This window comes from Bradyrhizobium zhengyangense (assembly GCF_022012435.1).
Lineage (GTDB): Bacteria > Pseudomonadota > Alphaproteobacteria > Rhizobiales > Xanthobacteraceae > Bradyrhizobium > Bradyrhizobium zhengyangense.
Genome location: NZ_JAKLUA010000021.1, coordinates 55,110 through 109,435 on the forward strand (window position 1 = coordinate 55,110; position 54,326 = coordinate 109,435).

Below are 54,326 nucleotides of genomic sequence, written 5' to 3' on the forward strand. Positions count from 1 at the left end.
CGGTGCGAGCCGGCGTCCGCGTTATGTCGGCCGCGCCGCTTCCGCCGCGACCGCCACTGGTCTGATGTCCAAACATCAGGCGCAGCTGAAGGCGTTCCTGGACGAAGCACTGAGCTGAGAAGTTTTTAAGACTGTCATTGCCCGCGAAGGCGGGCAATCCAGTACGCCGTGAACTTCGTGATCAGAACGAACGTCGCGGAGTACTGGATGCCCCGCCTTCGCGGGGCATGACGTATGAATTCCTGTCCGCGACTGCGATCCCTTGAGGAAAAGACCATGACTGAAATTCGTGTGCCGACGCTCGGCGAATCCGTCACCGAGGCCACCATCGGCCGCTGGTTCAAGAAGGCCGGCGACCCGGTCGCCGTCGACGAGCCGTTGGTGGAGCTCGAGACCGACAAGGTCACCATCGAAGTCCCGGCGCCTTCCGCCGGCACGCTGAGCGAGATCATCGCGGCCGATGGCGCGACCGTCGCGGTCGGTGCGCTGCTCGGCCAGATCACCGACGGTGCCGGCGCTGCCAAGCCTGCCGCCGCCCCCGCCAAGCCCGCTGCTGCTCCGGCGCCCGCCGCTGCCGCTCCGGCTGCTGCCGCCGCGCCGAAGGCGCCGCCGGCCGATGCGCCGCTCGCCCCGTCCGTGCGCAAGATTTCGGCCGAGAGCGGCATCGATGCCTCGACCGTTCCGGGCTCCGGCAAGGATGGCCGCGTCACCAAGGGCGACATGCTGGCTGCGATCGAGCGTGCGGCTTCCGCGCCGACCCCGGTCAACCAGCCCGCCGCGGCCGTGCAGGTGCGCGCGCCGTCGCCGGCCGATGACGCCGCCCGCGAGGAGCGCGTGAAGATGACCCGCCTGCGCCAGACCATCGCGCGCCGCCTCAAGGACGTGCAGAACACTGCGGCCATGCTGACGACCTTCAACGAGGTCGACATGACCAACGTGATGGCGCTGCGGGCCCACTACAAGGATGCGTTCGAGAAGAAGCACGGTTCGAAGCTCGGCTTCATGGGCTTCTTCACCAAGGCCGTCGTGCAGGCGCTGAAGGACATCCCGGCCGTCAACGCCGAGATCGACGGCACCGATTTGATCTACAAGAATTACTACCACATCGGCGTCGCCGTCGGCACCGACAAGGGCCTCGTTGTGCCCGTGGTGCGCGACTGCGATCACAAGTCGATCGCCGACATCGAGAAGGGCATCGCCGATTTCGGTCGCCGCGCCCGTGACGGTCAGCTCAAGATCGACGAGATGCAGGGCGGCACCTTCACCATCACCAATGGCGGCATCTACGGCTCGCTGATGTCGACCCCGATCCTGAATGCGCCGCAGTCCGGCATCCTCGGCATGCACAAGATCCAGGATCGCCCGATGGTCGTCGGCGGCAAGATCGAAGTCCGCCCGATGATGTATCTGGCGCTGTCCTACGATCACCGCGTCATCGACGGCAAGGAAGCCGTCACCTTCCTGGTTCGCGTGAAGGAGAGCCTGGAAGATCCGGCGCGCCTGGTGCTCGATCTCTGATCCCTGATGCTCTGCGAGCGCCGTCGCGATCTTCGCGACGGCGCCTGTCGAACCATGGAGGTGGATGTGACGGATAAAGTCGTTGTCATCACCGGCGGCAGCCGCGGCATTGGTCGCGCCACCGCGCTAGCGGCGGCCGCGCGCGGTTACCGCGTCGTGGTCGGCTATGCCAGCAACAAGAAGGCCGCAGACGAAGTGGTAGCTACGATCGAGGCCAGCAACGGCAAGGCGATCGCAGTGAAATGCGATGTCGCGGAGGAGCGCGACATCATCGACCTGTTCAAGGAGGCCGACAAGTTCGGCACGCTCGGTGCGCTCGTCAACAATGGCGGCATCGTCGGCCAGAGCGGCGTGCGCGTCGACGAGATGTCGGCCGAGCGGATCCAGCGGGTATTGGCCGTCAATGTCACCGGCTCGATCCTCTGCGCGCGCGAAGCGGTGAAGCGGATGTCGACCAAGCACGGCGGCAAGGGCGGCGTCATCGTCAATCTGTCGTCAGTTGCTGCCAAGCTCGGCGCGCCCAACACCTATGTCGATTATGCCGCATCGAAGGGCGCGGTGGATTCCTTCACCATCGGCCTCGGCTATGAAGTCGCGGCCGAAGGCATCCGGGTCGCCGCGATCCGCCCCGGCCTGATCGACACCGAAATTCATGCCTCTGGCGGCGAGCCAGACCGGCATCATCGCCTGGCCCATGTGGTGCCGATGAAGCGCGTCGGCACTGCGGACGAAATTGCCAATGCCATCGTCTGGCTGATGTCGGACGATGCCTCCTACGTCACCTCAGCCATTCTCGATGTGTCCGGCGGACGCTGACGCGCCGCGCGGACGCTGACACATCCTCATCACGCTAAACTCACGGGACTTTCTCTCATGGCTACCTACGATCTCGTCGTCATCGGCACCGGACCTGGCGGTTATGTCTGCGCGGTGCGCGCCAGCCAGCTCGGCATGAAAGTCGCCGTGGTCGAAAAGAACGCCACGCTCGGCGGCACCTGTCTCAATGTCGGCTGCATGCCCTCGAAGGCGCTGCTGCACGCTTCCGAGATGTTTGAGGAGGCCGGGCACTCCTTCGCCAAGATGGGCGTGTCGGTGTCATCGCCGAAGCTCGATCTTCCCGCGATGATGAACTTCAAGCAGCAGGGCATCGACGGCAACGTCAAGGGCGTCGAGTTCCTGATGAAGAAGAACAAGGTCGACGTGCTCAAGGGCACCGGCAAGATCATCAGTGCCGGCAAGGTCGAAGTCTCCGCCGACGGCAAGTCGCAGGTGATCGAGACCAAGAACATCGTCATCGCCACCGGCTCGGATATCGCGCGGCTGAAGGGCATCGAGATCGACGAGAAGCGCATCGTGTCCTCGACCGGCGCGCTGTCGCTCGACAAAGTCCCCGGCAAGCTGCTGATCGTCGGCGCCGGCGTGATCGGCCTCGAGCTCGGCTCGGTGTGGAAGCGGCTCGGCGCCGAAGTCGTCGTGGTCGAATTCCTCGACCGCATCCTGCCCGGCATGGACGGCGAGATCGCAAAGCAATTCCAGCGTATCCTCGAGAAGCAGGGCTTTGCGTTCAAGCTCGGCGCCAAGGTCACGGGCGTTGACACCTCGGGCAAGACGCTGAAGGCGACGGTCGAGCCCGCTGCCGGCGGCACCGCCGAGACGATCGAGGCCGACGTCGTGCTCGTCTGCATCGGCCGCGTGCCCTACACCGATGGCCTCGGCCTGAAGGAAGCCGGTGTTGCGCTCGATCCGCGCGGCCGCGTGCAGATCGATCCGCATTTCGCCACCAGCCTGAAGGGCGTCTATGCCATCGGCGACGTCGTCGCCGGTCCCATGCTCGCGCACAAGGCCGAGGATGAGGGCGTTGCGGTCGCGGAGATCATCGCCGGGCAGGCCGGCCACGTGAACTACGACGTTATCCCAGGCGTCGTGTATACCACTCCGGAAGTGTCCTCCGTCGGCAAGACCGAGGAAGAGCTCAAGCAGGCCGGCGTCGCCTACACCGTCGGGAAGTTTCCCTTTACCGCCAACGGCCGCTCCAAGGTCAATCAGACCACCGACGGCTTCGTGAAGATTCTCGCAGATGCGAAGACCGACCGCGTGCTCGGCGTGCACATCATCGGCATCGAGGCCGGCGAAATGATCCATGAGGCCTGCGTTCTCATGGAGTTTGGTGGCAGTGCGGAGGATCTCGCCCGCACCTGCCACGCGCATCCAACCCGCTCGGAGGCCGTCAAGGAAGCCGCGCTTGCAGTCGGCAAGCGGGCCATCCATATGTAGGCCACGCCCAGAGCCGAATCGGGCGGGACATCACATGTTGCGCCGCCTTCTTCAACCGGTCTGGGTCCTGCTGGCGATCATCTTCCTGATCGAAGCTTGGCTGTGGGACCATCTCGAGCCGATCGTCGCGCGGGTTGTCGCACTGATCCCGCTCGCCCGCGTCAAGCAATGGCTGGCCGACCGCGTCGATGCGCTGTCGCCCGCCATGACGCTGATCGTGTTCGTGGTGCCGATCATCCCGCTGTTTCCGCTCAAGCTGATCGGCCTGTGGCTGCTCACCCATGAATATTGGCTGACCGGCGTCTCCACGTTCCTGTTCGCCAAGATGCTCGGCGTCGGCGTCACCGCCTTCGTGTTCGACGTCACGCGCGACAAGCTGCTGGAGATGCACTGGTTCGAGCGGCTCTACGAGTTGGTGCTGCGGCTGCGCGCCAAGGCGACCGAGATCGTCGATCCGGTCAAGAGCCGCATCCGCGAGCTGGTCAAGGGCAACGGCGAAGGCTGGTCCTCGCGCACCCTTCGCCTGATCCAGCGCTTCCGCAAGAGCGTGCGCGAGGCGCGGTAAGCGCCATCGCTCCTCTATGACCGTCACCCTGAGGTGCTCGCCTCTTCGGCGAGCCTCGAAGGGCGACGGCCCGGCTGCATCTCGGCCGCTCCTCCTTCGAGGCTCCGAGCGCAGTGCTGATGCACTGCGCTCCTCGCACCTCGGAATGACGGGTCTAACGTCGAGTTCGCTGCCTCACCTCTCACCCGTGCAGATGCAACAGATGCGGCGCCCATGCGCCGAGCACGGTCATGCCGAGGCCCGCGAGCGTCAGAAGGCCTGCGATCCAGGCGAGCGGCAGCATGCCGGTGATGATCGTCGCCGATGCCAGCACGATGCCGATCTGGAAGGCGGCCGACGCCAGCTCGAAGTGATGATATTTCGCGGTCGCCTCGTCGCGCTGGTGCTCGGCTTCCTTGGCTTTCTCGGCGAGCTGCTCGGTGCCTTCGCCGGTCTCGGGCTCGGAGCGGTAGCGCGCCGCGGTCTTCTGCCACTCGTCGATCTGCTTCTGCACCGCGGCCTTCATGGCGTCGTCGGCGGCAGCGCCCAGCGTCAGCTTGCCCTGGTCGGCCGCGGTCTGCACCACGGTGCGGCGGATGCTCTTGGCCTGGAAGAACGCCCAGAGGTTGGAGGCCTCGACATTCTTGCTGATCGATTCGGTCTGGGCGCCCTTGCCGAGCGTTTCCGAGATCGCCAGGAACAGTGCCAGCACCGCGATCAGCAGGGCGATCTTCTTGTTCTCGCCGGATGCGTGCTCGGCATGCTCGGCGTGCTCCATGCTTTCGTGTGCGCTCATGAATCCCTCCTGTCTCGGTTCCGCAACGATTGACCGAACCGCGCGGCCTGCGCAAGAGGCATGCTTGGCAAGAGTTCTTGGATGACAGCTTGATGTCAGGATTCAGCGAGCCCTTCAGCGCCGTGGATGCGCGTTCGCATAGACCTCGAGCAGCCGCTCGGAATCGATGCCGGTATAGATCTGCGTGGTCGAGAGCGAGGAATGGCCGAGCAATTCCTGGATCGCGCGCAAATCGCCGCCGCGCGAGAGCAGGTGCGTGGCGAAGGAATGGCGGAGCGCATGCGGCGTGGCGCTGTCGGGCAAGCCCAGCGCGCCGCGCAGCCGCTCCATCGCGAGCTGGATGATGCGCGGGCTCAAGGGACCACCGCGCGCGCCGACGAAGATCGGCCCCTCAGGCGGTAGCGTATACGGACATATGGCGACATATTCGTCGATCAGTGCCAGCACATTCTGCAGCACCGGCACCATGCGCGTCTTGTTGCCTTTGCCCGTCACGACGAGCACGTCGCCTTCACCTGATTTCGGCACCTCGCGGCGCTTCAAGCCGAGCGCCTCGGAGATGCGTAGGCCCGAACCATAGAGCAGCGCCATCACCGCGGCGTCGCGCACCAGGATCCAGGTCTCGCGCTCCTCGCCGGCGCGCTCGTCGGCGTCAGCCAGGCGTTTTGCCGACGCCATCGGCAGCGGCTTCGGCAAGGTTTTTGCGACCTTCGGCGCGCGGATCGCGGAGAGCGCGCCGACCTTGCCCTTGCCTTCGCGCTCCAGGAAGCGGCCGAAGGAGCGCAGGCCCGCCAGCGCGCGCATCAGGGAGCGGCCGGCAATATCATCGGCGCGGCGCATCGCCATGAAGGCACGGACGTCAGTCGCTTCGAGCGAAGCGAAGCGTTCCAGCGTCACGCGCTCACCCCAATGCGCGCAGAGGAAATCCAGGCATTGCCGCAAGTCCCGGCCATAGGCTTCCAGCGTCTTCGGCGACAGCCGGCGCTCGGCGCCGAGATGCGACAGCCAGCGCGCCATCTCCTGCGCGATCGAGGGATCGGCGCTGGCGAGCTCGATCTGGGGGGCGGCCGCTTTGCTCATGCGCTCTGGACGTGGTGATTCCGCACAGTATATCGCATCACATCAGTTTATCGTTCGCTAAGGCCGCCTCAGGGCGTTAGCCTTGAGGCCCCCGGGTTCCGATTCTCCTCGCATGGACCATTCGCCGCGCCACACCGCCTCCGCCAACGCGACCCGCATGGTCGACGTGCTGGTGCCGGTCGCGCTCGACCAGACCTATTCCTACAAGGTGCCGCGCGGCATGGAGCTGAAGGCGGGCGATCTCGTCGGCGTGCCGCTCGGGCCGCGCGAGGTGCTCGCCGTGGTCTGGGGCGAGAACGCCAATCCCGATCCGCGCCTGCACAATCGCCTCAAGGAGGTCAGCGAGAAGCTCGATGTTGCCTCGCTGAAGCCCGAGCTGCGCGCTGTTGTCGACTGGGTCGCCAATTACACGTTGAGCCCGCGCGGCATGGTGCTGCGCATGTGCCTGCGCATGGGCGAGAATCTCGGCCCCGAGCGCGTCCGCGCCGGCGTGCGGCTAACAGGCGATCCTCCGCGGCGGCTGACACCGGCGCGGGCGCGCGTCATCGAGGTGCTGTCGGATCGGCTGCTGCATGGCAAATCCGAGGCCGCCAAGGAGGCCGGCGTCTCCGCCGGCGTGATCGACGGCCTCGTTGATGAAGGCACGCTGACGGTCGAGCCGATGCCCCCGCCGCCCCCGCCGCCGGTCCCCGATCCGGAGTTCGGCCGGCCGGATTTTTCGCCGCTGCAGCGCGCCGGCGTCGATGCGATGCGCGCGCTCGCTGCCAACGGCACCTTTCACGTCGCGCTGCTCGACGGCGTCACCGGCTCCGGCAAGACCGAGGTCTATTTCGAGGCCGTCGCCGAAACCATCCGCCGCGGCAAGCAGTCGCTGATCCTGATGCCGGAGATCGCGCTCACCGGTCAGTTCCTCGATCGTTTCGCGCAGCGCTTTGGCGTGCGCCCGATCGAATGGCATTCCGAGCTGACACCGCGCACCCGCGCGCGCAATTGGGCGGCGATTTCCGAAGGCACCGCGCCGGTCGTGGTCGGCGCGCGCTCGGCGCTGTTTCTGCCCTACGCCAATCTCGGCCTCATCGTCGTCGACGAAGAGCACGACCAGGCCTACAAGCAGGACGAGGGCGTGCATTATCACGCCCGCGACATGGCGGTGGTGCGCGCGCATATCGCAAAAATCCCGATCGTGCTGGCGTCCGCCACGCCCTCGGTCGAGTCGGAGGTCAACGCGCGCAAGAACCGCTATCAGCGCGTTGCGCTGCCGTCGCGCTTCGGCGGCCAGCACATGCCGCATATCGAGGCCATCGACCTGCGCCGCGAGCCGCCGGCGCGCGGCCGCTATATCTCGCCGCGGCTGGCGTCAGAGATCAGAAAAGCGATCGAGAAGCGCGAGCAGGCGCTGCTGTTTCTCAATCGTCGCGGCTATGCGCCGCTGACGCTGTGCCGTGCTTGCGGCCATCGCTTCGCCTGCACCATCTGCGATGCCTGGCTGGTCGATCACCGCTTTCGCCAGCGCCTCGTCTGTCACCATTGCGGCTTCTCGATGCCGCGGCCCCCAACCTGTCCGCATTGTGCCGCCGAGGAATCGCTGGTTGCCGTCGGCCCCGGCGTCGAACGCCTGCAGGAGGAAGCGGCCGCGCTGTTCCCTGATGCGCGCACCATGGTGCTGTCGAGCGATCTCATCACCTCGATCGAGACGATGCGCTCCGAGCTTGCCGAGATCGCGGAAGGCCGCGTCGACATCATCATCGGCACGCAGCTCGTTGCCAAGGGCCACAATTTCCCGCGGCTCAATCTGGTCGGCGTGATCGATGCGGATCTCGGCCTCTCCAACGGCGATCCGCGCGCGGCGGAACGCACCTGGCAATTGCTCAACCAGGTGATCGGCCGCGCCGGCCGCGAGCAGGGCCGCGGCGTCGGCTATCTGCAAACGCACCAGCCCGATCATCCGGTCATGAAGGCGCTGATCGCCTGCGATCGCGAAGCCTTCTACGACAGCGAGATCGACCTGCGCGAACGCACGCTCTATCCGCCGTTCGGACGCCTCGCCAGCCTGATCATTTCCGCCGGCGATCGTCCGAGCGCGGAAGGCCTCGGCCGCAAGCTCGTTTCGCTCGCGCCGCGCGACGAGCGCGTGGTGGTGCTTGGCCCCGCCGAAGCCCCGCTCGCCGTCATCAAGGGCCGCTACCGCTTCCGCATCCTGGTGAAATCGGCGCGCGGGTTTGATCTGTCGGATTATTTGCGCAACTGGCTCGCGGTGTGCCCGAAGCCGAAGGGCAACCAGAAGCTCGAGGTTGACGTCGATCCGCAGAGCTTTTTGTAGCCCCACTGTCATTCCGGGGCGCGCGCAGCGCGAGCCCGGAATCCATCGGGCGGCAGAGTTGGTGGATGAATGGATTCCGGGTTCGCGACTTCGTCGCGCCCCGGAATGACAGCACACAACAAAAAAGCCCGCCGTCCCCCGGGACAGCGGGCTCTTTTCACGCGCGGCGCTGTTTGCGCCGTTAGGAGACGACTTCCGCCGTGACGCGGCCGACGCCGGCACCGGTGAGGCCGATGGCGCGGGCGGCACCGGTGGAGAGGTCGAGCACGCGGCCGCGAACGAACGGGCCACGGTCATTGATGGTGACGATGACGCTCTGGCCGCCATGGGTCACACGAACCTTGGTGCCGAACGGCAGGGTACGGTGCGCCGCGGTCAGGGCGTTCTGGTTGAAGCGCGCGCCCGAGGCGGTGCGGCTGCCGGATTCGTTGCCGTAATAGGAGGCCATGCCGGAGAAGCTGCGACCGGTGCCGGACGACGGTGTCATCGACGCATTGGCATTGCGCCAATCGGAGGTCGCGTTGGAAGCGTCCTGGTCCTGGTGGCGGTGGTGGTGAGAACCCCGGTGGTGATGCCTGGATTTGGCGGAAGCTTCGGTGGCAGTTCCACCGATGAGGAGAGTTGCAGCGACGAAAGCGATCGCCGTACGCGGCCGGGTCACGGTGCCCAGCGTCTTCAAAGACAGCATTTAGTGGTCCCTACGCTAGTATTGCCACATATGTGGCTAGTGGAGCCCCCATCAGTTTGTGAGCGGGTTGGCGTTTCGATTCCCAATGAGGCATGAATTGGGCAGTAAATCCGATCCGTGTCGTCATGAAATATCTTGTGATCTGAATCGATATTCAGCCGATGTTCCGTAATCTTTCACTTTAACGATTTGTTAACTGATCTATTACTTGTGAATACTGTAAAGCGAAGTTGTTACTCTTCACGTTTAGAATTGGGTAAGTATTCGGCGGGCGGTTCCTGTCCGACCATGGTCACGGCTCAGCGAGCCGTGTTCATGGCGGCTATGCGCTGAGAGCAGGAACGAAAGGGTGGGCTCCCGGAGGAAAGGCTCGCGGCAATTCCGTGGCATGGCAGGCCGTCGCAGCGGTCGCGATGAGCTGCTCGCGACGTGCGACGAACTGGCGACAGATCGTCGTGCCTTTAATTTGGCGTCATGTTGCACGTGCGCGCCTGCTATGTTAGCAAAGCCGCGATTTTAACGAGCCCGGCACTTCCCGTGCTGGTCGAAAATCGAAGTCCCGCTTGAATTCCAAGGGCTTGGATCGCTAGGCGCCGCTTCGTGGCGACGGTTTTTCCCTTGCGAATTTGACAGCTAAAAGAGCGCGTCTGTGGCTGCAGAAGATACGTCCGTTTCAGGTGTGTCGGGCCGTTATGCAACGGCCTTGTTTGAACTGGCTCGTGACCAGAAAGTGGTCGACGAGGTCAAGGCCGATCTCGAGAGGTTCGAGGGGCTATTGACCGAAAGCGCCGATCTGAAGCGCCTCGTCCGCAGCCCGGTTTTCGCGGCCGATGCCCAGTCCAGGGCCCTTTCGGCCGTTCTGGACAAGGCCGGCATCGCCGGCATCACCGCCAATTTCCTCAAAGTGCTGACCGCCAACCGCCGCCTGTTCGCGGTGGCTGACGTCATCCGCGCCTATCGCGCCCTCGTTGCCAAGTTCAAGGGCGAGGCGACTGCGGATGTCACGGTCGCGGAAGCGCTCTCGGACAAGAATCTCGACGCTCTCAAGGTTGCCCTGAAGTCGGTGACCGGCAAGGACGTCGCGCTCAACGTGAAGATCGATCCCTCGATCATCGGTGGCCTCGTCGTGAAGCTTGGCAGCCGCATGATCGATAGTTCGCTTCGCACCAAACTCAATTCGATCAAGCACGCGATGAAAGAGGCAGGCTGATGGACATCCGCGCCGCGGAAATTTCCGCGATCCTCAAGGACCAGATCAAGAATTTCGGCCAGGAAGCTGAAGTCTCCGAAGTCGGACAGGTGCTGTCCGTCGGCGACGGTATCGCTCGCGTCTACGGTCTGGACAACGTCCAGGCCGGTGAAATGGTCGAGTTCGAGAACGGCACCCGCGGCATGGCGCTGAACCTCGAAACCGACAACGTCGGTGTTGTTATTTTCGGTGCCGACCGTGAAATTAAGGAAGGCCAGACCGTCAAGCGCACCCGCGCCATCGTGGACGCGCCGGTCGGCAAGGGCCTGCTCGGCCGCGTCGTCGACGCGCTCGGCAACCCGATCGACGGCAAGGGCCCGATCCAGGCCGACAAGCGTATGCGCGTCGACGTCAAGGCGCCCGGCATCATTCCGCGCAAGTCGGTGAGCGAGCCGATGGCGACCGGCCTCAAGGCGATCGACGCCCTGATCCCGATCGGCCGCGGCCAGCGCGAGCTGATCATCGGCGACCGTCAGACCGGCAAGACCGCGATCGCGCTCGACACCATCCTGAACCAGAAGCCGCTCAACGCGCAGCCGGACGAGAACATCAAGCTGTACTGCGTCTACGTCGCGATCGGCCAGAAGCGTTCGACCGTCGCACAGTTCGTGAAGGTGCTGGAAGAGCAGGGCGCGCTCGAATACTCGATCATCGTCGCCGCCACCGCCTCGGATCCGGCGCCGATGCAGTACATCGCGCCGTTCACCGGTTGCACCATGGGCGAGTATTTCCGCGACAACGGCATGCACGCCGTCATCATCTATGACGATCTGTCCAAGCAGGCCGTCGCCTACCGCCAGATGTCGCTGCTGCTGCGCCGCCCGCCGGGCCGCGAAGCCTATCCGGGCGACGTATTCTATCTGCACTCCCGCCTGCTCGAGCGTGCGGCGAAGCTGAACAAGGACCAGGGTTCGGGCTCGCTGACCGCGCTGCCCGTGATCGAAACCCAGGCCAACGACGTGTCGGCCTACATTCCGACCAACGTCATCTCGATCACCGACGGCCAGATCTTCCTGGAAACCGACCTGTTCTTCCAGGGCATCCGTCCTGCGGTGAACGTCGGTCTGTCGGTGTCGCGCGTGGGTTCGTCCGCGCAGACCAAGGCCACCAAGAAGGTCGCCGGCAAGATCAAGGGCGAGCTCGCGCAGTACCGCGAAATGGCGGCTTTCGCGCAGTTCGGCTCCGATCTCGACGCCTCGACCCAGCGCCTGCTGAACCGCGGTTCGCGCCTGACCGAGCTCCTGAAGCAGCCGCAGTTCTCGCCGCTGAAGATGGAAGAGCAGGTCTGCGTGATCTGGGCCGGCACCAACGGCTATCTCGATCCGCTCCCGGTCAACAAGGTGCGCGCGTTCGAGGATGGTCTGCTCTCGCTGCTGCGCGGCAAGAACGTCGAGATCCTCAATTCGATCCGCGACAGCCGCGATCTCTCCGACGACACCGCTGCCAAGCTGAAGTCGGTGGTCGAAGGTTTCGCGAAGAGCTTCGCGTAAGTGCCGTCATGGCCGGGCTTGGTCCCGGCCATCCGCGCCTATCGGCGTGTGAGGCACCACGTGGATGCCCGGGACGAGCCCGGGCATGACGACTGGATAGGTTTGCGATCAGGCCAGAGGGTCGGATCGTCGGGGACGAAGAATGGCGTCACTTAAAGACATGCGCGTCCGCATCGCCTCCACCAAGGCGACGCAAAAGATCACCAAGGCCATGCAGATGGTCGCGGCCTCGAAGCTGCGCCGCGCGCAGACCGCCGCGGAAGCTGCACGTCCCTATGCCGACAAGATGAGCGCGGTGATCTCCAACATCGCCAGCGCTGCTGCGGGTTCGCCCGGCGCGCCGACGCTGCTGGCCGGCACCGGCCGCGACCAGGTTCACTTGCTGCTGGTCTGCACCGGCGAGCGCGGCCTGTCCGGCGCCTTCAACTCGTCGATCGTGCGTCTCGCCCGCGAACGTGCCCAGGCGCTGATGGCGCAGGGCAAGGAAGTGAAATTCTTCTGCGTTGGCCGCAAGGGCTACGAGCAGCTGCGCCGCCTGTTCGACAAGCAGATCGTCGAGCATCTCGACCTGCGCAGTGTGCGTCAGCTCGGCTTCGTCAACGCGGAGGACATCGCCAAGAAGGTTCTGGCGCGGTTCGACAACGGCGAGTTCGACGTCTGCACGCTGTTCTACTCGCGCTTCCGCTCGGTGATCGCGCAGGTCCCGACCGCCCAGCAGGTCATTCCGCTGGTCGTCGAGGAGGGCGCAGCCGCCAACACGACGTCTTACGAATACGAGCCGGAGGAGGACGAGATTCTCACCCGTCTTCTGCCGCGCAACCTTGCGGTCCAGATCTTCCGTGCGCTGCTCGAGAACAACGCCTCGTTCTACGGCGCGCAGATGAGTGCGATGGACAACGCCACGCGCAACGCCGGTGAGATGATCCGCAAGCAGACGCTGGTCTACAACCGTACGCGTCAGGCGCAGATCACCAAGGAACTGATCGAAATCATCTCGGGCGCCGAAGCCGTCTAGCCAGGACGCATCGGTACCCATCAATGCAACATCCCGGTCGATTGACCGTGGCTTACTAGTTCGGATCGAAGGAGACATTCAATGGCAGCCCAGGTCGGTCGCGTCACCCAGGTCATCGGCGCCGTCGTCGACGTGCAGTTCGAAGGCCACCTCCCGGCCATTCTCAACTCGCTCGAGACCAAGAACGGCGGCAACCGCCTGGTGCTCGAAGTCGCCCAGCATCTCGGTGAGTCCACCGTCCGCACCATCGCGATGGACACCACCGAAGGTCTGGTCCGCGGCCAGGAAGTGACCGACACCGGTTCGCCGATCCGCGTTCCCGTCGGCGAAGGCACGCTCGGCCGCATCATCAACGTCATCGGCGAGCCGATCGACGAAGCTGGTCCCGTCAAGACCGAAGGCCTGCGCGCGATCCACCAGGAAGCGCCGACCTATACCGACCAGTCCACCGAGGCTGAAATTCTCGTCACCGGAATCAAGGTCGTCGACCTGCTCGCTCCCTATGCCAAGGGCGGCAAGATCGGCCTGTTCGGCGGCGCCGGCGTCGGCAAGACCGTGCTGATTCAGGAGCTGATCAACAACGTCGCGAAGGCGCACGGTGGTTACTCCGTGTTCGCCGGCGTCGGCGAGCGCACCCGCGAGGGCAACGACCTCTATCACGAGTTCATCGAGTCCAAGGTCAACGCCGATCCGAAGAATCCCGATCCGAGCGTGAAGTCGAAGTGCGCGCTGGTGTTCGGCCAGATGAACGAGCCCCCGGGCGCCCGCGCCCGCGTCGCGCTCACCGGTCTGACCATCGCGGAAGACTTCCGCGACAAGGGGCAGGACGTGCTGTTCTTCGTCGACAACATCTTCCGCTTCACCCAGGCCGGCTCGGAAGTGTCGGCGCTCTTGGGTCGTATTCCCTCGGCCGTGGGTTATCAGCCGACGCTCGCGACCGACATGGGCGCGCTGCAGGAGCGCATCACCACCACGCAGAAGGGCTCGATCACCTCGGTGCAGGCCATCTACGTTCCGGCCGACGACTTGACCGACCCGGCGCCGGCGACCTCGTTCGCCCACTTGGACGCGACCACGACGCTGTCGCGCTCGATCGCTGAAAAGGGCATCTATCCGGCGGTGGACCCGCTCGACTCGACCTCGCGCATGCTCTCCCCGCTGGTCGTCGGCGAGGAGCACTATTCGGTCGCCCGTCAGGTCCAGCAGGTGCTGCAGCGCTACAAGGCGCTCCAGGACATCATCGCCATTCTCGGCATGGACGAGCTTTCGGAAGAGGACAAGCTGACCGTGGCCCGCGCCCGCAAGGTCGAGCGCTTCATGTCGCAGCCGTTCCACGTCGCCGAAATCTTCACGGGTTCGCCGGGCAAGTTCGTCGATCTCGCCGACACCATCAAGGGCTTCAAGGGCCTGGTGGAAGGCAAGTATGACCACCTGCCGGAAGCCGCCTTCTACATGGTCGGCACCATCGAAGAGGCGGTCGAGAAGGGCAAGAAGCTGGCGGCGGAAGCCGCCTAAGCTGGCGAATTGCTGATGGGGAGTGGCGAATAGCTGCTCCCTCGTCTGCCTCTCGCCATTCGCTACTCACCATTCGCAGGTTTGTTATGGCCACCTTCCACTTCGATCTCGTCTCTCCGGAAAAGCTCGCCTTCTCGGGCGAGGTCGATCAGGTCGACGTCCCCGGCTGGGAAGGCGATTTCGGCGTGCTCGCCGGGCATGCTCCTTTCGTGGCTGCGGTGCGGCCGGGTATCCTGACCATCATCTCCGGCGGCCAGAAGCAGAAGGTCATCGTGCTCGGCGGCCTTGCGGAAGTTTCCGACGATCGTCTCACCGTGCTCGCTGACGTCGCGACCTCGCTGGACGAACTCGATCGGGCGCAGTTCGCCGACAAGATCGCGGAAATGCAGGAGAAGCTTTCAGAGCACGAAGGCTCCGAGCTCGATCTCGCGATTGCGCGGCTCGACCACTACAAGAGCATCCAGCAGGAGCTCAACACGACGGCGATGCACTGACGCTGCGTCGCGCCCGCGTCGCGCCGCGCGGCCTTTCAGAATTCTGCAACAAAATCAGCGCTCGTTACGGAAGTGGCGGGCGCTGAAACTTTGTTGCACCGCGCCGGAGATGGCGGCATTCTGCGCCCGCAGATTTGTTCCAGGGCTGGGTGCAGATGAAACGCAAGATCGCGGCGATTTTCGCGGCTGATATTGCCGGCTACTCGAGGCTCGTTGCGGAGGACGAGGAAGAGACGCTGCGGCGTCTGGCGTCCTACCGCGAGGTCATCGACGATTTCATCGCAAAGGCGAGCGGCCGCATCTTCAACACCGCAGGCGATGCCGTGCTCGCGGAATTCCCGAGTGCGGTCGACGCGGTGCGCTGCGCGATCGACATCCAGGAGAGCTTGCGAACCCGCAACATGGCCTATCCGCCGAGCCGGCAGATGTCGTTTCGTATCGGCATCACCATCGGCGACGTCGTCGAGCGCGATGGCGATCTGCTCGGCGACGGCGTCAACATCGCGGCTCGGCTCGAGGGTTTGGCTGAAGTCGGCGGCATCTGCGTCTCCCGCGCCGTGCACGAGCAGGTTGCCAACAAGCTGTCGGTGCAGTTCGCCGATATCGGCGCGCAGGAAGTCAAGAACATCCCGACGCCGGTGCACGCCTACATGGTCGCGATGCGGCGCGAGGACGGGACTTACGCAACGCCGCAGGTGAAGAAAGTCGCCAAGGCTGCGCCTGCGCCGAACTGGATGTGGCCGCTGGTGGTCGGCGTGGTCTCCGTCGTCGCCATCGGCGTCGGCGGCTTCCTGTATTTCACCAAGCTCGAGACCTCACACGTCACGTCCAGCCCGGCAACGTCCACGGCCGCTGCACCCGCATCGAGGCCGGCAACGGCGCCGTCACCCAGCCCGACGCCGACGATGGCTGCAAAGGCGCCGGCACCTTCGCCGACCCCGACATCGGCGCCGACCCAAACGGCTGCCGCGACACCGACGCCGATCCCGTCATCGCCCGCTGCCTCCACCGGCAAGATCGCGGTGGAGGCGGTGCCGTTCATCGGCGAGCGCCAGCGTGCCTTTCTCAGCAACGAATACGCGGCCGCTGGAGATCACAAGGCTTATGCCTTGAACATCGGCGGGTTCTTCGGCACGGCGCTCAATCAGCCGACCGAGGAGGCCGCGCGCAACGGCGCGGTCGACCAATGCCAGAAGCGCGCGGACGCCGCGCAATCGCCGCGGCGTTGCGAGCTCTATGCGGTCGGCAACAAGGTGGTCTACAGCCACGGTGGTCCGCCGATGCCGCCGCAGCCCTGGTTTCGGCACGACGCCATCACCGAGCGCGCGTTTGCGCCGAAAGATTTTCCAATGGTGCGCGAGCAAGCCAGAACCAGGCTCGAAAACATTTACATGCAGGCGGCGAAATCACGTTCGGTCGCGCTTGGTCCGGGCGGACAATATTTCATGGCGCTGGGAGCGACCTCGGTCGACGATGCCGCGCGACGCTCGCTGGAATCCTGCGGCGCGATCGCGGGCGCTGCCTGCATGACCGTGGCGGTCGACGACGTCTTCGTCGTGCCGGTCCCGACCCTGCTGAGGGTCACCGGCTTCTTCCACGCCGCCACCAATCCCTCGATCGTGGCCGATGCGCGCGATGAAGTCGTGCGCAAGCTCGGCGACGCCATGGGCTGGAATGCGGTCGCGGTCGGCACCGCCGGCCGCCCCGGCCTCGGCCTAAAGGCCGCCGAGGAGCAGACCGCGATCAGCGGCGCGCTCGCCGACTGCGGCAAGCACGACAGCGACTGCCACGTGATCGCGGTCGGCCCGTTCACGGTGGGGCCGCTGAATTAGGGCGAGCGTAGCGCGATTGCTCTGATTTCGCCCGATTTGTCCGCGGCTTGGTTTCGACCACCGCGCATTTCGCCCGCAATCCCCGTTCTACTGTGCATGGGGTTGTTGTCGCGTCTTCATTTGGCGAAGGGCGCGAACTCTTGCGCCACTGCCCGGTAGACCTCGCGGCGGAACGGCACCACGATGTCGGCGACGCGGTCGAGGCGCTCCCAGCGCCACGCATCGAACTCGGCGGGCTGGCCGTTGCGCGGCGTCAGCGGGTCGATCTCGTCATCCTGACCGGTGAAGCGCAGCGCGAACCATTTTTGGCGCTGGCCACGATATTTCGCCAACCGGTGCGTCTGCGGTCCGTCATAGGGCGGGAATTCGTAAGCGAGCCAGTCGGTCTCGCCGAGATAACAGGCGCTGACGACATTGGTCTCCTCCCAGAGCTCGCGCATGGCCGCATCGCGCAAGACCTCACCCTCGTCGACGCCGCCTTGCGGCATCTGCCAGTCGAGTCCGGGCAGGATGATCTCCGGGCCGTCGCCCTTGAAGCGGTGCCCGACCAGCACGCAGCCGTCGGCATTGAACAGCGCGATGCCGACATTGGGACGGTAGGGTTTTTCGTTGGTCACTGCTGCATCTTTCGTCATTCCGGGGCGCGCGAAGCGCGAAGCCGGAATCTCGAGGTTCCCAGATGCGCGATTGCGCACCATGATGCGATGCTGTCGCATCGCTCCGGAACGACGGCAAATCATTTAGCCGTCCGCGAGTGCGGAAAATTCCTTCACCACGCGCTCATAAACCGGACGCTTGAACGGGATGATCAGTGAGGGGAGGTTCTTCATCGGCTCCCAGCGCCAGCTGACGAATTCGGCCTTGTGGCCGCCGCCGCCGGGCTTCTCGACATTGATCTCGCTGTCCTTGCCGGTGAAGCGCACCGCGAACCACCTCTGGCGCTGGCCGCGATAGCGGCCCTTCCAGGCGCGCCCCGCGACCGTGCGCGGGATGTCGTAGATCAGCCAGTCCGGCACCTCGCCGAGTCGCTCGATCGAGCGCACGCTTGTCTCTTCATAGAGCTCGCGCTTGGCGGCTTCCCAATTGTCCTCGCCGGGATCGACCCCGCCCTGCGGCATCTGCCAGACATGGCTGTCGTCGACATGCTCGATGCCACCGGCGCGACGACCGATGAACACCAGGCCTTCAGTGTTGAGCAACATCACCCCGACGCAGGTTCGGTAGGGCAGATCCTCATAACGCGCCATTCCACCAAACCTCTCGCGTGCTGCCGGCCGGGCCATCGGGAAGCCGTGCCGTACCAATTCTTTGATTTAGCTGGATTTTGATTTCAGCATCGCGGTTGTCAATGGCACCAATAGGATACCCCGGTCGTTCAATGTCTTGATCCAGGCGCCGACCCGTTCGATCGAGACCGGCAGGGCCGAGGCCGTGCCGATGGCGACGCCGCGCTCTCGTGCCGTCGATTCCAGCTTGTTCAGGGCGCGGTCGATCTCGGTCGGGGTCGGCACCGCGTCGAGCGCGATGTCGCCCTTGCCAAACGGCACCGCGAGGCTTCCGGCCGCCTGTGAGGCGATGCTGCGGGGCGAGGAGCCGTCATCGAAGAAGCCGAGGCCGCGCCTGGAGGCCTCGCGGATGATCGGCTGCATCGCCGCATCAGTCGCGATGAAGCGGGCGCCCATGAAATTGGTGAGGCCGGCATAGCCCTGCATCCGGCTGAGGTGCCAGTACAGGCGGTCGGTGTTCTGGTCGGGGGTGAGCGAGGTCAGCAGCGTCTGCGGGCCGGGATCGTTGTCGGGGAAGTCGTAGGGCTCCATCGGGATCTGCAGGAAGATCTCGTGGCGCTGGGCGCGGGCCCGCTCGGCGAGCTTGCCGGGGTCGGCGCCGTAGGGTGTGAAGGCCAGCGTCACCGCGCCCGGCAGCTTCATGATCGCATCGGTGGTCTTGGCGGCGCCGACGCCGAGGCCGCCGATCACGATCGCCACGACAGGCATCTTCGCGGCCTTGGCGCGGTCGGCCTCGGCGGCATAGACGTTGAACGGCTTGAGGTCGCCCGAGATCGCGGGGATCATGCCGTAGCGGGACTTCTCCAGCAGCTTTGGATCGATCCCGTTCATGACGGGCGGCGGCGCGGAGGCCGCCTCGCCCTTGTCGGCGGCGTCGCCCGCGCCGATCACCACGTCATGGCGCGCGCCGGTCGAGCCGTCGATCATGGTGACGGTCTTCTGGTCGCCGGCCTGCTTCGGCGCGTCCTTGGTCTCGTGCTTGCTCTCTTGCCTGGCTGCCTGGTCATGGCCGGAAGCCGCGGGCTTCTCGTCGGTGGCTTTGGGATCGCGAATCGCGATCCGCGTCATCGGCTCGCCGCCGAGCGGGTCCTTGTTGAAGATGGCAAAACCGGCAAAGGCGAGCAGGAACAGGCCGAGCATGACGGCGATCAGCTGCATGACGGTGAACGGCAGCCGCAGCCGCCGTTTCCGGCGCGGCTTGTCCTGTCCGAGCGGGGCGCTCAGATCATCGGCCGTTTCAGTCATGCGAGATCCCGAATCACTCAACCCGACGATACCACGCCAAGGTCAAGTGGCGGCAGGCCGGGATAGGCCGGGGGGATCAGGAGTTCCAAGCAAAAAGGCCGGCAGCAAAAAAGGGCGACTCCTGGAGCCGCCCTTTTCAATCAATTGCCGAGGTTGCGCTTAGTTTGCTGCCTTGGGCTTGTCGGCCGCGGCCTTGTCGGTCGTGGCGCCGGGCGCCGGCGTCGGCGCCGCATTGGCGCTGTTCTTGATGCCGTGGAGCAGGTCGTCGGCCATCTTGAGTGCCTTGTCGTCCTTGGCGTCCGGCGGGACGTAGGATTGCGAACCGGTCTTCTCGTCGCCGTCGTTCTTGAGGTGGCCGCGCAGCGAAGCTTCGCCCTTGGTGTCGGTGCGGGACTTCAGCTCGTCCGGCACGTCCTGGAGCACTTCGATATCAGGCACGATGCCCTTGGCCTGGATCGACTTGCCCGACGGCGTGTAGTAGCGCGCCGTGGTCAGGCGCAGCGCGCCGTTGCCCGAGCCGAGCGGGATGATGGTCTGCACCGAGCCCTTGCCGAAGGAGCGCGTGCCGACGATGGTCGCGCGCTTGTGGTCCTGCAGCGCGCCGGCGACGATTTCCGAGGCCGAGGCCGAACCGCCGTTGACGAGCACGATTACAGGCTTGCCCTTGGTGAGGTCGCCAGCATGCGCGGTGCGGCGCTGGGTCTCCTCGGCATTGCGGCCGCGGGTCGACACGATCTCGCCCTTCTCCAGGAACGAGTCGGACACGGTCACGGCCTCCTCGAGCAGGCCGCCCGGATTGTTGCGGAGGTCGATGATGTAGCCCTTGAGCTTGTCGCCGATCTGGCCAGAGAGGTTCGCGACCTCCTTCTTCAGGCCTTCGGTGGTCTGCTCGTTGAAGGTGGTGATGCGGATATAGGCGATGTCGTCGGCCTCGACGCGCGCGCGCACCGAACGGACGCGGATGTTGTCGCGCACCAGGGTGACGTCGATCGGATTGTCCTGGCCCTTGCGGATGATCTTGAGCTTGATCTTGGTGTTGACGGGGCCGCGCATCTTCTCGACCGCCTGGTTCAGGGTCAGGCCCTGAACTGCTTCATCGTCGAGATTGGTAATGATGTCGTTGGCCATGACGCCGGCGCGCGAGGCGGGCGTATCGTCGATCGGCGAGACCACCTTGATCAGGCCGTCTTCCATCGTGACCTCGATGCCGAGGCCGCCGAACTCGCCGCGGGTCTGCACCTGCATGTCACGGAAGCTCTTGGCGTCCATGTAGCTCGAATGCGGATCGAGACCTGAGAGCATGCCGCTGATCGCGGATTCGATCAGCTTGGTGTCGTCGGGTTTTTCGACATAGTCGGAGCGCACGCGCTCGAAGACGTCGCCGAACAGATTGAGCTGGCGATAGGTGTCCGCCGTCGCGGCTCGCGCGCTGGAGCCCATGAACACCGCGCGCGGCTGGGTCACGAACAGCGTCAGCGCCGCACCGGTGGCCGCGCTGAGGAGGATAACTGAAGTCTTGCGCATCATCCGCGAACCTTCTCGCCTTCATTTGCGGCCCACCATGGGCCTGGATCGATTGGAGTGCCGTCTTTGCGGAACTCGACATACAGCACAGGTTGACTCGCGTTGGTGGCGAGAATGGAGGCGACTTGAGATGTCGACCCCATGGTCGCGACCGGCTCCCCAGTGAGCACAAACTGTCCGATGTTTACCGAAATGCGCTCCATCCCGGCGATCAGGACATGATACCCGCCCCCGGCATTGAGGATCAAGAGTTGTCCATAGCTGCGGAACGGACCGGCATAAACGACCCAGCCATCGCACGGCGTCGTGACCTGGGAGCCGGGCTTGGTCGCCAGCGAAATACCCTTCTGGACCCCGCCGACCCCGTCGGAACCGCCAAAGTCCCTGATCTTGTTACCGTTAACCGGCAGCGGCAGGAGCCCCTTGGCCGAGGCGAACAGGATGGCCGGGCTGGTCCGGGAGCGGTCCTTGAAGATGGCCGGGCCCGGTTTGGCGTTGGCCGCCGCATTCGCAGCCGCGGCCTTGGCTTCTTTGGCCTCCTTGGCCTCGGCCTGCTTGGCGGCCTCGGCGGCCTTCTCGGCCGCCTTGGCGGCGCTTTGCAGGTCCTGCTCCATCTTGGCGATCAGGCCCTGGAGATCGCCGACCTGCTTTGACAGCGTGATGGCGCGCGAATTCTCGGCGTCGAGGTCCTTTTCGCGCGAGGCCTGCTGGCGCTGCCGCTCGTCGACAAGTGCGGCGAGCCGGGTCTGGTCGCTGCGGATGTTGTCACGGTCGGAGGCGAGCTGGTCGCGCTCGGCCGCGATGTTCTTGCGCAAGGCGACGAGCTCGCCGAGCTCGCTTGCGATCTTTTCCGCGCGACCGCGCAACTCCGGCACGACGGCGCCGAGCAGAATGGCTGTGCGCAGCGATTGCAGCGCATCCTCGGGCCGCACCAGCAGCGCCGGCGGTGTGCGCCGTCCGGCGCGCTGCAAGGCCGCCAGCACCTCGACGATATCGGCGCGGCGCGAATCGAGCGAAGCGCGCGCCTGCTGCTCGCGGCCGTTCAGCGTCTTCAGTCGCGCCTCGGCCTCGTCGATCTTGGTCTCGACGGTGCGGACATTGGCGGCGGTATCGATCAATTGCTGATTGAGCTGGGTGCGGTCCTGGCCGAGCGAGGCGATCTCGGCCTTCAGCTTGGCCTGCGCTTCCTCAGCGCTCTTCTGCCTGGCGCGCGCGGCTTCCAGCTCCTGCTCGCGCTGCTTGATTGCGTCAGGCGAGATGGCTGCGGTCTGAGGCGCCGGTGCAATTGTCTGACCTTGCGTCTGAGCTTGTGCGAGGCTTGTGCCGGCGCAGCTCGCAATCAGCAGCAAATTGAGGATCGGCGCTCGCATCTGTTGGACAAGGTTCTCGGACAAGGTGCTCGTTGTGGGCGCGAATCACGCGCGATGATAGGGGTGGCCGGCCAGAATGGTGGCGGCCCGATACAGCTGTTCCAGAAGCATGACGCGGACCATTTGATGCGGCCAGGTCGCAGAGCCGAACGCGATCGCGAACTTGGCCTTACGGCGCAATTCGGGCGAAAGTCCGTCCGCCCCTCCGATCACGAAGATAGTATGACCGGCGCCCTCGTCGCGCCAGCGTCCGAGATTCCGTGCGAATACGGTGGAATCGAGGTTTTGTCCGCGCTCGTCCATCGCCACCAGAATCGATTTTTCGGGAATATGCGCTGATATCGCCGCGGCCTCTTCGGCCATGCGCGTTGCGGTGTCGCGCGCGCGGCTCTCGGGGATTTCGTGGATGGTCAGCTCGCGGAATCCGAGCTTGCGGCCTGCCTCGTCGAACCGCTCGAAATAGCGGTCGGCAAGCTCCCGTTCGGGGCCCTGCTTCAGCCGGCCCACCGCAATGACTGCAACACGCATGAGGTCTCGGAGTCGTGTTTTCATGACCGCGCGCATTCCGCGCGCGCACGACGCTAGCATGCGCGTCAGCCGATTCGAAATCGGCCAAGTAGGCCTAGATCGCCTTCGCCGCCCCTGGGCCCTGCGTGTACAATCTCTCGAGATTGTAGAACTCGCGGACCTCGGGTCTGAACACGTGCACGATCACATCGCCGGAATCGATCAGCACCCAGTCGCAATTGGGCAAGCCCTCGACATGGACGTTCTTGATGCCGGTTTCCTTGAGGCTCTTCGTCACGTTCTCCGCGATCGCGCCAACGTGCCGGTTCGCACGGCCCGTGGTGACGATCATGTAGTCGGAGTATGCCGATTTGCCGCGAAGGTCGATGGTGACCGTCTCTTCCGCCTTCATGTCCTCGAGGCGGGAGAGGATCAGGCTCAGCGTCTTGTCGGCGTCGGGTTGCGCCTTCAAGGCCGCAGCTTGGGTCGATGTTTTACGCGTAGGCTTAGCAACCTTGGGTAAAACAGACTTGGACAATACAGATGTGGTCAGGGACCATTCCTTTCACTGTATCGCGAACGCCGAATCCGGCGCCCACTGGCTACACTACATCATGTGGGGTTAAGGGTTTCAATATGCCAGAGAGCCCGTAAATCCCCACACTCCGTCTCACTTCGTACCTTTCCAGCTCCCGTCCGGGTTCCGCAAGCCCGTCGAGGAGAGGTTGAGCTTCAATCCGGTCAAGAAGACCCAGGCCGGCGCCGGCCGATCCGCAAGCAAGGCTGCCTCATTCTCCGGCAGGCGATAGCGCGCAAGCGCCTGGGCGGCGGGGGAGGCGAGGGCGCGAAAACTCTGCGGCGGGCGATCGATGACCGCCATCGGCACCTGGTCGGCGATGCGCCGCCAATGCTGCCAACGGTGGAATTGAGCGAGGTTGTCGGCGCCCATAATCCAGACAAAGCGCAAGCCACTGAGACGGCGGCGCAAGGTGTTGATCGTGTCGATAGTATAGCGGGTGCGAATGACGGATTCGAGACAGCTCACCTCGATCCTGGAATCGTTGGCGACGTCGCGCGCTGCCTGCATGCGCTCGCCGAGTTCATGCAGGTTGCCGTTCTCCTTGAGCGGATTCCCTGGCGTGACCAGCCACCAGACGCGATCGAGCTGAAGGCGCTTCAGCGCGAACTGACTGATGGCGCGATGCGCCTGGTGCGGCGGATTGAACGAGCCACCGAGCAGGCCGATGCGCATGCCTTCGGTGTAGGGCGGGATGGCCTGCGCCACGAAGCGTGGCGCGACGAAATTGTTACTCAATGCCCCGCGCCTCGCGCCATGCCTTACGGCCGCGTCTGTCCTGTGCCATGAACGCGATATTTGAAACTCGTCAATTGCTCGGCACCAACAGGACCACGGGCGTGGAAGCGGCCGGTGGCGATGCCGATCTCGGCGCCGAAGCCGAACTCGCCGCCATCGGCGAACTGCGTCGAGGCGTTGTGCAGCACGATCGCTGAATCGACTTCGCTGAGGAATTTCTTTGCAGCTGCGTCGTTCTCGCTCACGATCGCATCGGTGTGGTGCGAGCCGTGGTCCTGGATGTGCGCGATCGCGCCGTCAACGCCGTCGACCACCTTCGCGGCGATGATCGCGTCGAGATATTCGGTGTCCCAATCATCTTCGCTGGCGGGTTTAACGCGCGCGTCGGCTTTCTGCACGGCGTCGTCACCGCGCACTTCGCAGCCGGCCTCGAGCAGCATCTCGACCAGCGGTTTCAAGTTCTTCGCAGCAGCAGCCCGATCGACCAGCAGCGTTTCGGCCGCGCCACAGACGCCGGTGCGGCGCATCTTGGCGTTGAGCACGATCTCCTTCGCCATGGCGAGGTCGGCACTGGCATCGACATAGACGTGGTTGACGCCTTCGAGATGCGCGAACACGGGCACGCGCGCTTCCTGCTCGACGCGCGCGACGAGGCTCTTGCCGCCACGCGGCACGATCACGTCAATCGAACCGTTCAATCCGGACAGCATCATGCCAACGGCCGCACGGTCGCGCGTCGGCACCAGCGTGATCGCAGCTTCGGGAAGTCCCGCTTCGCGCAGCCCCTGGACGAGACATTCGTGGATCGCGCGGCAGGAGCGGAAACTGTCGGAGCCGCCGCGCAGGATCACGGCATTGCCCGACTTCAAACAGAGCACGCCGGCGTCCGCCGCAACGTTGGGGCGGCTCTCGAAGATCACGCCGACGACGCCGAGCGGCACACGCACACGCTCGATGGTCATGCCGTTCGGCCGCTGCCAGCTCTCGGTGACGATGCCGACGGGATCGGCAATGCCGCGCACGATTGCGATGCCTTCGGCCATGCCCTCGACCCGCGCCGGCGTCAGCGTCAGGCGATCGATGAAGGCGGAGGTCGCGTTGCCGGAGGCGCGGGCTTCCGCGACGTCTTCGGCATTGGCGGCGAGGATCGCAGCGGCATGCTTGCGGATCGCGCGCTCCATGGCCTCAAGCGCCCGGTTCTTCTGCTCCGGCGGCGCCAGCGCCAACACGCGCGCGGCGGCGCGGGCACGGGTGGCGAGATCGGACATCAGCGCCTGAAGATCGGCGTTACCGTCGACGGCTTTGAGGGGGGCGGCCATGGGAGTTCAACCTTCTGCTAAGGCGGTGTCCTAGCATGGAAATCCCGCTTTTGCGAAGGGCAGGGAGGGTATGGCAGGGCTTCGGGAGACGGCTGCTGGGCTCGGCCACTGGCCCAGCTTCCGGCGGCCGGGACAAGCCCGGCATGACGGTTCGGCTGCTCTTCGGCCCTTACCCGCCCACCACCAGATCGTCGCGGTGGATCATCTCCGAACGGCCGCTGATGCCGAGGATGAGCATCACGTCCGGGGACGAGCGGCCCTTGATCCGCTCGGCGACCTCGGCGTCATAGGCGATCAAGCCGCGGCCGACTTCGCTGGTGTCGGGGCCGCGGACGATCACGGCATCGCCGCGGGCGAACTGGCCCTCGACCTTGATCACGCCGGCCGGCAGCAGGCTGGCGCCGGCGCGCAGCGCCGTCACGGCGCCCGCATCGATGGTCAGCGTCCCCTTCGGCTCCAGCGTGCCGGCGATCCAGCGTTTTCGCGAGGTGATGGGATTGGCCGGCGTCAGGAACCAGGTGCAACGGCCGCCATTGGCGATCGCCTGCAAGGGATGCTCGATCTTGCCTGATGCAATCAGCATGTGCGTGCCGCCCGTCGTGGCGATCTTGGCCGCCTCGACCTTGGTGCGCATGCCGCCGCGCGACAGCTCGGACTCGGCGTCTCCAGCCACCGCCTCGATCTCCGAGGTGATGCTCTCGACCACCGGGATCAGCTTTGCGTTGGGATTGTTTTTCGGCGGGGCGTCGTAGAGCCCGTCGATGTCGGACAGCAGCACCAAGAGATCAGCGCTCGCCATGGTGGCGACGCGCGCGGCGAGGCGGTCATTGTCGCCGTAGCGGATCTCGGTGGTGGCGACCGTATCGTTCTCGTTGATCACGGGGATCGCGCGCCATTCCAGCAGCTTGCCGATAGTGGAGCGGGCATTGAGATAACGTCGACGCTCCTCGGTATCCTGGAGCGTCACCAGAATCTGTCCGGCGCCGATACCGTGAGCGCCGAGCACCTCCGACCAGATCCGCGCCAGCGCGATCTGGCCGACAGCGGCGGCCGCCTGGCTTTCCTCCAGCTTCAGCGGCCCGCGCGGCAATTTGAGCCGGCTGCGGCCGAGCGCGATCGAGCCGGAGGACACCACGAGGACGTCGCGGCCCTCCTTGTGCAGCTTCGCCATGTCGTCGGCGAGCGCAGCCAGCCACGACGCCCGCACCTCGCCCCGGTCGGAATCGACCAGCAGCGCGGAGCCGACCTTGACGACGATGCGGCGGAATTGACTGAGTTCGGGGCTTGCCATGTTCGTATATGCTGGCGCGTACGGCGAAATTGCTCAGGAAACGGCGGAGCGACAGGCGGCGCCGATGAGGCTGCTTTTGCAGCAGGACGATGGCCGGCGCAAGGCGGCAGGCCCGGTAAACGGCGAAGGTCGGTCTTGTTTTGGGCGCTGGCCCGGTTCTAATGCCGCCAACCAACAACGGGCTGGACGAGGAAACGAATGGATCGCCGTAAATTCATGGCCGGATGTCTCGGGTTACCGCTATTGGCGCAGGCGGGCGAGGCGGAGGCGCAGGCCGGGCTGACAAAGATCATCTTCCCGTTTGCGGCAGGAGCCGGCGGCGACACGCTGTGCCGCTTGGTCGCGCAGGAAATAGCCCCGATGCTGCAGCGGACCGTCGTGGTCGAAAACCGCACCGGCGGCGACGGCCTGATCGGCATCAAAGCGGTGAAGGGCGCGAGCCCCGACGGCAGCATGGTGCTGGTGACGACAGGGCCCACCATGTACCTGCTGCCGATGGTAGAGACGACGCCGAGCTTCGACACCGCGAAGGATTTCATGCCGGTGTCGTTGCTGGCGCGGTTCGAATTCGCGCTGGTGGTTGGCCCAGCCATGGACGTCTCTGACTTCAAGGGATTCGTCGCCTGGCTGAAGGCGCATCCCGACAACACCTCGTTCGGCGTGCCGAGCAACGGCACCATTCCGCACTTCGCCGGCTCCAAGCTGGAAAGGGATCTCGGCATTCCCCTGACGCGCGTGCCCTATCGCGGCAGCGCGCCGATCCTCAACGACATCATCGGCGGCCACATTTCTTTCGGGATTACCACGGTGGCGGACGCGCTGCCGCAGCATCGCGCCAAGGGCGTGAGGATCATCGCCATCTCGAGTGCGGAACGCTCGCCGTTCGCTCCCGAGGTGCCGACGCTGAAGGAAAGCGGCATCGATCTCGTGGCGGACGCCTGGTACGGCATGTGGCTTCCCGCCGGCAGCCCGCCGGAGTTCGCGAGCAAGCTCGGCGCGGCCGCAGCCGCCGCGCTTGCCAAGCCCGACGTGAAGGAGAAGCTCACAGCGATCGGGCTGATTCCGGTCGGCAGCAGCGCCGATGGGCTGACCAAGGAGCTCGCCGCCAACACGGCGTTCTGGCAGCCGATCGTGAAGGCAACGGGATACAAGATCGAGAATTGAGGTCTTCTCCCTCGCCCCGCCTACGGGGAGATGGAAGAGCAGCTCACATCTTTGCGCGTTGCGCGATGCCGTCCTTGATCGCAGCGAGTTCGGCTTCGTCCCAGATGCCGATCAGAATCCCGCCCTTCACCTGGAGCTGGCTGTCCGCATAGTTCGCGATTTTTTCGCGCGGCGTGGTGATGTGGTCGTTGGGATGCAGCGCCCAGTCGAACAGCTCGGCCTGGAGCCGTGCGATGATCGCGGCGCATTCAGGGTCATCGCCGCGATCGACGTATTCCTGCGGATCGGCTTCAAGATCATACAGCATCGGGCGGAAGCCGGAGGCGTGGATGTATTTCCAGCGGCCATCGAACACCATGAACAGACGACAGCGTTCGATCGGCTGGTTCAGCTTCAGCCGCACGTCCTGCATGGCGTAATCGTATTCGGAGAACGCCACCTTGCGCCAATCAGCCGGCGTCGAGCCGCGCAGCAGCGGGAGCAACGAGCGCCCTTCGAGGATGTGGCCCGGCACCTTGCCGCCGAAATAATCGACGAAGGTCGGCGCGAGATCGATGCCTTCGACCAGCGCATCGCTGCGTGTGCCGCGCGTGGCGTCCGCTTCTTGCGATGGGTCGATGATGATCAGCGGGATCTTCGCCGACTGCTCGTGGAAAAGGTCCTTCTCGCCCATCCAGTGATCGCCGAGATAGTCGCCGTGATCGGAGGTGAACACGATCATGGTGGCTTCCGTAAGGCCGCGCTCCTCCAAGAACCTCATCAGCACGCCCATCTGGTCGTCGATCTGGGTGATCAGGCCCATATAGGTCGGGATCACCTTCTCGCGGGCCTCATCGCGCGCCATGTTGCGGGAGTAGCGCATGTCCATGTAGGCGCCGAACACCGGATGGGGATTCTGCCGCTCGCGTTCGGAGCGGATCACCGGGATCATGTCTTCAGTCGAATACATGCTGGCGTAAGGCTCGGGCGCGATGTAGGGCCAGTGCGGCTTGATGTAGGACAGATGCAGGCACCACGGCCGGCCATCGGTCTCGGCCTCGCTGATGAAATCCATCGCGCGCCGCGTCATGTAGGGCGTCTCGGAATGCTCGTCCGGCACGCGCGCGGCCTTGTCGGCGTGCACCAGCAGCCAGCCGTTCTGCAACGAGCCGTCTTCCGCCGCACCTGAGTTCGCCCAATGCTCCCAGGGATTGGGGGCTTCAAAACCTTGCTGACGCAGATACTCGTCGTATTTCGGCCGCGGGCGGCCGGTCGGATGCAGGCCGTCGTCGCGCTCATAGGGCTCGAAGCCGCATTCGGCGACGTGCACGCCAATGACGGATTCCGGCGGAATGCCGAGCGCCTTCATGCCTTCGAGATCAGGCGCCATATGGGTCTTGCCGACCAGCACGTTGCGCACGCCGATCTTCTTGAGGTGATCGCCGAGCGTCGGCTCGCCGACGCGCAAGGGCCAGCCGTTCCAGTGCGAGCCGTGCGAGCGCATGTAGCGGCCGGTGTAGAACGACATCCGCGACGGGCCGCAGATCGGCGATTGCACATAGGCCTTCGAGAACAGCACGCCATGCTTCGCCATGGCGTCGATGTTCGGCGTCTTCAACGTGGGATGGCCGGTGCAGCCGAGATAATCATAGCGAAGCTGGTCGCACATGATCCAGAGAACGTTCTTCGCGCGCGCCATGCCTATCGCTCCGGTCATTTCTTGATTGTTCGATGCTGCGCTATCGCGGTTGCGATGACAAGCTAGTGATGCGTACGCCAGCAACCTCACACTCCGCTGTCGTCCCTGCGAAAGCAGGGACCCATAACCACAGGGAGAGGTTTGGCGAAGACTGGTCGTGTGAGACTGCAGCTATCCGCAATCGAGAGATCACGCGGTATGGGTTCCTGCGTTCGCAGGGACGACGGCTACGCCGACCACGGCTCCGCTTCGGCCGCGCTCTTGGCCTTGGCCGAGACAGGGCTTTCGCCGATCACCGCGACCAGCGCGCGCAGCGCTTCCTTGACGCCCTGGCCGGTCGCGCCGGACATCAGCAACGGCGTCTTCTTGGCCGCGCGCTTCAGCCGGTCCTTCTGCTTCTTCAGCTCGTCCGGCTCGACGGCGTCGATCTTGTTGAGCGCGACGATCTCGATCTTGTCGGTGAGCAGCCCGCCATAGGCGTCGAGCTCCTTGCGGACGGTCTTGTAGGCCTTGCCGGCGTGCTCGCAGGTGGCGTCGACCAGATGCAGCAGCACGCGGCAGCGCTCGACATGGCCGAGGAAGCGGTCACCGAGGCCAGTGCCTTCATGCGCGCCCTCGATCAGGCCGGGAATGTCGGCGAGCACGAATTCACGGCCGTCGGCATTCACGACACCGAGCTGCGGATGCAGCGTGGTGAAGGGATAATCCGCGATCTTCGGCTTGGCAGCGCTGACCTTGGAGAGGAAGGTCGACTTGCCGGCATTGGGCATGCCGATGAGGCCGGCATCCGCGATCAGTTTCAGCCGCAGCCAGATCCAGCGCTCTTCGCCCACCTGGCCGGGATTGGCGTTGCGTGGCGCGCGGTTGGTCGAGGTCTTGAAATGCGCGTTGCCGAAGCCGCCATTGCCGCCCTCGGCCAGCACGAACTTTTCGCCGACATTGGTGAAGTCGTGGATCAGCGTCTCGCGATCTTCGTCGAAGATCTGCGTGCCCAGCGGGACCTTCAGCACGATGTTCTTGCCGTTGGCGCCGTGGCGGTCCGAGCCTGAGCCGTTCTCGCCCTTCTGGGCCTTGAAGTGCTGCTGGTAGCGGTAATCGATCAGCGTGTTGAGGCCGTCGGCGACCTCGATGATGACGTTGCCGCCGCGGCCGCCATTGCCGCCGGAGGGGCCGCCGAACTCAATGAACTTCTCGCGGCGGAACGCCACGCAGCCGTTCCCGCCGTCACCGGAGCGGATATAGACCTTTGCTTCGTCGAGGAATTTCATGGGTCATAGGTAGGCCAGCCTGACACCCGCGGCAACCCGGGTTTGCCCGCAAATCGGCCGAAATTTCAGCGATTTTCGGCGGTTGCTTAACCAGCCGGCCGGCGCCGGATCAGGAATTTCTGCGTGCCCTCCAGCACCAGCTCCTTGCGCTGGTTGAACACGGTACTCCCTAGCGTCACTGTGCCGGTCGTGCGGCCAGGTGCGAGTTCTGTGACCTCGAGCGCCGGGTAGATCGTGTCGTCGGCGAAGACGGGTTTGAGGAACCGGCTCGACTGCTCCAGGAAGCCGACCAGGGACTCCTCGACCATGAACGGAAACAGGCCGGCGCCGGGCGCGGTGTGGATCAGCGTCTGGAAGCCGTGCGCGAGCAGATGCGGCATGCCGCGGGCGCGGCAATATTCCACATCGTAATGCACCGGGTGGGTGTCGCCGCTCGCGGTCTGGAAGGCCGCGAACACGGCGGTGGTCTGGGTCCGGCTCGGCAGCACGAAGCGTTCGCCGACCACGAAATCCTCAAACCAGCGTTGCGCCGTGATCATGCGGTGTTGAGCCGGGTCGAAGTCGGTCATGACTAAAGCTCTTTCTTGGCTCTCTGTTCGCGGACCGCCTATCGCTACCGCGACGCCAAGGGTGCGACAATCCGTTCAATTCGGCTTGCGCGGGCTTGTCGCGGCCGTCTGCTTCATTAAAACGGCGCTCGATGCCCTTCTTCAAGAATCTCTCCGCCTATGACGACCGCTCGGCGCGCCTCGCCGGCATCGGCCTCATGGTGCTGTCGATCTTCATGTTCTCGTTCGGCGACGCCACGGGCAAATTCCTGGTCGGGACGTATTCGGTGGGGCAGCTCTTGTTCCTGCGCGCTTGCGCGGCGCTGCTGCTGCTGTCGCCGATGATCTGGCGGCAGCGTCATCTGTTCCTGCATCTGGAGCGGCCGCTTCTGCAGCTGTTTCGCGTCGTGCTGTCGACGCTGGAGGTCGCCGCCTTCTTCCTGGCGACGGTCTATCTGCCGCTCGCCGACGTCGTCACCTATTATCTCGCCGGTCCGATTTTCGTCACCGCAATGTCGGCGATCTTTCTGGGCGAGAAGGTCGGCTGGCGGCGCTGGACCGCGATCCTGATCGGCTTCTGCGGCGTGCTGATCGCGCTGCGGCCGTCGGCGCAGATGGTGAGCCTGCCGGCGCTGATCGCGCTCGGCGGCAGCCTCTCCTTCGCAACCTTGATGCTGATCACCCGCAGCCTGCGCAAGACGCCCGACATCGTGATGGCGTCCTCGCAATTCATCGGCACGCTCTCGCTGGGCGCCGTGCTCTCGGCCTTCCACTGGGTGCCGCCGACGCCAGGCAGCCTGGTGTTCTTCGCGCTGGCGGGGTGCATCTCGGTGACGGCGCTGTTCTGCGTCAACCGCTCGCTCAAGCTCGCGCCGGCGAGCGTCGTGGTGCCCTACCAATATTCGATGATCGTCTGGGCGGTGATCTTCGGCTTCGTCGTGTTCGGCGACGTGCCGCAAATCGCCACCATCGTCGGCGCCGCGATCATCATCGGCGCCGGGTTCTACATCTATTTGCGTGAGCGCGATCTGGGCCGCGCGAGCGGAGACGTGACCCCGCCAGCGTAGTCCCTACCTCATCCTTCGCGCGCTGCTCCAGCTCTTCAGCGACGACCACACGCCGCGTGACAGGCGGAAGCAGTCGACCGGCGTCGACGAGCCCAGCGCCAGGAAACGGTGCAGTTGCACGCCGCTCCACTGGAAGCCGCACTTCTCCAGCACGTTGCGCGAGGCGGGGTTGGTGACGCGCGCCCCTGCATAGAGGTGATCGTCCTCGAACTCCTCGAAGAAGAAGTCGATCGCGCCGCGCGCGGCCTCGGTGGCAAAGCCCTGGCCCCAATGCTCGACGCCGAGCCAGTAGCCGAGCTCGGCATTGTCAGGGGTTGAGCGGTCGATGCCGACCATGCCGACCGGGCCGCTGTCGTGCTCGATCAGGAACACGCTCTCGCTGCCGAGCTCGGCAGTGGCGCGCACGAATTCGATGGCATCGTCCTGCGAATAGGGATGGGGAAGGCGGCGGGTGTTCTCCGCGACACGGCGGTCGTTGGCGAGGCGGGCGATGGTGTTGACGTCGGCCAGCGTCGGCCGCCGCAAGGTCAGCCGTTCGGTGGCGACGACGCTGGGTCTCGCCTCGGCTAAGGTCACGCTCGAAAAGTCCTGCAACATGTCCGGCTCCGTCAAAGTCACAAACGAAAGGGGAGGCCGGTTTCCCTGCCTCCCCTGGAGCCTTCGATCTTGCGATCTCTGGAACTCCGCCGGTTCGGTCAAGGACCCGGCGGACTCCAAATGATCCACCGTCTATTCAGCAGCCTCTGCGAGCGGGAGTACCGCTACGAAGGTGCGGCCGTTGGCTTTGGCCTGGAATTCAACACGACCCTCGATCTTGGCGAACAGTGTGTGGTCAGTGCCCATGCCGACGTTGAGGCCCGGATGCCAGGTGGTGCCGCGCTGACGCGCAATGATATTGCCGGGAATCACGCGCTCCCCGCCGAACACCTTGATGCCAAGGCGCTTACCCTTTGAATCGCGACCGTTGCGCGATGAACCGCCTGCTTTTTTGTGAGCCATGGCTCGTCTCCGAAATCCTGCGTATCTCTAGGTCAATTCCTTGACGGAATCATTTCAAAACGTCTCACGCCTCAATTCGTGAATGGGCGTGATCGGTTTCCGTTACTCGGCAGCTTCCGCTGCCGCTTCCTTGGCAACCTTTTCCTTCTTCGGACGCGGGCCCTTGGTGGGCTTGGCGCCGTCAGCCAGGATCTCGGAGATGCGCAGGACCGTGATCTCGTCGCGATAGCCGCGCTTGCGGCGCGAATTCTTGCGGCGGCGCTTCTTGAACGCGATGACCTTCGGTCCGCGCTTGTGGTCGAGCACCTCGACCGCAACGGAGGCGCCGGCCACCGTCGGAACGCCCAGCACCGGCGTGTCGCCGCCGAGCACCAGAACTTCATTCAACTGCACGATCGAGCCGACTTCGCCTTCGATCTTGCCAACTTCCAGGACATCATCCGGCACGACGCGGTATTGCTTGCCGCCGGTTTTGATGACTGCGAACATCGTTTTTTTCCTTCGTGTTCAATCCCGGCCTCATGACATCAGTCAGGGGCCGGCTTTTTGTCAGTCGCTAAGGGTTTATGCGTCTTGTGCGGGCGGGAGTTATCCCCTTGAAAACCCACGCAAAAACATGCGGCGCGAGAAACGCCCCGCGCCGGTTGTGCGGACTTATAGCCTGATAGGGCGAAGAGTCAAGGAAATCAGCCGAAAAGAGCCCGGATTTGAAGGATTTGGGGCCATTTCCGCAAGCCCACCTGAATCTCGGTGCGCGTTGCAACCAACGGGTTCCCGCACGGTTAGTCCCCCGCAATCTGGCATTCGGGCAAGGGCTTCCATGGCAACGGACGAACTGGTCAAGACGACGGGCATCGCCCATCACGGCGCCGAGCGGCTGCCGTCGGTCGACATCGACAGCTTCAACATCGAGATCAAGGACGAGGACGGTTTTCTCGGCGACCGCGCCAGCAAGGGCGCGTTCCGCGAAATCCTGGACCGCTGGCGCAAGCCGCTGCGCAAGACCGGCGAGGACCCGTTCGGCAAGGAGCCGTCGGAGAGCATCAGCAAGAAGACGCTGGATGCGATCCTGATCAGCGACGACGTCGAGGCCTCCGCCGTGGTGCACAGCGCCATCGAGGAGTTCGCGCAGGAGCTCGCTTACGTCACCCGCCGCTTCCTGAAGACGAAAGCCTGGGCCAAGACCGAGCGCATCGTGGTCGGCGGCGGCTTCCGCGATTCCCGGCTCGGCGAGCTCGCGATCGCGCGCACCGAGATCATCCTGAAGGCCGAAGACTTCAAGATCGACATGGTGCCGATCCGGCATCATCCGGACGAGGCCGGCCTGATCGGCGCGCTGCATCTGGCGCCGTCCTGGATTTTCGAGGCCTATGACAGCATCCTTGCGGTCGATATCGGCGGCACCAACATTCGCTGCGGCCTGGTGGAGACGGGCTGGAAAAAAGCAAAAGACCTCTCGAAGGCCAAGGTCGTGAAGTCGGAGCTGTGGCGCCACGCCGACGACGAGCCGACGCGCGAGGGCGCGGTGAAGCGGCTCACCAAGATGCTGAAGGGATTGATCACGGAAGCCGAGAAAGACGGCTTCAAGCTCGCGCCCTTCATCGGCATCGCCTGTCCCGGCGTCATCAACGCGGACGGGTCCATTGAAAAAGGCGCGCAGAATCTGCCCGGCAATTGGGAGAGCAGCAAATTCAACCTGCCGGCGAGCTTGATCGAGGGCATCCCTGCGATCGGCGAGCACGACACCGCGATCCTGATGCACAATGACGGCGTGGTTCAGGGCCTCTCCGAGGTGCCGTTCATGCAGGACGTCGATCGCTGGGGCGTGCTCACCATCGGCACCGGCCTCGGCAATGCGCGCTTCACCAACCGCCACAGGGACAGCGGCCAAGGTAAAGATAACGGCAAGGACCGGGATTCCGCGGACGGGAAGAAAAAGGCCAAGGAAAACAACAAAGAGAACGGCAAATCCGACAAGGAGTAACCTTGACCGGTTAGGTTAAGGACCGGATTGCGTTGCGGGCCGCCGCCTGCACGTTACGGTCGAATCGTCGCCTCACGCAGGCCTGCGAAGCCGCCCTTCCTGGCCAGCATTTCGATGAGCGGCACGGGACCGCCAGTGTTTACCGCGTCTGGCGGTCCCACCCCGTTTTCTCTTTCTTCGCCTCTCCCGCTTGCGGGAGAGGCCGACGCGCCCCGGGGCGATGCGAAAGCATCGTCCCGCGCGCGGCGGGTGAGGGCTCTTTCCTCTAGGGGATTGTCCCGTTGCGGCGCGCGCCCCGAGAAAGCGCGTCGAAACATGAATCCGGAACCGAGTTTCCATCGTCCGGACCCGCCTCCAGCCCGAAAGCCGCAAAACAACCCCCCGATTTTCCCCTTTCGCGCCTTGCCCGGCCCGCCATCCTCGCCTATGAACGCCCCCAACCACAGGGGCCCTGCCTCACTATGGCGACCTTCAGGAGAGGTGGCAGAGTGGTTGAATGCACCGCACTCGAAATGCGGCATAGGTGCAAGCCTATCGGGGGTTCGAATCCCTCCCTCTCCGCCATATAGGTCTGCACGGTTGACCTCGGTGGCTTGAAATGCGGGTGTCCACCCGAAAGCGCCGGTCTTTTGCGGGCGGCCCGTTTTGGGAATTCTCTCCGACCGTGGCTACAAACTAGACGAAAACTCGGTTGTCTTTCCGAGCTTCTGCGGTCGCAACAATTCTCATCCTTGTTGAACAGAGGCCTGGGTGAAGCCCGGAGAACGGATTTTCTCCGAGTCCCTCTAAAGCGCGTCGGTGACTGACCTACACCGGCAAACGTCCATTTAGGCTTTACACAATGCACGTTTGGGAATCGCGGCGATTCCGTTTTGCATAGCTCGTCGTGAACGGGATCAGGCCTTTGCGAATGTAATGAGGGGCTTCAAGTCGTGTTGCCAGAACAATGCGACGTTCTGCTTGTTCTGAGCGTCAACGAGGCATTTCAGATCGAACACCCCGGCAAGCACCGCACCAGTTATGACTTGTCCGCCGTAGGCCTGTTTCCAAGTGTCTGCTTTGCCGCCGACCTCGCGTTGCAAGCGCTTCCAGCTATTCTTCGGCCCATTGGAAACCTTGCACTCGATAGCGAGCAAGCGTCCATCGCTGAGCCGTATCGGAACGTCGCATTTTGCACCGCCCACCTTTCTCTCGCGAGAAAAGCTACCGCGCGTTAGCTCATCTAGGGCAACCAAGGGTTTGCGCGACTCATCTAGTTTAAGTCCCGCCGCAATAAGCGCGGTCGAGACTTGCTCCTCTTGAAGCCTTGACGCGCTTCCTCGACGGGTCGTCCCCAATGCCTCGTGCGCTAGAAGCGTCGTGGTGGCCAACACCGAGGCCTCCACCTCTCCAACGCTCGGCTCCCGCTCGCCAACCACCCAAGGGAAACGCTTCGCATCGACGAGTTCGGTAAACGTCGTGGCGGTGCTGTCGGCGACGGCTGGAGGCACCGTCTTGAACTTCTTGCCCACGAGCGTCCAGAGGTCCTCTTCGCTGACGCGGGGCGCACATATGTATCGGAGAATTTGCCAGAGCTTCTTGTCGTCGATTAGGGCCGTTCCGCTAATCTCTCTGAGATTCTTAGTGGATTGCAGGGCTGCACGCACCTCGGGCTCTACCTTGTCCCATGTGCTAATCGCGCGGGATTTCCGCTCATTAACGGGTTCAGTGGATTTCTGACCCACATAAGCGTCTTTTGGCTCGCCGAAAGACGTTCTATCTTATGTTGACGGGCATCTAGCGCAAAATCATTAGCGAGCATTTGGAAGCCAAAATCAGTGACACGCCTACATAGCGCTTCGACACTCATTTCTTGCCCTTAGTACCCTTAGCCTCAACGCCGCGTCTGGTCACCGCAACAAGACTTTTCTGAAGATCAGGAGGCAAATCTGATTTTGCCGTTCCGTGATGTCTGCGATTTGTTCATCACTTGGATGAGGCTCAACGTGCGACGAAAGATCAAAAGCGATAAGGCCGTGTGACCGGCTCACGAGGAGAGCGTCAACAAACACCTTCGCGTCAGCCGTTGATAGGACTGGATAACCTAAGTACAGGGTGCCCGATATGTCCAGCTTCCTCAGTGCATCTTGCAATGAGCGCGCTGCAATCGTGTTAGAATTTTCGCCGAAAACGATATCCACGAATTTCTGATCCTGGTCCTGCCAATGCGAGCGAATGTCAAAAATAGTGTGCGTGCGCATCGCTTCGCTGCGATCTCGACACGCTATCAGGGATATAGGGCACCTTCAACAACCCGGGCTCCTTGGACGGAGCGCTCGCTAGTGCAATCCTGCGTCAACGCGGTTGCCGCGAGCAGGCGGTCGACGACAGGAACAGACCTGATGGCGCTGATGCGGCCCCGTTGACCCGATACGGCGTTGTCGATGCCGGCCGCAATCGCTCCCCATAAACCTTGCCAACACGCGAAATCATCAGGATGATCTCCGCGTCGTAGCATCGCTCGCGAGGCCTTCATGCGAAAATGCGAAGTCGCCGTGCTGGGTCTGGGGCTCATGGGCGGAGCGGCGCTCTCCGCATTGCTGGATGCCGGCGTCGATGCGCTCGGCTTCGACCCGGTCGCAGCAGGTTCGGATCGAGGCTCGTCGCATGGTTCATGTCGCATTTTCCGTCGCTTCAATTTCGAAAACCCCAACTACACCAGCCTGAGCGACGAGGCTCATGCCGGCTGGATCCGGCTGCAGACCGAAAGCGGTCAAACGGTTCTGACGGAAACCCCCATTCTGGAGGCCGGCCGCCCCGGCTCCGCCATGGTGGCGTCCTCGCGCGCGGCCGCGATCGCGAAAGGGCGTCCGGATCCGAAGATGACCGCTGCTGTCGCGAACAAGGAATTTCCGGCTTTCAACCTGCCCGACGACTGGGACGTCGTCGTCCAGGACGGTGCCGCGATCCTGCACACCGCTACAGTCATGAAACTGATGCGCGCACGCGCCGGCAACCGCGTGATTCTGGAACGCGCGAGCTTCACGCCGCACCACGACGGCGTGTCGATCCGCACGGCCACGCAAGAGTTCTTCGCCGAGCGCGCGATCCTGGCGCTGGGCCCATGGCTCGGTCGCGCCCTCCCGCAACTCGCCGCGCTGCTCAACGTGACCCGACAGGCGGTCGGCTGGTTCAAGCCTGCTAGCCCCGACACTGTGGTTTCAGGTCGTTTCCCGATCTTCATTCTGGACCGAGGTCCTGATGACATGGTCTACGGCTTTCCGGATTTCGAACAGCGCGGCGTCAAGGCTGCGCCTCACAACCACGGGCCCGTGGTCGGCCCCGACGATTGGGGTCCGCAGGCCAGCGATGCCGAGCTCCGCCCCATCGGCGAAGCGTTGGCCGCGCTCGTCCCCGGCGCGGCCGGGCCCATCATCGATCGCGACGTCTGCCTCTACACCAACACCGCGCCTGCCGACATCAGGCGAGACGCGGGCGAGGAATTCATCATCGATCGCTGGCCGGAGTCCCGTCTGATCGTCTGCTCCGCGTGTTCAGGCCATGGTGCGAAGTTCGCGCCCGCCATCGGGCAAAGGCTCGCCCGCCTCGCCACCGATCCGTCCTACCAGGCAGAACCCTTCTTTCAGCTGTCCCGATATTCTCAATTCGCCTGAGCGGATGCTGGGATGCTACGGTGACGGTGCACAAGAACGCGCACCAAACGCCCTCAAGAGACTCGGGCCGGAACCCTGCCTGTCGAACCTCCTGCCATGATGCCATCATGCACCTGTTTTGCCCGACGGAACAAGCGAAATTTCTGGAATTCCGCAATTGTGTGCAAAAGTCCTTGACCTGACGTAGGTTGGCTACTGTGCATGGGGTTGTTTTCGACTTTGAAATGCGTGCAGGCGGCCAAGACCGCCGCGCGAGGGAATGGAGACTGATATGAGGACACAGGTCCTGGTCGTGGGCGCCGGCCCCGTCGGATTGACCGCGGCGATGGATCTGGCCTCGCGCGGGATCGACGTCATCGTCGCCGAGATCCGCCATGCCGGCGATCCGCCCAACGTCAAATGCAATCACGTCTCGGCGCGCTCGATGGAAGTCTTCCGCAGGCTCGGCGTCGCCGCCAGGCTGCGCGATGCGGGGTTGCCCGCGGACTTCCCGAACGATTGCTCCTATCGCACCACGGCGACCGGCATCGAGCTCTGCCGCATCGACATTCCCTCCCGCGCACGGCGCTACAGCGCCACCGGCGGCCCCGACACCTGGTGGCCGACGCCGGAGCCGCCGCACCGGATCAACCAGGTCTATCTCGAACCGATCCTGTTCAGCCACGCCGCTGCCCAGCCGCGCATCACCATTCTTGCGCGCACGGAAATCATCGACATCGCGCAGGACAACGACCATGTCGCCGCGCAGGCGCGCAACCTCGACAGCGGCGAGACTTTTCGCATCGAAGCGAGTTTTGTGATCGGCTGCGACGGCAGCCGCTCGCTGGTCCGCAAGGCGATCGGGGCCAGCCTGTCCGGAACGCCTGTGATCCAGCGCGTGCAGTCGACCTTCATCGAAGCGCCGCAGCTGAAGGATTTGATGGGCGCGCACATCAAGGCCTGGATGGTGCTCTCGCTCAACCCGCGGCGCTCGGGCACCACGGTTGCCATCGACGGTCACGACCGCTGGCTGATCCACAATCATCTCAAGCCCGACGAGCCCGAGTTCGATTCGGTCGACCGCGACTGGTCGATCCGCGCCATTCTCGGCGTCGACGCGCGCTTCGAGTACAAGATCCTCAGCAAGGAGGATTGGGTCGGGCGCCGGCTGGTCGCCGATCGCTTCCGCGATCGCCGGGTGTTCATCTGCGGCGACGCCGCGCATCTGTGGATGCCCTATGCCGGCTACGGCATGAATGCGGGCATTGCCGATGCCGTCGATCTCTGCTGGCAATTGGCGGCGCATCTGAACGGCTGGGCGCAGGCCGCGATCCTCGACGCCTATGAGGCCGAGCGCCAGCCCATCACCGACCAGGTGTCGCGCTTTGCGATGGACCATGCGATGAAGATGATGGCGCAGCGCGGCGGCGTCTCCGCGGAGATCGAGGACGACACGCCGCGCGGACAAGCGGCGCGCGCGACGCTCGCGAAGGCGGCCTACGATCTCAACGTGCAGCAATATTGCTGCGCCGGATTGAACTTCGGCTATTACTACGACGCCTCGCCGATCATTGCCTATGACGGCGAGACGCCGCCGCCTTATGCGATGGGCAGCTTCACGCCCTCCACCGTGCCGGGCGCCCGCGCGCCGCATTTCTTCCTGCGCGACGGACGATCGCTCTACGACGCATTCGGAACCGGCTACAATCTGCTGCGGTTCGACCCGGCGATCGATGTCGGGCCATTGCAGTCCGCCGCAGAGGCGCGCCGCATTCCGCTGGCGCTGATCGACGTCGCGCCTGACGAGGCTGGCGGCGCCTATGCCGAGAAGCTCGTGCTTGTCAGGCCCGATCAGCACATCGCCTGGCGCGGGCAGGCGGCACCTGAAGATGCGCGCGGCCTGCTGGCGCGTCTCACCGGCGCGGCGGCATAAAAAAGAACGAGGGAGGAAATACGTGCTTCACATTGCAAGGCGCCACATACTGGCCGTGCTGACCGCGGCGACTTTCGCCGCGCTGCCGCTGCAGGCGGCTGACGCGGCCTATCCCGAGCAGCTGATCAAGATCATCGTGACCTTTCCGCCCGGCGGCAGCGCCGACACCGTCATCCGGGCGCTCGAGCCCGTGGTCACCGCCGAGCTCAAGCAAAGCCTGGTGATCGAGAACCGCGCCGGCGCCGGCGGCAATATCGGTATGGCGGCGGTCGCGCAGGCCAAGCCCGACGGTTACACGCTCGGCGTCGCGCCGGCGGGCGCGCTGACGGTGAACCCGCATCTCAATTCGTCGATGCCGTTCGATCCAAAGGATCTCACGCCGATCACGCTGCTTGCGGAAATTCCCTTCGTGCTGGTCTCCTCGGCGGGTGTCCAGGCGCACAATGTTGCGGAGACGGTCGCGCTTGCGAAGGCAAAGCCGGGCGCGCTGTCGATCGGCCATGGCGGCAATTCGACGGCGATGCATTTGACGGCCGCGCTGTTCATGCAGAAGGCCGGGGTCGACATGGAGCTGATCCCGTATCGCGGGACCGCGCCGGCAACCGTCGACGTCCTCGCAGGCCATATCCCCTTCGCGGTGCTGGATATCCCCGCGTCGAGGCAGCTCATCCTCGAGGGCAAGCTCAACGCGATCGGTGTCTCCGCGGGACGGCGCCTGGATTCGCTGCCCAACGTGCCGACCCTTGCCGAGGGCGGCCTTGCCGGTTTCGAATCCATCGGCTGGTTCGGGCTGGTGGCTCCGGCGGGCACGCCTGCCGACATTGTCGTCAGGCTGAACCAAGCCTTCACGAAAGCCCTGAAAGACCCTGATGTGGCCGAGAAGATCCGAACCCTCGGCGCAGAGCCCGCGCCGAATTCGCCCGAGGAGTTCGGCCGCTTCATCCAGAGCGAAAGCACGAAATGGGGCAAGCTCATCACCGAGGCCGGCATCAAGGCAAACTAGGCGAGGGGCGGTGATAGGTTGAACCTGTCACCGGCGCGATCCGACCAATAAGCCGCGTCCGGCAGAGAGCCAGGTGATTCACGACCATGTTTGACAAGGCCTACCGGCAGCGCCTCGAAGCTGACCTTGCGCAATGGGAAGCCGAAGGTGTCATCGCGCCGGCCGCTTCCGCCTCGATCCGCAACGCGCTGCCGCCGCTCTCGCCGGGTATCAATATCGCGGTGATCGTTGCCATCGTCGGCGGTTTGCTGATTGCGGCCGCCTTCCTGGCTTTCGTCGCCGCGCATTGGACGGAGATCGCGCGCCTGCTGCGGTTTGCGATCCTGCTGGCGGGCATGATCGTCGCCGGCGGTCTCGGCGCGTGGTTCGCCGCGACCGGCCGCAGCGTTCTCGCCGATCTCTGCGCAAGCATCGGCGCCATCGTCTTCGGCGCGGGCATCGCGCTGGTCGGCCAGATGTACCATCTCGGCGACGATTTTGCCGGCGGCATGCTGCTGTGGTCGATCGGCGCATTCGCGACGGCGCTGCTGACCGGCTCGCGCGGCGCGCTAGCGGTCGGCCTGGTCGCCGCCTGCTTCTGGACATGCATGCGCGTCTACGATGCACCTGATGTCCTGCATTTTCCGTTCCTGGTGGTCTGGCTGATCGCCGCCGCTGTGGCGTTTGCCTGGAATTCCCGCGTCGCGGCCCATCTCGTTGCATCAGCAATGCTGCCGTGGTGGGTCGCCACGTCGATTCGCTTCGATCTCGACGGGATGCAGCCGTCGTTCCTGTTGGCTGACGGTGCGGCGCTGCTGTTCGGCGCCGGCCTCGCGATCGCGGCTGCGCCGTCGCCCAGGGCGCAGCGGCTTGGGAGCGTCCTGTCGATCTACGGCGCGTTTTCGCTGGCCGCCGTTGCCTCCCTGGAGGTGATGACGATTGACGACATCATCCGCTTCCGAACCGGCACGGTGCCAGCCCAGCCGCATTGGGCAATCCTGTGTGGGGTTGCGGGCGTGGTTCTTGCACTCGCCTCCGCCGGCGTCACAAGGCGCGCGGGTGAAATCCTCGCCGCATGTGCGATCGGCCTTGTGCTGGTTGCCGCACCGATCTGGCCGGTATCCGCAGCCGGAGAGCCCTGGTTCGCCTATGCCGCACTGCTCTGTGCCATGCTGTGCCTCGTCGTCTCGGGCGTGCTCGATGATGTCAGTCCGCGCATCGTTGCCGGCTGGCTCGGCATCGCCGGCGTCATCGCGGGCATCACGTGGGCCGTGAAGGGCTCGCTGCTGCGCCGCTCGGCCTTCCTGGCGGCGGCCGGTGTCATTGCTGTCGTCTTCGCAACCGCGCTCAATCGCATGCTGCCGAGGGCCGGGCGATGATGAAGCTCACCGCATTCTGGCAGCGTATCCCGAAAGCCGTGCTGTTCGGTGTTGCGATCCTCGTCCAATGCGCGCTGCTCGTCCTGATGGTTGCCGATCGGATGCAGATCCTGCGCGAGGGGCGCGAGGTCACCTTGCAGACGCGGCCGCTCGATCCGCGTGATCTCCTGCGTGGCGACTACGTCACGCTCGGCTACGACATCACGCAACTGCCGGCAGGCGCACTCGCCGGCCAGCCGTCTGCCGAACGCAATCCCGTCGTGTTCGTCAAGCTGGCGCCTGACGCCAACGGCCTCTATCAGGCCGTCTCGGTGCATGCCGCGCCTGTCGCCGTCACGGCGCCCGAAATATTGATCCGCGGCCGTGTCACCTATTCCTGCGGTTCGAACGGCCGCATCTTCTGCGACAAGCTGACGATCAGATACGGCCTTGAGAGCTATTTCGTGCCGGAAGGCGAGGGCAAGACGCTCGAGCAAGCCCGCAACCAGCAGAAGCTGCGCGTCGTCGCCGCCGTGCTGCCCTCAGGCCGCGCCGCCATCAAGCGGTTGCTGCTCGACGGCGAGCCGATCTATGAGGAGCCGTGGTATTAGCGGCTGGCTTGTGCCTTCAGCGCCCGCCGCAGCACGTCCCACATGCCCAGGTCGTCCATGTGCGCCACGTTGAAGCGCAGGAAGTTCTGCGCGGTCTGCGCCACGCTGAACACATTGCCCGGTGCCAGCACCACGTCCTCTTCGAGCGCGGCGCGGGCAACGGCCGTGGCATCCTGTCCATCGGCGAGGCGGCACCACAGGAAGAAGCCGCCGCGCGGCATCAGCCAGGGTTCGATGCCCAGTGTCTGAAGTTTTCGTGCGACGTCGCGCCGGCTGCGCATGAGCTTTTGCCGGAGTTCGTCCATGTGCTTGCGATAGCTGCCGCCGGCCAGAACTTTTGCGATGATCTCGGTCGCGACAGGGCTCGGGCCGCCAAAGCTGGTTGCGACCTGCAGGTCGACGAGATGCTCGATCCAGTCGGCCCGCCCGGCGATGTAGCCGCAGCGGACCGAGGCCGAGAGTGTCTTGGAGAAGCTGCCGATCCGGATCACACGGTTCAATCCATCGAGCGCCGCAAGGCGCGGCGATCGCTCCGGCTCGAAATCGCCAAAGATATCGTCCTCGATGATGGTGAGATCGTGCGCGGCGGCCGCGGTCAGAAGCCGATGCGCGGTCTGAAACGAGAGCGTCGCGCCGGTCGGGTTGTGCAGCGCTGAATTGGTGATGTAGAGCCGCGGCCGCTCGGCTCCGAGGATTTGCTCGAAGCTGATGACATCGGGGCCCGACGGCGTGTAGGGCACGCTGACGATCTTCGCCTGATGTGCGCGCAGCAGCGCACGGAAGTTGAAATAGCAGGGATCGTCGACCAGCACGGTGTCGCCGGGACGAAGCATGAAGCGGCAAATCAAATCGGTGGCTTGCGTGCCGGAGCCCGTCAGCATCAGCTGATTGATCGTGGCCTCGATCTCGTCTTCCGCAAGGCGCGTGAGCAGCAGCCGGCGCAGCGTGAGAGAGCCGGAAGTCGAGCCGTAGTTCGTCAGCACGCTGGTGTCGCTGCGGGCAAGCGCGCGGGTGGCACGCCGCAGCGCCGCTTCCGGCATCCACTCCGGCGGCAGCCAGCCGCAGCCGGGCTTCGGCACGCTCGCATCGGCATCGAGCGATTGCCTGGAGACCCAGAACGGATCGACGGCCCGGTCGCAGCGCGGCTCGTCCTCGGTCAAGGCGAGCGGCGACGTGACCGTTGGCGAGACATAGAAGCCCGAGCCGCGACGGGCGCGGATCAGCCCTTCGGCGGCGAGGCGATCGTAGGCCTCGACCACAGTGGATGGCGAAACGCCGATCGCCGCGGCGAGGCTGCGGATCGATGGCAGGCGGTCGCCGGCACTGAGCGCGCGGCCGGCCACCTTGGCGCGGATCGCGCTCATCACATCGATGGTGCGCGTCCCGCCGCGCCCCTTTGTCTGCGCCTCGCCATCCAAGGTGTATGACCTTCCATACCCATACAGTTTTGCCAGATTGTATGGGATTGTCACTGGTTTTGCCATCGGCGCGGGCCGAGGATCACCGCCCAAAAAGGGTCAGACGGACATGCAATCTGCGGCCAGCGGCTGGGGCAACGGGCTTCTCGGCGTCATCATCTTCAGCGGCTCATTGCCGGCGACGCGCGTCGCAGTCGGCGGCTTCTCCGCGCTGTTCCTGACCTCGGCGCGCGCGATCATTGCCGCGCTGATCGGTGCGGCCGTGCTCGGCCTGGTGCGTCAGGCGTGGCCGCATCGGAAGGATCTTGCCTCGCTCGTGATCGTCTCCATCGGCGTCGTGGTCGGCTTCCCCTTGCTGACCGCGCTTGCGCTTCAGCACATCACCTCGGCGCATTCGATCGTCTTCATCGGCCTTTTGCCGCTGTCGACCGCGATCTTCGCCGTGCTGCGCGGCGGCGAGCGGCCGCGTCCGCTGTTCTGGCTGTTCGCGATCCTCGGCAGCGCCACGGTCGCGGGCTTTGCGCTGTCGAATGACGGCTCGGCCTCGCTCACCGGCGATCTCTTGATGATCGCCGCGATCGTGCTGTGCGGGCTCGGCTATGCCGAAGGCGCGGCACTGTCGCGACGCATCGGCGGCTGGCAGGTGATCTCCTGGGCACTGCTGCTGGCGCTGCCGCTGATGCTGCCTGTCATGATCTGGACCTGGCCATCGGCATGGAGCGGCGTCGGTCTGCCCGCCTGGATCGGGCTCGCCTATGTCTCGATCTTCAGCATGTTCGTCGGCTTCATCTTCTGGTACCGCGGCCTCGCGATCGGCGGCATCGCCCGCATCGGCCAGTTGCAACAGCTCCAGCCGTTCTTCGGGCTCGCGCTGGCAGGCTTCCTGCTGCATGAGCCGGTCGCATGGAGCATGATCGCCGCGACGGCGCTCGTGGTCGTCTGCGTCTTTTTCGCGCGGCGATACGCGTGAGGCTGTCGTCTCACTCCTGTCCCATCACCGTCCGCGTCAGCGCGCTTCTGGCAAACTTCTTCAGCGGCATCGGCTTGCCGAACAGATAGCCTTGCACGAGGTCGAAGCCGAGCTCGTTCACGGCCATCAGGTCGGCCCGGCTCTCGACACCTTCCGCGACGGCGCGCGCGCCGTAGCCCTGCGCGAGCTCGACGATGTGACGGCACACCGTGCGCTTCAGGCGGTCATCGGCGCAGCCGGTGACGAATTGCCGGTCGGCCTTCAGCTTGATGAAGGGAATCTTGTCCAGCCCCATCAGCTCCGGCCAATTGGCGCCGAGATTGTCGACCGACAGGCCGATATTGTGGAAGCTCATCTCGCGCGCGATCTCGGTCAGGAAATGCAGGTCATGGATCGCCTCGTTGCTGGCGATCTCGATCGTCAGCCCGCCAAAGGCGGGATGCATCGGCATCCGGCGGCAGAGATCACGTACGGCCTGCGGCTCCTTGAGGTAAGGCGTAGGCAAGTTGATCGAGAGGTCGACCGCGCTCTGCCGCTCCAGCAGATAGTGCCAGTCCTGCAGGGCGCGCTCGATCACGAACTCCGACAAATCGCGGAAATGCGGATCGTGTTCCTCCGGGATGAAATAGGCCGGCGGCACCACGCCCCAGGTCGGGTGGCGCATTCGCACCAGCGCCTCGGCGCCACGTCGGACCAGCGAGCGCGCGTCGATTTTCGACTGGTACCAGAGCTCGAGCCAGCCCGCATGCAGGGCCTCGCCGACATGTACGGCCGGGCTCGGGGCCGGCTCCTCGGGCAGCAGCATTGCGACACGCTCACGCAGCGTGTCGGCGGCAAAGGGCGTGGTGAGCGGCGGCAGCATCGAAAGCCCGTATTCCTCGCCGACCTGCTGCACGGCCTTCACGATGATCGAGTCGCGCGCACCGACAGCGAGCACCTTGCCGTCGAAGCCTTCGCGCACCAGAATTTCCAGGAACTGGCCGGGCTCGATACCGTCGGCGGCGATGCCGAGCAGGATCAGGTCCGGCAGTTCGGAGGCCAGCATGGTCTGCAGCTCGCTCGCACCGCTGCATTCGCTGGTGACGAAGCCGAGATCCTCGAGCACCTCGCTCATGAAGGCGCGCAGATGGCGCTTGCTGTCGGCGACGCACGCGCGCGGCATCATCTTCCGCCGTCCGAAGGTCCTTAGCCTCCTGCCGGCGAGCTCACCAATCCCATCGTTCATCTCAGACCACTCCCGTTCCGTGACGGTGTGTTAACGGGATGGGGGGCGTCAAAATATGGAGAGCTTCACGCGAATGTTGAATTATCCGGGTAACGTTAAAGCCCGCAACATTTGTAAAATTGTTCGGATTCTCTTCGAGAAGTTTTTACATCCGCCTGCGCGATGCACGCCGGTGCGCGCTGAATCCGGTGAAAGCTTGCGAGGAGCGGATCGTCGTTGCGCGCAGTCGGTGTCCTGCAATTGGACGAAGCCAATGCGCACCTCGCCCAATTGAATAATGCCGGCCTCAATTGGCCATGGCTTTGTCGTGTTAGGCCATGCCGGCCGGTTCATAGTCATACGTCGGATAGAATTCTGTGCGGTACGGACCCCACGCCGTATTCTCGACGATGCGATTGACCTCGCTCAGCCACGCCCGGTCCGCGAATTCATTTTCACGCGATGCGCGCGTGTTCCGCCGTCGCGCGTGACGGTTATGCGACAAACTCGCCTGGTCTGACCGCGGGCGAGTGTGAAGCACCTCACACGTCTGATGCTGCTCTTGCGCTATTGCTGCGCGCAGCCGGTGGTGGGCTGTCAGGGATTGCAGCTATGTCGATGCGGCGGATGATCTATTGGTGGTTCAGGTTCGTGATGTCGGGGCGATTTCTCGATCGCTTCCTGACGCTGCCGCACACGCCCGAATAGAATCTCGAGGAATCAAGTCACCCCGATCAATTTACGGAACGCCGCCGCGCCGTCCTGCACGGCGTCGCGGCCCTTCCAGGCCAGATAGCTCAGCTTGCCGCCCAACGTGTCCTGGCTGCGTAGCCGCCGCGAGCCGAGGATGTGACCGACATTGGCGGGGAAGCGGCTGACCTCGGCCGCCACCAGCGCGGCGATTGCGTCCATCAATTGCTGAAGCCGGACGCCCCATTCGCATCGCTCGATGCCGTCGATGCGGATCTTGAGCGAATGTTCGGCGTCGTAGATTTCGGTGAGCAGGTCGCGCGCAACCAGGAACCGGTTATGGCGGAGCGCGATCCGCAGCGCGAGCCGCTTGTCGTCGAGCCGGTCGAGCACCATGGGAACGACGCACGCGTAGGGCGACGTCGCAACCTCGTCAGCGTTCTTGCTCGCGGCCGCCTTGGTCGCAAGGTATATGAGCCGCCAGAACGTCTTCAGACGCCTCGCCACCAACGCGAGCGCAAACGGCAGCGCTTCGGGATTGGCTTTCTTGAAAGCGTCTAGTCGCGCGGTGATCTGCGCGACCTGGCCGTCGTCGAATTTCGTGATGGTGTCGGGCAGCTTCGCGTCGAATTTCGGCAGCGCGTCGCCGGCGCGCAGCACCTGCAGCATCTTCTTCACGTCGTCGAAGGCGGTGCGCGAGGCCGTGTATTGCGCGAGCTTGGCGCGCGCGAATTCGGTGCTCTCCGCCGATGCAAGCGTGTTCTCGAGCACCTTGACGACCTTGCCCTGGAAGATCGTCGCGATCTTGAGCACTTCCTTGGGATTGTTGGCGGTAACCTGGTCGTTGATTGCCTTGACGTAGTCGCGCGCCATGGTCGGTAGCAGGTCGCGGCAGATCCATTCCCAGATCGGGGTGAGCGTGTTGCGCGAGATCCGTCCCGCATTGGCGTGCTCGGGCGCGCCGTCGATCAGCAGCAGTTCGAGTGGCGCGAAGAAGTAGCGCGACGGATTGGTGGCGCGCGCCTGGGTCGATCCATCCTTGCGGAATTCGGCGCGCAGCTTGGCCTGGATCTCTGCCGAGCCCGGCATGTCGATGCCGCAAGCTTCGAGCCGCTCGAGCTCGCTCAGCAGACAGCTGCGCGACAACGGCGTCAGCTTCTGCAGGAACTCCGAAAGCTGGTCGATCTCGTCCATTGCACGCAGTCTCTTGCAGCGTTTCCAGCAGGCCCTGCCGGCCCCATGCATGGAGGCATTTGCGCGCTCTCAATTGTGACACAGAGAAGCAAGCTGCCGTTAATTTATCCGTAAAATGCGGGACCTTGGGGATCGACCAGCGCTGCTCTCGTTAAGGATGTCTTTGGAAATTGCCTATGATTTAGGCAGGTTCAGCAACCTTTACGGAGGCTCAAGGGGCGCGTCGCAAGCATAAATTGTGCCTGCGCCGGTATTCCGGCCCAAAACTGACAAATTCACCGTAGTCTTACGGAGCAGAAAGTTAACCACAGACTGCCCCGGGTTCCGCTAAACGAGTCACATGGGGTCACAGAACGATACGGTTGCTGATTCGCGGCCGTCGGAAAGGTTCGAAAGCAGCACTTCTGCGCCTGAAGAGCTCGATTTCGTCCGTCTGAATGCCGCCCGCGCCAAGGCGGCCGACGAGATGGCCGCGGCCATCGCGCGCGAGCTCAACGGCCCCCTGACCGCGCTCCTGCTCTATATGGGCGAAATCAAGCATCACAGCGATCAGCTTGCGCCCGTCTCGAGCGACCGCGCCTATTTGCAGCAGGTGGTCGAGAACGCGCTGGCCCAGACCGAGCGCGTTTGCGGTCTGGTCAAGCAGCTCGCCGGCTCGCACAAGACCGGCTTGCCCGCTCCGTCCATGACCGAGGATACCGAGTTGCAGGCCGGCCGCGCGCCGCAAGCACCGCGCGAGGCGGCTTCCGAGCTCTCGAGCCTGTCGGGCAAGCGGCTGACCAAGCGCGAGCGCGAAGTCCTGAGGTTGATCAGCGAAGGTTTTTCGAACAAGCAGGGCGCACTGCGGATGCAGATCAGCCCACGCACTTTCGAGAGCCATCGGGCCGAAGCAATGCGCAAGCTCGGCGCGCGAAACACCGCCGACCTCGTCCGCGCAGCGCTGTTGCACTCGATCGATTGAAGCCATCGTCTTGCGGGCAGCCCGAGGCGCGATGACTTTTTTCCCGCTTTAGAAATAATCTTCCGCGAAGGGACGCACGCGCGAATTGGGCCGTAGCATCTTCGGCTCTTCCTTCGGCGTATTGGGGATGATGGTGATGGTCCAGCGCGGCGGGATGGTCGCTTCCTGCTCCAGCACCGAGCGGACGAAACCCGTCACCGTGGACTCGCCCGCCTTCACCGTGGCCATCCGGCCGTTGAACTGGGCGATGCGGAAGCGGCGGACCTCTTTCTGATCCGCGGTCTCATAGGTGAACATGGAAACCCTCCTGGTTTCCGGCGACTATCGCCACCTATGATTAGTCATCTGTGAAAATTGCAAACCGTATAAGTACGGCGGGGCTGTCCGGGGACCGTCAATCCTGCGATTCCTGCGCCTTTGCGCCAGCAAAGGCCGCATCCAATTGCTGCAGAAGATCGTCAAATTCGGCATTGCCGAGTGCGCTGGCCGTGCTTTCCAGCAGCGAGGCCAGCCTCGCCAGGCGAAGATAGCCAAACGTCCGGGCGGTGCTCTTCAGTGAATGCGCTTCGCGCCCGATCCTGGCCCGGTGCTGGTCGAGCGCCAGTGTGTGAAACAGCTTGAGCCGCGCGATGGTCTCGTTCCAGAACACCGCGCGCACTTCGCTGGCGCCGTCCTCGCCGATTTCGCGCACCAGCGCGTCGAACGCGCCAAGCTCGCGCAGCGGTTCAGGCTCGCGCAGCAGTTCAGGCTCGCGCAACGGCGCGGCGTCGAGCGCGCCATGCGCGGGGGCGAAAGCGGCGTCGATCATGTTGTCCCGGTCCCCGTTCTGCGCCTCGCGGGTGATCCTAGCCCGGTGCTGGGCGGCGCGAGGCGTCCGGGAACATCTACGCCAATCCGATTTCAGTTCTGGTGACGAGACGCGCTGTGTTTGCAGGTCGCTGTAAGCACCCGCTTTACCATGGGCAGCGCCGGCGCCGGTGGCCCGCCGTCAGGGCCCGAGCAGCCGATCGTACTGGGCCTTGACCGTGGCGTAGCATTCGCAAGCCGCCTGGCGCAGCCCCTCCAGATTGAGGATCTGGATGTGTCCGCGGCTGTAGTGGATGAAATTGGCCTGCTGCAAGGTATTGGCGACCAGCGACACGCTGTTGCGCCGTGCCCCGATCATTTGCGCCATGGCCTCCTGCGTCAGCAGCAGCCGATAGTCGCCCGACAGATCATGGGTGTGGAGCAGGCAGCGGGAGAGCCGCGACTCCACCGGGTGCGCCGCATTGCAGCCGGCGGTCTGCTGAACCTGCGCGTAGACTGCGAGCCCATGGCGCGTCAGCAGCGTCCGCAGGCTGGAGCTCCGGTCAGCCGCCATGCGCAACCGGTCGAGGTCGATCACCGATGCGACGCCGGGAATGAGCACGATAGCAGTGTTCAGCGCGCATGCATCGCCCATGGTCGAGAGTGCGCCAAGCAGGCTGTCGCGGCCAATCATGGCGACTTGCACATGCTCGCCCTTGGCGAGCTTCACGACCAGCGAGATCACGCCGCGGTGCGGGAAGTAGGCGCGCTTGAGTGTCTCGCCGGTCTCGACCAGCACGGCGTCATGCGGAAGATCGACCGTGCGCAGATATGGGCGGATCAGTTCATGATCGTCTGTCGACAGCGCCGACAGGAACCCGTTGGATGGGCGCACTATCGTTTCCAAGGCTGCCTCCCGTCTCGTCAGTCAAACAATCTCTGTTCGAAATCTATTCCTCGCTTAATAACAAGTTCCATCTTGTTCCCAGGGGGACAAGTTGGCAATCGCGGACATTACGGATCTGTGCGACCTTTTGTTTCTTCGTTGCCTTGTGTGCACTCCAGAATACCGGCGCGGAGTCGTCGTCGGCATCATGGCGGTAGTCCCAAAAGCCGCGCGTGATCGGTCTTCGCGGCGAAATAACAGTCGCAGGACGTGGCCTGCAGGGCGCGCAGATCGGTGATCTCGATCTGGCCCCGGCTGTAGCGGATGATTCCGGCGCGCTGCAGCGCATGCGCGACCAGTGAAACGGCATTACGTCGTACGCCCATCATCTGGGCCAAGGTTTCCTGCGTCAGCGGCAGAGTTTCCCTGTCGGAGAGATCGTGGGCGCGCAGCAACCAGCGCGCCAGCCGCGCTTCGACAGGGTGCAGCGTATTGCAGATCAGGGATTGCTGTGCGCGCGCGAACAGGGCTTGCTCGTGCCTGATCACCAGGCCGCGAAATGGAACACTCGCAGCGGCAACGTTGCGAAACGCCGAGATTTCAACGGCGGATGCGGCCCCCGGGAAGAGCACGACGGCATCTGACACTGCGATTCCATCGGCGAGGGCTGCGCCGCCGGCGACGACGCCATCGCGTCCGATCATCGCCACCTCGATGATCTGTCCTTCGGAGAGGCTCACTGCGATCGATACGGCTCCGTCGTGCGGAAAATAAACATGTCGCAACGCCACATCCGCTTGGCTCAAGACAGTTTCTCTGACCAATTCAATCGTGACGAGGTGAGGACGCAACAGATCGAAGCTTGCTGTGTCGAGCATTTGCAGCAGCTGGTTGGGCGGTCGGCCGCTCGCGGTCATGTCAAAGCAATCCAACGCAGGCTATGAGATGTCGGCGTCGGGCCCTCGACATCTAGTTGCGCGCCGACTAAAATATATTGTAATGGTTGCGTTGCTGTCCATATACCTGTTGGAGGGCAGACAGCTTGCCGCATTTGCGGCGGAAATAAGAACTGCGCGCTGATTCGTGCGCACCCGGCGAGCCAGTCCTGCGTCTCGCCCCGGGAAAGTGTGGCAGGGGGCCTCATGAGCCGGAAACGGGCAACCGACGGCAGCGACTGCATCCGCCCTTCCATCGGATATTCGCCCGTCCATGCTGTTTCGCTCGTTCGCCGATTCTTTTCAGCCGTCGGACATTGCTTCGCGCCATCGCGTGGCCTGGCCACAGCTATCGCCTTCATCCCGTTCGCATGTTGCGCGAGGCCGGCCGCGCGCGCGGCCATCACGATTTCAATACAAGCGAGAGGAGAACGGCGTGCGCCACGATTCAATTATTGAATCGCCGAAGCGGGAAATTCAAACGATGACAGAAAGTCTGCGTCATATTCTCGTTGTCGACGACGACCCAATGGTGGCCATGGCCATCGAGATCTATCTCCAGCGAAACAATTTTCGGGTGACGATTGCGGACGGCGGAGAGGCGGGGCTCCGCGCTATCGAGCACGAACAGTTCGACTTGATGATTGTCGACATCTTCATGCCGCACATGCGCGGCTTTGAATCGATCCGGCTGTTTCATGACTGCGCGCCCGCAACGCCGCTGATCGCGATGTCCGGCTATGCCTTCGCAGATCTGAATTCGCCGGCGCCCGACTTTCTGAGGATGGCGCTCGAGCTCGGCGCGGCGCGCTGCCTGCGCAAGCCGTTCACGCCCGATGCGCTGCTGGCAGCGATCAGAGACTGTCTCGCCGAGCACCATGCCGCCGCTGCGCGGCTGGGTTAGTGCGTTATTGTTCGCAACGCCCGGCGGGTAAGAGTCCGTTTACCGCGAGCGCGGGTCGTGCTGATGTCGTCGGCACATTGACCGACGGTCGCACATGCAATGCCGATCGCCGGTGATTTGATTCAATTGGCGCGGCCCTTACGCATCCCGAAGACATCGCCGGGATTTTTTGCGTCCGTCGTGACGCCGTTATCTCCGCGTTTACCTATCGCGTTTCCGGGTTGAAGCTGGGTTCGGGATTTGCCGAAAACCGCTGTCGCACGCAGTCGAACCGCAAATTTCTCTTCAATATCCGTATTAGCACGGAGGATGAAATTAACGGGACCGTGAAAAGGGTTGTCTAACGATCTAGGAGCGGACTTCCGCCGATTCCGGGCGTCGAGGTCAAGCTCAGTAAGGCGTTGCTCATGGATGATCTGTTGCGGGAGTTTCTGACGGAGACCAGCGAGAGCCTGGACACCGTCGACAATCAGCTGGTGAAG

52 protein-coding genes and 1 tRNA gene (1 of these 53 only partly in view) are annotated in these 54,326 nt (G+C 64.2%); 24 read left to right on the plus strand and 29 right to left on the minus strand.

Going from position 1 to position 54,326, the window contains the following annotated elements:
- From L6637_RS36540 to L6637_RS36560, 5 genes are all read left to right on the plus strand, one after another.
- On the plus strand, positions 1–118 hold the final stretch of the coding sequence (locus L6637_RS36540; RefSeq protein WP_237873720.1) for a 2-oxoglutarate dehydrogenase E1 component. The gene continues 2,852 nt to the left of window position 1, outside the view; 118 of the gene's 2,970 nt are visible here — the last part of the coding sequence; its start codon lies off the left edge, out of view; it ends in the stop codon at positions 116–118.
- A gap of 158 nt (positions 119–276) precedes the next feature.
- On the plus strand, positions 277–1,518 hold the full coding sequence (gene odhB, locus L6637_RS36545) for a 2-oxoglutarate dehydrogenase complex dihydrolipoyllysine-residue succinyltransferase (RefSeq protein WP_237861221.1): 1,242 nt from the start codon (positions 277–279) through the stop codon (positions 1,516–1,518).
- Positions 1,519–1,572: 54 nt separating this feature from the next.
- Entirely contained in the window at positions 1,573–2,334 is a 762-nt protein-coding gene (locus L6637_RS36550) for an SDR family oxidoreductase (RefSeq protein WP_249802186.1), read from the plus strand.
- Positions 2,335–2,391: 57 nt separating this feature from the next.
- Positions 2,392–3,792: a dihydrolipoyl dehydrogenase gene (gene lpdA, locus L6637_RS36555; protein WP_237873721.1), complete on the plus strand. Its 1,401-nt coding sequence runs from the start codon at positions 2,392–2,394 to the stop codon at positions 3,790–3,792.
- A gap of 34 nt (positions 3,793–3,826) precedes the next feature.
- On the plus strand, positions 3,827–4,357 hold the full coding sequence (locus L6637_RS36560; protein ID WP_237861224.1) for a hypothetical protein: 531 nt from the start codon (positions 3,827–3,829) through the stop codon (positions 4,355–4,357).
- A gap of 181 nt (positions 4,358–4,538) precedes the next feature.
- Here the strand turns inward: L6637_RS36560 and L6637_RS36565 are convergent, their stop codons facing one another.
- A complete protein-coding gene (locus L6637_RS36565; protein WP_237861225.1) occupies positions 4,539–5,132 on the minus strand; it encodes a DUF4337 domain-containing protein in 594 nt (197 codons plus the stop codon).
- 114 nt (positions 5,133–5,246) lie between these two features.
- On the minus strand, positions 5,247–6,212 hold the full coding sequence (locus tag L6637_RS36570; RefSeq protein WP_237861226.1) for a tyrosine recombinase XerC: 966 nt from the start codon (positions 6,210–6,212) through the stop codon (positions 5,247–5,249).
- A 112-nt stretch (positions 6,213–6,324) separates the two neighbouring features.
- Here L6637_RS36570 and L6637_RS36575 point away from each other — a divergent pair, with 112 nt between their 5' ends.
- Entirely contained in the window at positions 6,325–8,532 is a 2,208-nt protein-coding gene (locus L6637_RS36575; RefSeq protein ID WP_237861227.1) for a primosomal protein N', read from the plus strand.
- Between the two features lie 181 nt (positions 8,533–8,713).
- Here L6637_RS36575 and L6637_RS36580 read toward each other — a convergent pair whose 3' ends face one another.
- Complete coding sequence (locus L6637_RS36580) at positions 8,714–9,220, minus strand: septal ring lytic transglycosylase RlpA family protein (RefSeq protein ID WP_237873724.1); 507 nt, start codon at positions 9,218–9,220, stop codon at positions 8,714–8,716.
- A 649-nt stretch (positions 9,221–9,869) separates the two neighbouring features.
- Between L6637_RS36580 and L6637_RS36585 the strand changes: the two genes are divergently transcribed.
- From L6637_RS36585 to L6637_RS36610, 6 genes are all read left to right on the plus strand, one after another.
- A complete protein-coding gene (locus L6637_RS36585; RefSeq protein WP_237861231.1) occupies positions 9,870–10,430 on the plus strand; it encodes a F0F1 ATP synthase subunit delta in 561 nt (186 codons plus the stop codon).
- Positions 10,430–11,959 carry a F0F1 ATP synthase subunit alpha gene (atpA, locus tag L6637_RS36590; RefSeq protein ID WP_237861232.1) on the plus strand — a complete coding sequence of 510 codons (1,530 nt, stop codon included), beginning with the start codon at positions 10,430–10,432 and terminating at the stop codon, positions 11,957–11,959. The genes L6637_RS36585 and atpA overlap by 1 nt, the downstream gene beginning before the upstream one ends.
- Before the next feature lie 142 nt (positions 11,960–12,101).
- Positions 12,102–12,974 (plus strand): F0F1 ATP synthase subunit gamma, encoded by an 873-nt coding sequence (locus tag L6637_RS36595; protein ID WP_237861234.1) that lies wholly within the window; start codon positions 12,102–12,104, stop codon positions 12,972–12,974.
- An 81-nt stretch (positions 12,975–13,055) separates the two neighbouring features.
- Entirely contained in the window at positions 13,056–14,489 is a 1,434-nt protein-coding gene (gene atpD / locus L6637_RS36600) for a F0F1 ATP synthase subunit beta (protein WP_237861235.1), read from the plus strand.
- 86 nt (positions 14,490–14,575) lie between these two features.
- A complete protein-coding gene (locus L6637_RS36605) occupies positions 14,576–14,983 on the plus strand; it encodes a F0F1 ATP synthase subunit epsilon (protein ID WP_237861236.1) in 408 nt (135 codons plus the stop codon).
- A 155-nt stretch (positions 14,984–15,138) separates the two neighbouring features.
- Positions 15,139–16,815, plus strand: a complete 1,677-nt coding sequence (locus L6637_RS36610) for an adenylate/guanylate cyclase domain-containing protein (protein ID WP_237873726.1) — start codon at positions 15,139–15,141, stop codon at positions 16,813–16,815.
- A gap of 116 nt (positions 16,816–16,931) precedes the next feature.
- Here L6637_RS36610 and L6637_RS36615 read toward each other — a convergent pair whose 3' ends face one another.
- The 10 genes from L6637_RS36615 to proB all read right to left on the minus strand — a co-directional run bounded on the left by L6637_RS36615 (position 16,932) and on the right by proB (position 26,672).
- Entirely contained in the window at positions 16,932–17,432 is a 501-nt protein-coding gene (locus L6637_RS36615; RefSeq protein ID WP_237873730.1) for an RNA pyrophosphohydrolase, read from the minus strand.
- Between the two features lie 123 nt (positions 17,433–17,555).
- Complete coding sequence (locus tag L6637_RS36620; protein WP_237861241.1) at positions 17,556–18,062, minus strand: RNA pyrophosphohydrolase; 507 nt, start codon at positions 18,060–18,062, stop codon at positions 17,556–17,558.
- Positions 18,063–18,128: 66 nt separating this feature from the next.
- A complete protein-coding gene (locus tag L6637_RS36625) occupies positions 18,129–19,346 on the minus strand; it encodes a divergent polysaccharide deacetylase family protein (protein ID WP_237873732.1) in 1,218 nt (405 codons plus the stop codon).
- A 159-nt stretch (positions 19,347–19,505) separates the two neighbouring features.
- The gene (locus L6637_RS36630; protein ID WP_237861243.1) at positions 19,506–20,873 is read right to left on the minus strand and encodes a S41 family peptidase; all 1,368 of its coding nucleotides are present in this window, start codon (positions 20,871–20,873) and stop codon (positions 19,506–19,508) included.
- The gene (locus L6637_RS36635) at positions 20,870–22,240 is read right to left on the minus strand and encodes a murein hydrolase activator EnvC family protein (protein WP_237861319.1); all 1,371 of its coding nucleotides are present in this window, start codon (positions 22,238–22,240) and stop codon (positions 20,870–20,872) included. The genes L6637_RS36630 and L6637_RS36635 overlap by 4 nt, the downstream gene beginning before the upstream one ends.
- Positions 22,241–22,285: 45 nt before the next feature.
- Positions 22,286–22,768, minus strand: coding sequence for a 23S rRNA (pseudouridine(1915)-N(3))-methyltransferase RlmH (rlmH, locus tag L6637_RS36640; RefSeq protein ID WP_237873734.1), 483 nt, complete (start codon positions 22,766–22,768; stop codon positions 22,286–22,288).
- Positions 22,769–22,862: 94 nt separating this feature from the next.
- A complete protein-coding gene (rsfS, locus tag L6637_RS36645; protein WP_237861245.1) occupies positions 22,863–23,219 on the minus strand; it encodes a ribosome silencing factor in 357 nt (118 codons plus the stop codon).
- 198 nt (positions 23,220–23,417) lie between these two features.
- A complete protein-coding gene (locus L6637_RS36650; protein WP_237873736.1) occupies positions 23,418–24,062 on the minus strand; it encodes a nicotinate-nucleotide adenylyltransferase in 645 nt (214 codons plus the stop codon).
- 23 nt (positions 24,063–24,085) lie between these two features.
- Positions 24,086–25,381, minus strand: coding sequence for a glutamate-5-semialdehyde dehydrogenase (locus tag L6637_RS36655; protein WP_237873743.1), 1,296 nt, complete (start codon positions 25,379–25,381; stop codon positions 24,086–24,088).
- A gap of 169 nt (positions 25,382–25,550) precedes the next feature.
- Positions 25,551–26,672 (minus strand): glutamate 5-kinase, encoded by a 1,122-nt coding sequence (gene proB, locus L6637_RS36660; protein ID WP_237861249.1) that lies wholly within the window; start codon positions 26,670–26,672, stop codon positions 25,551–25,553.
- A gap of 198 nt (positions 26,673–26,870) precedes the next feature.
- On the opposite strand from proB, the gene L6637_RS36665 reads away from it, so the two are divergent.
- A complete protein-coding gene (locus tag L6637_RS36665; RefSeq protein WP_237861250.1) occupies positions 26,871–27,836 on the plus strand; it encodes a Bug family tripartite tricarboxylate transporter substrate binding protein in 966 nt (321 codons plus the stop codon).
- A 43-nt stretch (positions 27,837–27,879) separates the two neighbouring features.
- On the opposite strand, the gene L6637_RS36670 is transcribed toward L6637_RS36665, so the two are convergent.
- The 3 genes from L6637_RS36670 to L6637_RS36680 all read right to left on the minus strand — a co-directional run bounded on the left by L6637_RS36670 (position 27,880) and on the right by L6637_RS36680 (position 31,351).
- Positions 27,880–29,514 carry an alkaline phosphatase family protein gene (locus L6637_RS36670; RefSeq protein WP_237861251.1) on the minus strand — a complete coding sequence of 545 codons (1,635 nt, stop codon included), beginning with the start codon at positions 29,512–29,514 and terminating at the stop codon, positions 27,880–27,882.
- Between the two features lie 227 nt (positions 29,515–29,741).
- Complete coding sequence (gene obgE / locus L6637_RS36675; protein WP_237861252.1) at positions 29,742–30,782, minus strand: GTPase ObgE; 1,041 nt, start codon at positions 30,780–30,782, stop codon at positions 29,742–29,744.
- 86 nt (positions 30,783–30,868) lie between these two features.
- On the minus strand, positions 30,869–31,351 hold the full coding sequence (locus L6637_RS36680; RefSeq protein WP_237873745.1) for a MaoC family dehydratase: 483 nt from the start codon (positions 31,349–31,351) through the stop codon (positions 30,869–30,871).
- A 131-nt stretch (positions 31,352–31,482) separates the two neighbouring features.
- Between L6637_RS36680 and L6637_RS36685 the strand changes: the two genes are divergently transcribed.
- Entirely contained in the window at positions 31,483–32,397 is a 915-nt protein-coding gene (locus L6637_RS36685; RefSeq protein WP_237873746.1) for a DMT family transporter, read from the plus strand.
- A 3-nt stretch (positions 32,398–32,400) separates the two neighbouring features.
- Here L6637_RS36685 and L6637_RS36690 read toward each other — a convergent pair whose 3' ends face one another.
- The 3 genes from L6637_RS36690 to rplU all read right to left on the minus strand — a co-directional run bounded on the left by L6637_RS36690 (position 32,401) and on the right by rplU (position 33,885).
- A complete protein-coding gene (locus L6637_RS36690) occupies positions 32,401–32,994 on the minus strand; it encodes a GNAT family N-acetyltransferase (RefSeq protein WP_237873748.1) in 594 nt (197 codons plus the stop codon).
- A gap of 132 nt (positions 32,995–33,126) precedes the next feature.
- Complete coding sequence (rpmA, locus tag L6637_RS36695; RefSeq protein ID WP_092234086.1) at positions 33,127–33,396, minus strand: 50S ribosomal protein L27; 270 nt, start codon at positions 33,394–33,396, stop codon at positions 33,127–33,129.
- A gap of 102 nt (positions 33,397–33,498) precedes the next feature.
- Positions 33,499–33,885 carry a 50S ribosomal protein L21 gene (gene rplU / locus L6637_RS36700; RefSeq protein WP_237861258.1) on the minus strand — a complete coding sequence of 129 codons (387 nt, stop codon included), beginning with the start codon at positions 33,883–33,885 and terminating at the stop codon, positions 33,499–33,501.
- Between the two features lie 331 nt (positions 33,886–34,216).
- Here rplU and L6637_RS36705 point away from each other — a divergent pair, with 331 nt between their 5' ends.
- Both L6637_RS36705 and L6637_RS36710 read left to right on the plus strand, forming a co-directional pair.
- Positions 34,217–35,380: an ROK family protein gene (locus L6637_RS36705; protein WP_237873750.1), complete on the plus strand. Its 1,164-nt coding sequence runs from the start codon at positions 34,217–34,219 to the stop codon at positions 35,378–35,380.
- Between the two features lie 474 nt (positions 35,381–35,854).
- Positions 35,855–35,944 (plus strand) — tRNA-Ser (locus L6637_RS36710).
- A 332-nt stretch (positions 35,945–36,276) separates the two neighbouring features.
- On the opposite strand, the gene L6637_RS36715 is transcribed toward L6637_RS36710, so the two are convergent.
- Both L6637_RS36715 and L6637_RS36720 read right to left on the minus strand, forming a co-directional pair.
- The gene (locus tag L6637_RS36715; protein WP_237873752.1) at positions 36,277–37,026 is read right to left on the minus strand and encodes a XamI family restriction endonuclease; all 750 of its coding nucleotides are present in this window, start codon (positions 37,024–37,026) and stop codon (positions 36,277–36,279) included.
- A 243-nt stretch (positions 37,027–37,269) separates the two neighbouring features.
- Positions 37,270–37,620, minus strand: a complete 351-nt coding sequence (locus L6637_RS36720) for a hypothetical protein (protein ID WP_237873753.1) — start codon at positions 37,618–37,620, stop codon at positions 37,270–37,272.
- 273 nt (positions 37,621–37,893) lie between these two features.
- On the opposite strand from L6637_RS36720, the gene L6637_RS36725 reads away from it, so the two are divergent.
- From L6637_RS36725 to L6637_RS36745, 5 genes are all read left to right on the plus strand, one after another.
- Entirely contained in the window at positions 37,894–39,033 is a 1,140-nt protein-coding gene (locus tag L6637_RS36725) for an FAD-dependent oxidoreductase (protein ID WP_237873755.1), read from the plus strand.
- A 271-nt stretch (positions 39,034–39,304) separates the two neighbouring features.
- Positions 39,305–40,945, plus strand: coding sequence for an FAD-dependent oxidoreductase (locus L6637_RS36730; RefSeq protein ID WP_237873757.1), 1,641 nt, complete (start codon positions 39,305–39,307; stop codon positions 40,943–40,945).
- 22 nt (positions 40,946–40,967) lie between these two features.
- On the plus strand, positions 40,968–41,948 hold the full coding sequence (locus tag L6637_RS36735; protein WP_237873759.1) for a Bug family tripartite tricarboxylate transporter substrate binding protein: 981 nt from the start codon (positions 40,968–40,970) through the stop codon (positions 41,946–41,948).
- Between the two features lie 86 nt (positions 41,949–42,034).
- Positions 42,035–43,306 carry a DUF2157 domain-containing protein gene (locus tag L6637_RS36740; protein ID WP_237873761.1) on the plus strand — a complete coding sequence of 424 codons (1,272 nt, stop codon included), beginning with the start codon at positions 42,035–42,037 and terminating at the stop codon, positions 43,304–43,306.
- The gene (locus tag L6637_RS36745; RefSeq protein ID WP_237873762.1) at positions 43,303–43,896 is read left to right on the plus strand and encodes a GDYXXLXY domain-containing protein; all 594 of its coding nucleotides are present in this window, start codon (positions 43,303–43,305) and stop codon (positions 43,894–43,896) included. The genes L6637_RS36740 and L6637_RS36745 overlap by 4 nt, the downstream gene beginning before the upstream one ends.
- Here L6637_RS36745 and L6637_RS36750 read toward each other — a convergent pair.
- On the minus strand, positions 43,893–45,314 hold the full coding sequence (locus tag L6637_RS36750) for an aminotransferase-like domain-containing protein (protein ID WP_237873765.1): 1,422 nt from the start codon (positions 45,312–45,314) through the stop codon (positions 43,893–43,895). The genes L6637_RS36745 and L6637_RS36750 overlap by 4 nt on opposite strands.
- Before the next feature lie 109 nt (positions 45,315–45,423).
- Between L6637_RS36750 and L6637_RS36755 the strand changes: the two genes are divergently transcribed.
- Positions 45,424–46,284, plus strand: coding sequence for a DMT family transporter (locus tag L6637_RS36755; RefSeq protein ID WP_237861269.1), 861 nt, complete (start codon positions 45,424–45,426; stop codon positions 46,282–46,284).
- Between the two features lie 10 nt (positions 46,285–46,294).
- Here L6637_RS36755 and L6637_RS36760 read toward each other — a convergent pair whose 3' ends face one another.
- Positions 46,295–47,509, minus strand: a complete 1,215-nt coding sequence (locus tag L6637_RS36760) for an EAL domain-containing response regulator (protein ID WP_237861270.1) — start codon at positions 47,507–47,509, stop codon at positions 46,295–46,297.
- A 699-nt stretch (positions 47,510–48,208) separates the two neighbouring features.
- Positions 48,209–49,372 carry a hypothetical protein gene (locus tag L6637_RS36765; RefSeq protein WP_237861271.1) on the minus strand — a complete coding sequence of 388 codons (1,164 nt, stop codon included), beginning with the start codon at positions 49,370–49,372 and terminating at the stop codon, positions 48,209–48,211.
- Positions 49,373–49,712: 340 nt separating this feature from the next.
- On the opposite strand from L6637_RS36765, the gene L6637_RS36770 reads away from it, so the two are divergent.
- Positions 49,713–50,333, plus strand: coding sequence for a LuxR C-terminal-related transcriptional regulator (locus L6637_RS36770; RefSeq protein ID WP_237861272.1), 621 nt, complete (start codon positions 49,713–49,715; stop codon positions 50,331–50,333).
- A 48-nt stretch (positions 50,334–50,381) separates the two neighbouring features.
- Here L6637_RS36770 and L6637_RS36775 read toward each other — a convergent pair whose 3' ends face one another.
- The 4 genes from L6637_RS36775 to L6637_RS36790 all read right to left on the minus strand — a co-directional run bounded on the left by L6637_RS36775 (position 50,382) and on the right by L6637_RS36790 (position 52,922).
- On the minus strand, positions 50,382–50,630 hold the full coding sequence (locus L6637_RS36775) for a hypothetical protein (RefSeq protein WP_237861273.1): 249 nt from the start codon (positions 50,628–50,630) through the stop codon (positions 50,382–50,384).
- A 97-nt stretch (positions 50,631–50,727) separates the two neighbouring features.
- Positions 50,728–51,141 carry an Hpt domain-containing protein gene (locus tag L6637_RS36780; protein ID WP_237873766.1) on the minus strand — a complete coding sequence of 138 codons (414 nt, stop codon included), beginning with the start codon at positions 51,139–51,141 and terminating at the stop codon, positions 50,728–50,730.
- 180 nt (positions 51,142–51,321) lie between these two features.
- Positions 51,322–52,017: a Crp/Fnr family transcriptional regulator gene (locus tag L6637_RS36785; RefSeq protein ID WP_377803212.1), complete on the minus strand. Its 696-nt coding sequence runs from the start codon at positions 52,015–52,017 to the stop codon at positions 51,322–51,324.
- Positions 52,018–52,211: 194 nt separating this feature from the next.
- Complete coding sequence (locus tag L6637_RS36790; protein WP_237861277.1) at positions 52,212–52,922, minus strand: Crp/Fnr family transcriptional regulator; 711 nt, start codon at positions 52,920–52,922, stop codon at positions 52,212–52,214.
- Positions 52,923–53,436: 514 nt separating this feature from the next.
- On the opposite strand from L6637_RS36790, the gene L6637_RS36795 reads away from it, so the two are divergent.
- Positions 53,437–53,844 carry a response regulator gene (locus L6637_RS36795; RefSeq protein WP_237861321.1) on the plus strand — a complete coding sequence of 136 codons (408 nt, stop codon included), beginning with the start codon at positions 53,437–53,439 and terminating at the stop codon, positions 53,842–53,844.
- A gap of 122 nt (positions 53,845–53,966) precedes the next feature.
- Here the strand turns inward: L6637_RS36795 and L6637_RS36800 are convergent.
- Positions 53,967–54,326, minus strand: a 360-nt coding sequence (locus L6637_RS36800; RefSeq protein WP_237861278.1) for a hypothetical protein, incomplete at its 5' end; no start/stop codon positions are given.

Coding starts and splice junctions, on each gene's coding strand:
- odhB (WP_237861221.1), top strand. CDS start 277: ATGACTGAAATTCGTGTGCCGACGCTCGGCGAATCCGTCACCGAGGCC.
- L6637_RS36550 (WP_249802186.1), top strand. CDS start 1,573: ATGGAGGTGGATGTGACGGATAAAGTCGTTGTCATCACCGGCGGCAGC.
- lpdA (WP_237873721.1), top strand. CDS start 2,392: ATGGCTACCTACGATCTCGTCGTCATCGGCACCGGACCTGGCGGTTAT.
- L6637_RS36560 (WP_237861224.1), top strand. CDS start 3,827: ATGTTGCGCCGCCTTCTTCAACCGGTCTGGGTCCTGCTGGCGATCATC.
- L6637_RS36565 (WP_237861225.1), bottom strand. CDS start 5,132: ATGAGCGCACACGAAAGCATGGAGCACGCCGAGCATGCCGAGCACGCA.
- L6637_RS36570 (WP_237861226.1), bottom strand. CDS start 6,212: ATGAGCAAAGCGGCCGCCCCCCAGATCGAGCTCGCCAGCGCCGATCCC.
- L6637_RS36575 (WP_237861227.1), top strand. CDS start 6,325: ATGGACCATTCGCCGCGCCACACCGCCTCCGCCAACGCGACCCGCATG.
- L6637_RS36580 (WP_237873724.1), bottom strand. CDS start 9,220: ATGCTGTCTTTGAAGACGCTGGGCACCGTGACCCGGCCGCGTACGGCG.
- atpA (WP_237861232.1), top strand. CDS start 10,430: ATGGACATCCGCGCCGCGGAAATTTCCGCGATCCTCAAGGACCAGATC.
- L6637_RS36595 (WP_237861234.1), top strand. CDS start 12,102: ATGGCGTCACTTAAAGACATGCGCGTCCGCATCGCCTCCACCAAGGCG.
- atpD (WP_237861235.1), top strand. CDS start 13,056: ATGGCAGCCCAGGTCGGTCGCGTCACCCAGGTCATCGGCGCCGTCGTC.
- L6637_RS36605 (WP_237861236.1), top strand. CDS start 14,576: ATGGCCACCTTCCACTTCGATCTCGTCTCTCCGGAAAAGCTCGCCTTC.
- L6637_RS36610 (WP_237873726.1), top strand. CDS start 15,139: ATGAAACGCAAGATCGCGGCGATTTTCGCGGCTGATATTGCCGGCTAC.
- L6637_RS36620 (WP_237861241.1), bottom strand. CDS start 18,062: ATGGCGCGTTATGAGGATCTGCCCTACCGAACCTGCGTCGGGGTGATG.
- L6637_RS36625 (WP_237873732.1), bottom strand. CDS start 19,346: ATGACTGAAACGGCCGATGATCTGAGCGCCCCGCTCGGACAGGACAAG.
- L6637_RS36630 (WP_237861243.1), bottom strand. CDS start 20,873: ATGATGCGCAAGACTTCAGTTATCCTCCTCAGCGCGGCCACCGGTGCG.
- L6637_RS36635 (WP_237861319.1), bottom strand. CDS start 22,240: ATGCGAGCGCCGATCCTCAATTTGCTGCTGATTGCGAGCTGCGCCGGC.
- rlmH (WP_237873734.1), bottom strand. CDS start 22,768: ATGCGTGTTGCAGTCATTGCGGTGGGCCGGCTGAAGCAGGGCCCCGAA.
- L6637_RS36655 (WP_237873743.1), bottom strand. CDS start 25,381: ATGGCCGCCCCCCTCAAAGCCGTCGACGGTAACGCCGATCTTCAGGCG.
- proB (WP_237861249.1), bottom strand. CDS start 26,672: ATGGCAAGCCCCGAACTCAGTCAATTCCGCCGCATCGTCGTCAAGGTC.
- L6637_RS36665 (WP_237861250.1), top strand. CDS start 26,871: ATGGATCGCCGTAAATTCATGGCCGGATGTCTCGGGTTACCGCTATTG.
- L6637_RS36670 (WP_237861251.1), bottom strand. CDS start 29,514: ATGGCGCGCGCGAAGAACGTTCTCTGGATCATGTGCGACCAGCTTCGC.
- obgE (WP_237861252.1), bottom strand. CDS start 30,782: ATGAAATTCCTCGACGAAGCAAAGGTCTATATCCGCTCCGGTGACGGC.
- L6637_RS36680 (WP_237873745.1), bottom strand. CDS start 31,351: ATGACCGACTTCGACCCGGCTCAACACCGCATGATCACGGCGCAACGC.
- L6637_RS36685 (WP_237873746.1), top strand. CDS start 31,483: ATGCCCTTCTTCAAGAATCTCTCCGCCTATGACGACCGCTCGGCGCGC.
- L6637_RS36690 (WP_237873748.1), bottom strand. CDS start 32,994: ATGTTGCAGGACTTTTCGAGCGTGACCTTAGCCGAGGCGAGACCCAGC.
- rpmA (WP_092234086.1), bottom strand. CDS start 33,396: ATGGCTCACAAAAAAGCAGGCGGTTCATCGCGCAACGGTCGCGATTCA.
- rplU (WP_237861258.1), bottom strand. CDS start 33,885: ATGTTCGCAGTCATCAAAACCGGCGGCAAGCAATACCGCGTCGTGCCG.
- L6637_RS36705 (WP_237873750.1), top strand. CDS start 34,217: ATGGCAACGGACGAACTGGTCAAGACGACGGGCATCGCCCATCACGGC.
- L6637_RS36720 (WP_237873753.1), bottom strand. CDS start 37,620: ATGCGCACGCACACTATTTTTGACATTCGCTCGCATTGGCAGGACCAG.
- L6637_RS36725 (WP_237873755.1), top strand. CDS start 37,894: ATGCGAAAATGCGAAGTCGCCGTGCTGGGTCTGGGGCTCATGGGCGGA.
- L6637_RS36730 (WP_237873757.1), top strand. CDS start 39,305: ATGAGGACACAGGTCCTGGTCGTGGGCGCCGGCCCCGTCGGATTGACC.
- L6637_RS36740 (WP_237873761.1), top strand. CDS start 42,035: ATGTTTGACAAGGCCTACCGGCAGCGCCTCGAAGCTGACCTTGCGCAA.
- L6637_RS36745 (WP_237873762.1), top strand. CDS start 43,303: ATGATGAAGCTCACCGCATTCTGGCAGCGTATCCCGAAAGCCGTGCTG.
- L6637_RS36755 (WP_237861269.1), top strand. CDS start 45,424: ATGCAATCTGCGGCCAGCGGCTGGGGCAACGGGCTTCTCGGCGTCATC.
- L6637_RS36760 (WP_237861270.1), bottom strand. CDS start 47,509: ATGAACGATGGGATTGGTGAGCTCGCCGGCAGGAGGCTAAGGACCTTC.
- L6637_RS36765 (WP_237861271.1), bottom strand. CDS start 49,372: ATGGACGAGATCGACCAGCTTTCGGAGTTCCTGCAGAAGCTGACGCCG.
- L6637_RS36770 (WP_237861272.1), top strand. CDS start 49,713: ATGGGGTCACAGAACGATACGGTTGCTGATTCGCGGCCGTCGGAAAGG.
- L6637_RS36775 (WP_237861273.1), bottom strand. CDS start 50,630: ATGTTCACCTATGAGACCGCGGATCAGAAAGAGGTCCGCCGCTTCCGC.
- L6637_RS36780 (WP_237873766.1), bottom strand. CDS start 51,141: ATGATCGACGCCGCTTTCGCCCCCGCGCATGGCGCGCTCGACGCCGCG.
- L6637_RS36790 (WP_237861277.1), bottom strand. CDS start 52,922: ATGACCGCGAGCGGCCGACCGCCCAACCAGCTGCTGCAAATGCTCGAC.